General features: G+C 51.7%; 50 protein-coding genes, 1 tRNA gene, 1 other RNA gene and 1 pseudogene (2 of these 53 running past the window's edge). 19 read left to right on the top strand and 34 right to left on the bottom strand.

What is annotated here, in order from left to right:
• From JFC11_RS12190 to JFC11_RS12095, 20 genes are all read right to left on the bottom strand, one after another.
• Nucleotides 1–769 carry the 5' portion of a UDP-glucose dehydrogenase family protein gene (locus JFC11_RS12190; RefSeq protein WP_198349641.1) on the bottom strand. It extends 614 nt beyond the left edge of the window, so only the first 769 of its 1383 coding nucleotides appear in the window; the start codon lies at nt 767–769; its stop codon lies beyond the left edge, outside the window.
• Between the two features lie 51 nt (nt 770–820).
• Nucleotides 821–1903 carry an NAD-dependent epimerase gene (locus JFC11_RS12185; RefSeq protein ID WP_051626484.1) on the bottom strand — a complete coding sequence of 361 codons (1083 nt, stop codon included), beginning with the start codon at nt 1901–1903 and terminating at the stop codon, nt 821–823.
• Nucleotides 1904–1956: 53 nt separating this feature from the next.
• Entirely contained in the window at nt 1957–3150 is a 1194-nt protein-coding gene (locus tag JFC11_RS12180; protein WP_038484843.1) for a hypothetical protein, read from the bottom strand.
• A gap of 194 nt (nt 3151–3344) precedes the next feature.
• On the bottom strand, nt 3345–4193 hold the full coding sequence (locus JFC11_RS12175) for a hypothetical protein (protein ID WP_038484846.1): 849 nt from the start codon (nt 4191–4193) through the stop codon (nt 3345–3347).
• Nucleotide 4194: 1 nt separating this feature from the next.
• Nucleotides 4195–6204: a polysaccharide biosynthesis protein gene (locus JFC11_RS12170; RefSeq protein ID WP_198349640.1), complete on the bottom strand. Its 2010-nt coding sequence runs from the start codon at nt 6202–6204 to the stop codon at nt 4195–4197.
• Nucleotides 6205–6277: 73 nt separating this feature from the next.
• Nucleotides 6278–7417 carry a hypothetical protein gene (locus JFC11_RS12165; RefSeq protein WP_038484849.1) on the bottom strand — a complete coding sequence of 380 codons (1140 nt, stop codon included), beginning with the start codon at nt 7415–7417 and terminating at the stop codon, nt 6278–6280.
• A gap of 38 nt (nt 7418–7455) precedes the next feature.
• Complete coding sequence (locus JFC11_RS12160; RefSeq protein ID WP_038484852.1) at nt 7456–9273, bottom strand: ABC transporter ATP-binding protein; 1818 nt, start codon at nt 9271–9273, stop codon at nt 7456–7458.
• A 6-nt stretch (nt 9274–9279) separates the two neighbouring features.
• Nucleotides 9280–11538 (bottom strand): polysaccharide biosynthesis tyrosine autokinase, encoded by a 2259-nt coding sequence (locus JFC11_RS12155; protein ID WP_038484855.1) that lies wholly within the window; start codon nt 11536–11538, stop codon nt 9280–9282.
• Between the two features lie 42 nt (nt 11539–11580).
• Nucleotides 11581–12732, bottom strand: coding sequence for a polysaccharide export protein (locus tag JFC11_RS12150; protein ID WP_198349639.1), 1152 nt, complete (start codon nt 12730–12732; stop codon nt 11581–11583).
• Between the two features lie 631 nt (nt 12733–13363).
• Nucleotides 13364–13816, bottom strand: coding sequence for a low molecular weight protein-tyrosine-phosphatase (locus JFC11_RS12145; RefSeq protein WP_038484858.1), 453 nt, complete (start codon nt 13814–13816; stop codon nt 13364–13366).
• Nucleotides 13817–13966: 150 nt separating this feature from the next.
• On the bottom strand, nt 13967–15199 hold the full coding sequence (locus JFC11_RS12140; RefSeq protein WP_198349638.1) for an O-antigen ligase family protein: 1233 nt from the start codon (nt 15197–15199) through the stop codon (nt 13967–13969).
• Nucleotides 15200–15682: 483 nt separating this feature from the next.
• The gene (menA, locus tag JFC11_RS12135; RefSeq protein ID WP_051626487.1) at nt 15683–16579 is read right to left on the bottom strand and encodes a 1,4-dihydroxy-2-naphthoate octaprenyltransferase; all 897 of its coding nucleotides are present in this window, start codon (nt 16577–16579) and stop codon (nt 15683–15685) included.
• Between the two features lie 397 nt (nt 16580–16976).
• Nucleotides 16977–17966, bottom strand: a complete 990-nt coding sequence (gene moaA, locus JFC11_RS12130) for a GTP 3',8-cyclase MoaA (RefSeq protein WP_198349637.1) — start codon at nt 17964–17966, stop codon at nt 16977–16979.
• A 115-nt stretch (nt 17967–18081) separates the two neighbouring features.
• Complete coding sequence (locus JFC11_RS12125; protein ID WP_198349636.1) at nt 18082–19344, bottom strand: molybdopterin molybdotransferase MoeA; 1263 nt, start codon at nt 19342–19344, stop codon at nt 18082–18084.
• Complete coding sequence (gene moaB, locus JFC11_RS12120) at nt 19341–19919, bottom strand: molybdenum cofactor biosynthesis protein B (protein ID WP_120386877.1); 579 nt, start codon at nt 19917–19919, stop codon at nt 19341–19343. The genes JFC11_RS12125 and moaB overlap by 4 nt, the downstream gene beginning before the upstream one ends.
• A gap of 35 nt (nt 19920–19954) precedes the next feature.
• Nucleotides 19955–20776, bottom strand: a complete 822-nt coding sequence (locus JFC11_RS12115; protein WP_198349635.1) for a peptidylprolyl isomerase — start codon at nt 20774–20776, stop codon at nt 19955–19957.
• A 40-nt stretch (nt 20777–20816) separates the two neighbouring features.
• Nucleotides 20817–21509 carry a respiratory nitrate reductase subunit gamma gene (gene narI, locus JFC11_RS12110; RefSeq protein ID WP_198349634.1) on the bottom strand — a complete coding sequence of 231 codons (693 nt, stop codon included), beginning with the start codon at nt 21507–21509 and terminating at the stop codon, nt 20817–20819.
• A gap of 13 nt (nt 21510–21522) precedes the next feature.
• A complete protein-coding gene (narJ, locus tag JFC11_RS12105; protein ID WP_198349633.1) occupies nt 21523–22335 on the bottom strand; it encodes a nitrate reductase molybdenum cofactor assembly chaperone in 813 nt (270 codons plus the stop codon).
• Nucleotides 22328–23890, bottom strand: coding sequence for a nitrate reductase subunit beta (narH, locus tag JFC11_RS12100; RefSeq protein ID WP_198349632.1), 1563 nt, complete (start codon nt 23888–23890; stop codon nt 22328–22330). Before narH ends, narJ begins: the two co-directional genes overlap by 8 nt.
• On the bottom strand, nt 23887–27684 hold the full coding sequence (locus tag JFC11_RS12095) for a nitrate reductase subunit alpha (RefSeq protein ID WP_198349631.1): 3798 nt from the start codon (nt 27682–27684) through the stop codon (nt 23887–23889). Before JFC11_RS12095 ends, narH begins: the two co-directional genes overlap by 4 nt.
• A 311-nt stretch (nt 27685–27995) precedes the next feature.
• Between JFC11_RS12095 and JFC11_RS12090 the strand changes: the two genes are divergently transcribed.
• Nucleotides 27996–28442, top strand: coding sequence for an Rrf2 family transcriptional regulator (locus tag JFC11_RS12090; RefSeq protein ID WP_198349630.1), 447 nt, complete (start codon nt 27996–27998; stop codon nt 28440–28442).
• Between the two features lie 6 nt (nt 28443–28448).
• Here JFC11_RS12090 and JFC11_RS12085 read toward each other — a convergent pair whose 3' ends face one another.
• Nucleotides 28449–29660 carry an NnrS family protein gene (locus tag JFC11_RS12085; RefSeq protein WP_095603050.1) on the bottom strand — a complete coding sequence of 404 codons (1212 nt, stop codon included), beginning with the start codon at nt 29658–29660 and terminating at the stop codon, nt 28449–28451.
• A 158-nt stretch (nt 29661–29818) separates the two neighbouring features.
• Between JFC11_RS12085 and hmpA the strand changes: the two genes are divergently transcribed.
• The 3 genes from hmpA to JFC11_RS12070 all read left to right on the top strand — a co-directional run bounded on the left by hmpA (nt 29819) and on the right by JFC11_RS12070 (nt 32162).
• On the top strand, nt 29819–30991 hold the full coding sequence (gene hmpA / locus JFC11_RS12080) for an NO-inducible flavohemoprotein (protein WP_198349629.1): 1173 nt from the start codon (nt 29819–29821) through the stop codon (nt 30989–30991).
• A gap of 184 nt (nt 30992–31175) precedes the next feature.
• Nucleotides 31176–31742, top strand: a complete 567-nt coding sequence (locus tag JFC11_RS12075) for a Yip1 family protein (protein ID WP_038484890.1) — start codon at nt 31176–31178, stop codon at nt 31740–31742.
• Nucleotides 31743–31811: 69 nt separating this feature from the next.
• Nucleotides 31812–32162, top strand: a complete 351-nt coding sequence (locus tag JFC11_RS12070; protein WP_198349628.1) for a DUF488 domain-containing protein — start codon at nt 31812–31814, stop codon at nt 32160–32162.
• On the opposite strand, the gene JFC11_RS12065 is transcribed toward JFC11_RS12070, so the two are convergent.
• The 3 genes from JFC11_RS12065 to JFC11_RS12055 form a co-directional block, all read right to left on the bottom strand.
• Complete coding sequence (locus tag JFC11_RS12065; protein ID WP_198349627.1) at nt 32163–32549, bottom strand: SirB2 family protein; 387 nt, start codon at nt 32547–32549, stop codon at nt 32163–32165.
• Nucleotides 32550–32560: 11 nt separating this feature from the next.
• On the bottom strand, nt 32561–32953 hold the full coding sequence (locus JFC11_RS12060; RefSeq protein WP_198349689.1) for a ribonucleotide reductase subunit alpha: 393 nt from the start codon (nt 32951–32953) through the stop codon (nt 32561–32563).
• Between the two features lie 114 nt (nt 32954–33067).
• Nucleotides 33068–33637: a hypothetical protein gene (locus tag JFC11_RS12055; RefSeq protein WP_232482891.1), complete on the bottom strand. Its 570-nt coding sequence runs from the start codon at nt 33635–33637 to the stop codon at nt 33068–33070.
• 177 nt (nt 33638–33814) lie between these two features.
• Between JFC11_RS12055 and JFC11_RS12050 the strand changes: the two genes are divergently transcribed.
• From JFC11_RS12050 to JFC11_RS12030, 5 genes are all read left to right on the top strand, one after another.
• On the top strand, nt 33815–35713 hold the full coding sequence (locus JFC11_RS12050) for a type IV pili methyl-accepting chemotaxis transducer N-terminal domain-containing protein (RefSeq protein WP_198349625.1): 1899 nt from the start codon (nt 33815–33817) through the stop codon (nt 35711–35713).
• The gene (gene narL / locus JFC11_RS12045) at nt 35713–36381 is read left to right on the top strand and encodes a two-component system response regulator NarL (RefSeq protein ID WP_089674621.1); all 669 of its coding nucleotides are present in this window, start codon (nt 35713–35715) and stop codon (nt 36379–36381) included. Before JFC11_RS12050 ends, narL begins: the two co-directional genes overlap by 1 nt.
• A gap of 238 nt (nt 36382–36619) precedes the next feature.
• On the top strand, nt 36620–38212 hold the full coding sequence (locus JFC11_RS12040; protein WP_198349624.1) for an MFS transporter: 1593 nt from the start codon (nt 36620–36622) through the stop codon (nt 38210–38212).
• A 92-nt stretch (nt 38213–38304) separates the two neighbouring features.
• Entirely contained in the window at nt 38305–38763 is a 459-nt protein-coding gene (locus tag JFC11_RS12035; RefSeq protein ID WP_198349623.1) for a universal stress protein, read from the top strand.
• Between the two features lie 56 nt (nt 38764–38819).
• The gene (locus tag JFC11_RS12030; protein WP_095603056.1) at nt 38820–40313 is read left to right on the top strand and encodes an MFS transporter; all 1494 of its coding nucleotides are present in this window, start codon (nt 38820–38822) and stop codon (nt 40311–40313) included.
• Nucleotides 40314–40496: 183 nt separating this feature from the next.
• On the opposite strand, the gene JFC11_RS12025 is transcribed toward JFC11_RS12030, so the two are convergent.
• The gene (locus JFC11_RS12025; RefSeq protein WP_038484912.1) at nt 40497–40913 is read right to left on the bottom strand and encodes a MarR family winged helix-turn-helix transcriptional regulator; all 417 of its coding nucleotides are present in this window, start codon (nt 40911–40913) and stop codon (nt 40497–40499) included.
• Between the two features lie 126 nt (nt 40914–41039).
• On the opposite strand from JFC11_RS12025, the gene JFC11_RS12020 reads away from it, so the two are divergent.
• Entirely contained in the window at nt 41040–41606 is a 567-nt protein-coding gene (locus JFC11_RS12020) for a YIP1 family protein (protein ID WP_198349622.1), read from the top strand.
• 83 nt (nt 41607–41689) lie between these two features.
• On the opposite strand, the gene JFC11_RS12015 is transcribed toward JFC11_RS12020, so the two are convergent.
• From JFC11_RS12015 to JFC11_RS19155, 4 genes are all read right to left on the bottom strand, one after another.
• A complete protein-coding gene (locus JFC11_RS12015) occupies nt 41690–42118 on the bottom strand; it encodes a DUF488 domain-containing protein (RefSeq protein ID WP_198349621.1) in 429 nt (142 codons plus the stop codon).
• A gap of 631 nt (nt 42119–42749) precedes the next feature.
• A complete protein-coding gene (gene trxC, locus JFC11_RS12010) occupies nt 42750–43190 on the bottom strand; it encodes a thioredoxin TrxC (RefSeq protein ID WP_198349620.1) in 441 nt (146 codons plus the stop codon).
• A 188-nt stretch (nt 43191–43378) separates the two neighbouring features.
• Nucleotides 43379–43708, bottom strand: coding sequence for a chaperone modulator CbpM (locus tag JFC11_RS12005; protein WP_198349619.1), 330 nt, complete (start codon nt 43706–43708; stop codon nt 43379–43381).
• 3 nt (nt 43709–43711) lie between these two features.
• Nucleotides 43712–44653, bottom strand: coding sequence for a DnaJ C-terminal domain-containing protein (locus tag JFC11_RS19155; protein ID WP_198349618.1), 942 nt, complete (start codon nt 44651–44653; stop codon nt 43712–43714).
• Between the two features lie 322 nt (nt 44654–44975).
• Between JFC11_RS19155 and JFC11_RS19185 the strand changes: the two are divergent.
• The 3 genes and pseudogenes from JFC11_RS19185 to JFC11_RS11990 all read left to right on the top strand — a co-directional run.
• A pseudogene (locus JFC11_RS19185) lies at nt 44976–45068 on the top strand (hypothetical protein); the annotation flags it as partial.
• 191 nt (nt 45069–45259) lie between these two features.
• Complete coding sequence (locus JFC11_RS19005) at nt 45260–45739, top strand: hypothetical protein (protein ID WP_232482890.1); 480 nt, start codon at nt 45260–45262, stop codon at nt 45737–45739.
• 166 nt (nt 45740–45905) lie between these two features.
• Complete coding sequence (locus JFC11_RS11990) at nt 45906–46250, top strand: TraR/DksA family transcriptional regulator (RefSeq protein ID WP_198349617.1); 345 nt, start codon at nt 45906–45908, stop codon at nt 46248–46250.
• Nucleotides 46251–46310: 60 nt separating this feature from the next.
• Here JFC11_RS11990 and JFC11_RS11985 read toward each other — a convergent pair whose 3' ends face one another.
• The 5 genes from JFC11_RS11985 to JFC11_RS11965 all read right to left on the bottom strand — a co-directional run bounded on the left by JFC11_RS11985 (nt 46311) and on the right by JFC11_RS11965 (nt 48893).
• The gene (locus JFC11_RS11985) at nt 46311–46949 is read right to left on the bottom strand and encodes a DUF2238 domain-containing protein (RefSeq protein WP_232482889.1); all 639 of its coding nucleotides are present in this window, start codon (nt 46947–46949) and stop codon (nt 46311–46313) included.
• A 34-nt stretch (nt 46950–46983) separates the two neighbouring features.
• Nucleotides 46984–47355, bottom strand: coding sequence for a cation transporting ATPase C-terminal domain-containing protein (locus JFC11_RS11980; protein WP_332838107.1), 372 nt, complete (start codon nt 47353–47355; stop codon nt 46984–46986).
• A gap of 273 nt (nt 47356–47628) precedes the next feature.
• Nucleotides 47629–47725, bottom strand: an RNA gene (gene ffs, locus JFC11_RS11975) — signal recognition particle sRNA small type.
• A gap of 55 nt (nt 47726–47780) precedes the next feature.
• Nucleotides 47781–47857, bottom strand: a tRNA-Met gene (locus JFC11_RS11970).
• A 103-nt stretch (nt 47858–47960) separates the two neighbouring features.
• Nucleotides 47961–48893, bottom strand: coding sequence for a choline ABC transporter substrate-binding protein (locus tag JFC11_RS11965; RefSeq protein ID WP_198349614.1), 933 nt, complete (start codon nt 48891–48893; stop codon nt 47961–47963).
• A gap of 191 nt (nt 48894–49084) precedes the next feature.
• On the opposite strand from JFC11_RS11965, the gene betI reads away from it, so the two are divergent.
• From betI to JFC11_RS11935, 6 genes are all read left to right on the top strand, one after another.
• Entirely contained in the window at nt 49085–49708 is a 624-nt protein-coding gene (gene betI, locus JFC11_RS11960; protein WP_176472079.1) for a transcriptional regulator BetI, read from the top strand.
• Between the two features lie 10 nt (nt 49709–49718).
• Entirely contained in the window at nt 49719–51188 is a 1470-nt protein-coding gene (gene betB / locus JFC11_RS11955; RefSeq protein WP_198349613.1) for a betaine-aldehyde dehydrogenase, read from the top strand.
• 99 nt (nt 51189–51287) lie between these two features.
• Nucleotides 51288–52961: a choline dehydrogenase gene (betA, locus tag JFC11_RS11950; protein ID WP_038484933.1), complete on the top strand. Its 1674-nt coding sequence runs from the start codon at nt 51288–51290 to the stop codon at nt 52959–52961.
• A 202-nt stretch (nt 52962–53163) separates the two neighbouring features.
• Nucleotides 53164–55650, top strand: a complete 2487-nt coding sequence (locus tag JFC11_RS11945; protein WP_198349612.1) for an acyl-CoA dehydrogenase — start codon at nt 53164–53166, stop codon at nt 55648–55650.
• 442 nt (nt 55651–56092) lie between these two features.
• Nucleotides 56093–57190: an ABC transporter ATP-binding protein gene (locus JFC11_RS11940; RefSeq protein ID WP_120386858.1), complete on the top strand. Its 1098-nt coding sequence runs from the start codon at nt 56093–56095 to the stop codon at nt 57188–57190.
• Nucleotides 57183–57671, top strand: partial view of an ABC transporter ATP-binding protein gene (locus JFC11_RS11935; RefSeq protein ID WP_198349611.1) — the start only. 609 nt of this gene lie beyond the right edge of the window; only the first 489 of its 1098 coding nucleotides appear in the window; its start codon is at nt 57183–57185; its stop codon lies beyond the right edge, outside the window. The genes JFC11_RS11940 and JFC11_RS11935 overlap by 8 nt, the downstream gene beginning before the upstream one ends.

Genomic DNA, 57671 nt, shown 5'->3' with positions numbered 1-57671 from the left:
TAAAGTGGTAGCCAATGCGTGGATCCGAGCCGATTCCCTTACGCACGGCTTCAATATCGGCTCCCAGTAGCTCGGCTAAGTTTGCCATTTCGTTCATAAAACTAATCTTGGTTGCTAACATGCAGTTAGCAGCATACTTTGTTAACTCAGCGCTTTTTACATCCATCACGATAACTTTGTCGTGATTGCGATTAAAAGGCGCATATAATTCTCGCATGACCTCTATTGTTGCATCGCAACTGGTACCAATAATAATTCGATCTGGCTTTTGGCAGTCTACGACGGCACTACCTTCCTTTAGAAACTCAGGATTAGACACCACTTCAAAGCTGATGTCGCTTCGACCACGCCTTTTCAATACTTCTTCCATCACGACACGAACTTTGTCGGCACTGCCTACTGGTACAGTGGATTTGTTAACGATAACTTGGTCGCGCTCCATGTGTTCAGCGATAGTCATCGCCACGTTGAGTACATAGGATAGATCCGCACTTCCATCTTCATCCGGAGGAGTTCCCACGGCGACAAATTGAACCTGACCATGTTTAATCGCGGCAACCGCATCGGTAGTAAAATCGAGCCTTCCAGCAGCGTGGTTCTCTTTTACTATCGACTCCAATCCAGGTTCATAGATAGGCGTGATACCCATCTTAAGCTGTTCAACCTTATGGGCATCCACATCTACGCAAACAACGTGATGACCAACTTCAGACAAAATTGCACCTTGAACCAGGCCAACATAACCCGTTCCGAAAACTGTAACGTTCATTGGAGTTCCTGCTAGGGTTGGGTGTGCTAAGGGAGAAGTAAGGAGTTCATATTACTTAATTAAGCCAGACACTTCGCTTGCAGCATCAGAGGAGTCAGTAGGTGAATATTTTTTTAATGAGTAATAGTCGCGATACCAAGCAATGAAGTTTTCAATGCCCTTAAAGATTGGTGTAGAGGGTTTATATCCCACCCTTCTTTCTAATTCACCTGAGTCGGCATACGTATCTAGCGCATCTCCCGGCTGTAGAGGCAGCATTTCTTTGATGGCTTTTTTACCTAGCGCCTTTTCAATGGCTTCGATATAAACACTGATTGTTACCGGATCATTATTACCTATGTTAAAGAGGCGATACGGTGCATTACTGGTAGCAGGATCGGGGCTATCGCTATTCCACTCTTGAGCCGGGGTTGCGATGTCGTCACTGGCGCGAATAATGCCTTCTACAATGTCATCTACATAAGTAAAGTCGCGTGTATGGTGGCCATAATTAAAAACCTGAATAGGCTCATCAGCCAGAATGTGCTTGGTAAATTTAAAAAGTGCCATGTCTGGGCGACCCCATGGCCCATAGACAGTAAAAAACCTTAGGCCAGTCGTCGGCAGTCCAAACAGATGACTATAGCTATGAGCCATCATTTCGTTAGCTTTCTTGGTGGCCGCATAAAATTGCAACGGATGATTGGCGCCCTTGTGCTCGGAAAATGGCATTAGCGTATTGGCACCGTATACGCTGCTGGTGCTGGCGTAAGTCAGGTGCGCAACCTTAGCGTAGCGACACGCTTCTAATATATTGGTAAAGCCAATTAAGTTACTTTCCACATAACTAAGCGGATTTTCCAGTGAGTAGCGCACGCCAGCTTGGGCAGCAAGATGAATGACGCGATCAAAGCAGTGCTCTTCAAAGCACGTTGCCACCGCTTGCTGATTAGCTAAGTTGGCACGAATTGAGAGGTAGTTATTTCCTGTCTCAGCTGCCGTCTGTTCAAGTATTTTGAGACGCGCTTCTTTTATAGCAGGGTCGTAATAGTCATTAACGTTATCAAACCCGACAATACTATCCCCCCGCTCTAGCAGACGTTTAGCAGTGTGAAAGCCAATGAATCCAGCATGGCCGGTTACTAGAATCTTCATACAGTGACTCCATGACGAGACAACCGTGAGCAAGAGGAAGGAAGGGAGATAGATCAGTTACGCACAAGGCGCTGAATATGTTGCCAACTCACTCGCCTTAAACCGTCTAACGTTAAAGGCACTAGTGCCGCCGAGCGCACCATGGTAAGTACCGGTCTCGGAAGCTTGTTCAAACATAGGGTTCGGGGTAGCCCTGTATAGGGGAACCAGCGCTCATGATAGGAGCCTTGATGAGCCGAAATCGGCAAATCCCCCTTGAAACGTGATGGCACGTCATACCAAGCATAATTGCCCTTCAGACTTTCTATCTCGTCGGTGCCAGGCTGAAGAAATTCGAAATCGATAATTTTAAGGCCTTGGCAAGGGTCATAAATTAGGTCTTGCGGATTAAGGTCAATGCATTCGTAGCCAAGACGTCGATAATGCAAGATAACCGCTCTGACACGCTCAATTGTCCAGAGAGGTAGTAACCCATGTGGTGAGAACGGTGCACGGGGAGAAAGGATACGCTCCATACGATTGGAATAGCGCTCAAACACCAGGTAATGAGGCCCCACCTCTAGCAATCGCGATACTTCAGGTAATGAAGCGCCTAGCTCACGGGCTTTTACTTCACGCTCTAAATACCGCTCGCGCCCCGGGCGAAAGGTTTTGCAAATTGCTTCCGTGCCGTGAAAATCCACCAGCTCTACTTTGGCTCGACATACCTGCTTACTCACGTCGGCTAGCACTGGATAAGGGGTGCGAAACTCCATGTTATAGCGCTGAGCTGTCGCACGTATTTTACCGATCTGCTGTGGAACTATTTTCTTTAGGTATTCAAGTACCTGAGTGGTGCTGCAAGACAAATACAGTGGACTAACGTGTTCTTGACCACTGCGCCCATCGTTGACCTTTTGAGTTAGCACTGTTTCTACAGTAAGCAGCCGTACATTATCGGTTCGTCCTGGTGTCTTCGTTGAAGAAGGTTGCTCCATCACAGGATGCACATCGTGCACCACCAAAAAATAAGCTGGCAGACCGCCATTACCAGGCCAATCCACAGGCTCCTGTTCACTACTATCAATCCACTTTGCCAACGTTTGCCGTTGATCTTCATGAATGGCTAGTTCGCTCAAAATATTGAAACCGTAGCGATCAAGCAGGCTACGTAAGACATCTAAATATGCAAGCCCACGCTCCCTAATTAGAAAAACGGCAACGCCAGTTAACCACTCATTTTCCTCAATATTATGTTGTTTATTCATCGTAGCCTTTCTCCTTTAGAACTAAAGGGAGTGTCGTAAAAAGCTAACAAGAGGGTTTATAAGGCCTCTTATAAAAATAATTAAAAAATAATTTAAAATGAAAAAAATCACTAAAGAGAGAAATTAAAAAAAATTTAGGAAGAGACAAAAACGCCTTAGACAGAGTGGTTTTATTAAAAAAATAATTTTATATATTAATCGGCAAAGTAGTTATCGAATATTTTGAGGGCTGCTTCTTGGCTAAATAAACCTGAGGTCACTGTAGGCCAAAGGGCAACGTCTTCACGCCGAATAAAACGCTCCACCCGAATAGTAGCCCGCAGCGCTCCTAACGCACTGATCACCGCGTAGCGATGCTGACCACCATGTACAACCCAGCGCCAGCGCCCATCTGAGTGCGTCAAAACGTTCGCCCGGATATCTCCATCAGTGCCGTCATGGCGACAGATCCCCTGACGGCGAATCGATTCAAGTACCCGAGCCAAACGCTCAACCTCAACTTCAAGCTTATCTTCGCTGACGGGTCCACAGAACTTCCAACCCGCATTAATGTCCAGGCGTTTGCCTAATATTCGGGTATTTTCACGTAATTCAGTTCGCTGGCGTTTGACACTCTTTTCTACTGCATTGTGGGAATCCCATGGCGAGCAAGCCTGCCACGGAGGTACATCGACTAGCTCACCCACTTGACCAGAAGAAACTCCCAGAAATTCGGCAGCATTGGCTGGCTGCCAGTCAGCATAGAAAACACGGAGCGCTTCACGGAGCAAATCGCGCTCCCTGCCAGGATTATCAAATGCTTCCTGCATCACATCATTTAGAAAGCGCCGATGACCACTGAGATTGAACAAGCCAAACCCCCACTCCATAGGCGCGTCAAGGAGCAGCTCTCTGCCAGGATAAAGATAATTTAACTCAAGAGGATTGCTCATATGCCTACGAGCATCCACTGGCTGAAAATGCTTCATCGACTGGATGTGTAACCCCGCACGCTCGGCCTTTCGGAGCATCCACACTTTGATAGACAATGAGTCGATCAGCATTTTAGCTTTCCTTGGTGGCGGGATTAAGTGCTTGGTTAAGAACTGGATCGAGTCGGTTCATAGACGTTAAGAATGGATTCGTAGTTAAGCGTTGGCCCTGTGGCTCAAGGGGCGAAGCCTGACGCGCTGCCCAGACTAGGTCCGCTATGTCGCCTAAGGGGTGATAATCTAATGGGGCCGACTGTAAAAGTTGACGGATACGCAAATGGTCGGTCTCGATAAAAGCCTGTTCCAATTCTTTTAAAAAGGTTTCAAGCCTTGGCCATTCCCAGAAGCGCTCTTTTGAAGTCATTATCCGATCGTGACGAGTCCGCCTGACGTCATCGCCGATTAACAGCTCTTCGTATAACTTTTCTCCTGGGCGCAAACCGGAATAAACAATCTCAATATCACCTTCAGGGTGTTCGGCATCTCTCACTTCAAGCCCTGAAAGCCTAACCATATTCATTGCCAAATCCAGAATACGAACCGGTTCACCCATGTCGAGAACAAATACCTCACCACCTTCGCCCATCGCGCCAGCCTGGATAACCAGCTGAGCGGCTTCGGGAATTGTCATGAAATAACGGGTGATTTCCGGGTGGGTAACTTTGATAGGGCCGCCCTGCTCAATCTGTTTGCGAAACAACGGCACAACAGAGCCACTTGATCCCAACACATTTCCAAAACGCACCATGCAAAAACGTGTATTTGACTGCGCATGAGCAAAAGCTTGGCAAATAAGTTCGGTCAATCGCTTGGAAGCCCCCATCGCATTGGTGGGGCGAACTGCCTTATCGGTGGAAATAACCACGAAGGTTTCGACACCGGCTGTCATTGCCGCCTGAGCTAGGTTTAAGGTGCCAAAGACGTTGTTACTGACCCCTTGGACAAGATTAAACTCAACCATCGGCACATGCTTGTAAGCGGCTGCATGGTAAACGGTATGCACCTGAAAGCTCTCAAATACTGCTTTGAGGCTACCCGCATGCTGAACCGAAATAAGCAGTGGTTTTAGTTCACAGCGTGAATGGGTCGTTTCAACTACCTGTCTTAACTCCTGCTCAATGGCGTATAGGGCAAATTCGCAGTTGTCGACCAGTAACAGGCGTATGGGATTCTGAGCAAGGATCTGACGGCATAGCTCACTACCAATTGACCCCCCAGCGCCGGTGACCATAACCGCCTTATCGCGAATATTGGCCTGCAGCAACTCAGGGAAGGCAGGCACGGCCTCTCTACCCAACAGATCTTCTAGCGCCACGTCATGAAGCTCGCTAATTTTTGCTCTCCCAGCAATCACGTCGGCGCTACCAGGAATTGTTTTTAGAGGAACAGACAGGCCCGAAAGCCAGTGTAATATCTCACGGCGTCGCCAACGCGGAGCGCTAGGAATTGCCAGCAGAACCATGGCAGCCTGATACTCTTGCACCAAGGCGGCTAACGCAACCGGTTGGTGTACCCTCAGCCCTTCGACCATGGCACCTTCTAGCCCACGCCAGTCATCTACGAAAGCCACCGGCTCATACTCACCACCATGGCGAAGCGCATCGACCAATTCGCAGCCAGCGGCTCCTGCCCCATAGATCACTACTGGCTTGCGTTGACGACGCTGGCTATAGCGATACAGTTCACGGATAAAAAAACGCAGGCTACCAATACCTAATAATAGGAGGAGCGTATAAATGACGATGACGGATAGCCCGACAGAGTGTTCAACCATATAACTGACTGGTACCACTAATAGCGCTGACGTCACGACGACCATAGCGACGGTCGGCACAGTGACATGGCTCATATAACGAATCACTATTCGATATAGCCCGAGCCAATGGAAAAGCAACAGACTTGTTGGCACTAACAGGCCAATCGTCATCCACAGAGAGCCATCTCTTAGTGGCTGCAAATTTTCTAAGTGAATCACCGTTGCCAGCTGTAAACTACCCGCTACAATCACACCATCCAGCAAGACAAGTACTCTGCGTTTTATCCATCGGGGTGTCACCGACAACGATTTCATTAAGCTATCCATGATTCCCCCGTTATTATTCTTTGCTGGCGTTACGTGCGAGTTATCTGGCCACATGAGTGGCAATGGTGTTATTTCAGTGCACGTCAGGCATCAGCCGATGATGCGAAGCGGCTAATGCCCCTTGTCGGTAAAGGTGCCAACACAACACTAGCACCAACCAAAATAGCGTCGCGCGAAGGCCATTATGGGTAGTCGAATAGATCAACGGTCCGGCCACACCCGCCCAGACATACAGCGGCGCTCGTCGTAGCGCGATAACGATCGTCAATAGGAAAAGCCCTAGGCCTGGCAGCCCGTAGGCAAATAACATGTTGACGAAAGAGGAGTGAATTTCAAGCCCACCGTAGGGAGCAAAACGCTGACGTTCAGCCTCCCCCGCACCTAAAATGGCGTATTCAGGGAAGTTCGTTAGTCGGTCAAATTTGCGTTCTTCATAGACGCTGTCTACTTTACTTGGCGCTCTGTCCAAGCGCGCCTCTAAGTTGCGCAACACTTGTCCATCCGAGCTGATATTGGCGAACAAAACACCCAACAGTAGCAAGGGAAGTAACAGTAGCAAGCGCGCAAAATGCTTAATTTGGCGGGCATTGGCCATGGCCCATCCAATCAGGACCAAGACACCTCCCCCCATTGCTGCTAGCGATGACGCTGCTAGAATCCCCAACACGCCGGAAGCTAGCCCAGCCAATCCCAAGAGCCTCATCCGCGGATGAAAATCATCAAGCATCAATAACACCACCACGCCACATAATGAAAAATAAGCGAGCTGGTTAGGGTTATTGAAACTTCCCGTTGTGCGATTAACTCCCATAGCTAACTGCAACAACACCTGACTACCCGCGATCAATAGCGCGATTGCTACACCGTTACGGATAAGCCCTGTAGCGCGTTCGCCATATACGCTAAGAAAACGTAATAACGCCATGCCCACCAGGAAATTAAACAGGAAAAACTGAGCAGGTCTGAAAAAGCTGGTCGTTCCCAAAATCAGCGTCCAGCTAAGGCAAACCATCAACACCCACAGCACCATCATTCCCCAGCATATGGCGAAGGGTGAAACTTTCAGGTGTTTATCACCTAGTGACATCAACAGCATCACACCCACAAAACCTATCAAGACAAAATCAGTCAGCTGCGGTCCACCACTAGGGAACAAATAAAGACTACTTAATGAAAGACCCAAAAACAGTAGTAGTGCGCCGATTAAGTTCATGGCGATACCCTTTTGTCTATCTTGGAAGAGACGCCTGGCTAGAGATTCGCCATCATCTGGAAAGTATGGTTACGGCTGGCCAAGTCGTCGTAAGTGCCAGCATCAATTACCTGCCCATTCTCAAGCATATAAATGATGTCGCATCCCTTAACAGTCGCTAGACGATGGGCAATCATGATGACGGTCATCTGGCCGGAAAATCGCTGGATGTCTTCCATTACACGGCGCTCGGTAATGCCATCCAACGCACTCGTCGCCTCGTCAAACACCAGCACTCTAGCTTGCTGATAAAGGGCGCGAGCGATTCCCAGGCGTTGGCGCTGCCCACCAGATATCTGAACACCGCGCTCGCCTATGCGTGTTTCAAGCCCCTCCGGGAATCTATCAAGCAGATCATCCAATTGCGCCATACGCAGCGATTCCTTAACCCTCTCAACATCAATATCCTTGCGCTCGATAGCAAAGGCGACGTTTTCGAGGATGCTGGCATCGGACAAAAATATCTGCTGAGGCACAAACCCCACCCCCGCCTGCCATTGGCGTAAATTCTCATGCGTTAAGGGAACACCATCAATCAGTACTTGACCTTGCTGGGGCTCAATCAAGCCGAGTAATAAATCCACCGCCGTGCTCTTGCCACTACCAGAGGTTCCCACTAGCCCCACCATCTGGTTGACGGGGATCGTTAGCGTGAGCCGATCAAGCGCCAAGGCCCGCGTTCCTGGATAGTCGAAGACCACATCCTGGATTTTTATCTCTTGCTGAGGTACCCAAGGCGTTATTGAAGCTGCTGACTGAGTTTCATTAATGGCGATATCGCCGTTTTTCGTCTCATCACGGCTGGCGATCAAGTCATCGCGAATGGCGTTATAAGCGGCTAAGTTGCCGCGAATTTTTGTAAGTGAGGTGTATATCTTTTGAAAACCAGGCAGCATTTTAAAGCCTGCCAGCGCATAAATAGAGAGTGCTGGCAAAATTGCCCCAAGATTACCCTCATAAAGGTTAAGCAGATAAAGCACCAACACAATAACCGAACCAAAAGCTACCAGTTCAATGGCATAACGTGGGGCTTCACTTAGCCCCTGCGTCACTCCTTCACCACGCGCGATAGAATTGCAGGCATCATCAAAGCGTGTGGTAAAACTTGCCTGGCGATGTAGTAAAAGCAGATCCTTAATGCCACCGAATCCTTCACTCATCAATTTAAAACGCTTGGATTGAGCTTTAGAAATTCGTCTTCCGTTAATGATTAAAAAACGCCTAACCGTTTGGTAAAGCAGTAAATAAGTCCCAAAAAAGACCACTACACCAATTATCGCCACCAAGGGATTATAGAGAAAAATGGCTAAGGTCATCAGTGATAGCATGATCAACTTAGCATTAAGCTCCATAACAGGATTGATGATCTTAAGAGACACACGCTGGACTTCCGCAGATACCTTAGTGGTCAGAGCACTGGTATTTTGATTGGAATGAAACAACCAAGGCTGGTGCAGGTAATAGCGGTAGAGGCGACTTGACAGTTCTGCCCCCACACGGGCGCTGTAAAGCGCCAGCCGCCAAGACGTATAGATAGACAGCAAGGCCGCCATCAACAGAACGCCGAGTACCATGGCACCCAATAAACTTAAGAAAGCCTTGGGGCTTTGCATACCGGTAACGCTATACGCCATAGCAAGCCAACCATCGCCCTGGAGCTTATTCATATCTCCCACAACCGCCATAAACGGCCCAATAGCAATGACCCCAGCAATTTGTGCCAACGCCATACCGATAATCAGCACCTGGAGCCTCAATAATTGGCGCCGCTGTTGCTGCGTCAATAACGAGTAGAGTTCGCGTAATTGCTTCAGCATCTTGGATCACCGGTAAGCATAGAGGTAGCTGCCATAGTAGCCATGACGGCTGTTGGTGGTTTTCTTAACGCCGTTTAGGATTGCACCTTTAATATTCACGCCAGCGCTCTCCAGACGGCGTTTAGCAGCCTTAATTTCTCCAGGAGGATGGCTGTCGAAGCGGACTACCATCAAACTGGTTCCCGCCAGCTTACCCACCACCGTTGCATCGGTTACCGCCAGTATCGGCGGCGTATCTACGATCACTAAGTCATAGCACTGGCTCATGGCTTCCAGGAAATCGTGGAAGCTTTGCTGCATTAACAACTCCGATGGATTAGGCGGCACACTGCCCCGAGCAACATAATCCAACCCTTCTAAGTCGCTATGGCGAACAGCTTCTTCTGCATCGATTCGTCGTGCTAACAACTCTGAAAGGCCTTTAACGCCCTTGCTGTGAAACGCATGATGCAGATGTCCACGACGCATATCGGCATCAATCAATAGAACTCTTTGCCCCGCCTGGGCACAGACAGCGGCTAAATTGGCGGCGACAAAGCTCTTGCCAACCCCTGGGCTCGCACCGGTAATCATCAAGCGGTTATTGTCCGATTCGAGCATCGCAAAATAGAGGCTAGTTCGCAGACCACGCAACGCTTCCACCGCAATTTCGGCGGGTTTTTTAATCGCCAGCAAGCCTCGGAAAACTTCCTGAACCTTTTTAGAATGGCGCGGACGAATTCGCTCGGTAAGCCCTGTTTGCCCGCCAGAATCTGGCAGCGTTGCATAGACAGGCAACCCCAACTCTTCCAGTTGCTCGGGTGACTTAATCGCGCGACTCAGTAACAACCGCACGACCACCAGCATCGTGGCCAACAACGCGCCTATCAGTGCACTGACAGCCGTTATCAATGGAATGCGCGGTGCGATAGTGCCCGGATTTAGAATAGCGGCATCAAGGATGCGTACGTTACCCACCGTACCGGCTTTAACCAAACGCATCTCTTGAAGTTGATTGAGCAGTTGAACATACACTTGCTGATTGACCTGACTGTCCCGAGTCAGGCGAAGCACTTCTTGTTGAGTTTCAGGCAATTCATTGACCTGGGCATTGAGACGGTCACGCTCCTCTACGAGTTGAGAGCGCTGCCTTAACAAGGTTTGATAGTTGGGATGCGAGGGGCGGTACCGCTCAGCTAAGTCGGCCTCCCTCATAGCCAACTCGCTGAGTTGATTTTCTACATCTACCACACGGGTGAGAAGATTTTGCGTCTCGAATGTTAAGTCAACTGAGTCACGCTGCGCCCGATAGTCATTGAGCATTCCCTCCGCATTAGATAGCTGATCCCTAACTTGGGGAATTTGCTCGCCAAGAAAGGCGATTTGTTTCTCTGCTTCTTCTGAATGACGCTGCACATTCTGAGTTAGAAAAACCCCTGTTAGGGTGTCAAGTGTCGGCTGGATCTTACTGCGGTCCGCACCACTAAGCATAAGTTCATAGACACCTGATTCAATACCTCTCGGCATCACCTCAAAACGACTCTCAAGGTCTTTTATCGCATTAAGAGACGACATACGCGTCAAGCTGAATTCAGCACCAGGATGGGCAGCTGCCTGGCTAATAAAAAGACGATAACCTACCCCCTCATCTTGAACGGTTTCCCCAACGTTACCGATAAGCACTCGCTCATCTTCTAGCCATAACTCAAAGTTACCCTCTTCCTTTATACGCAGTAGGTGCTCACTTCCCACATGTTCATCGGGCACAGAAAAGCGTGAGACACGCACAGACTCGTTGGCCCACACATAAGGATTTTGCCAGCGACTCTCTTCTCCCATTCCTAACCATTCGCGCATAAAGGCCGGGGTTAGGCTTTCGATTAAATCCTGACTAACCCCATGATTGACAAGAAAGTCTCCAATGACCGGCAATCGACGCGGTTCAACCTTAATCGCCAGGTCTTGCCGTTCAGCTGTTTCTCCCAACACCATACGTGATCGCAATATTTCGAGCTCTGCGGCGGTAGGGTTACCTGGCTGTTGCTCACCCAATGACTCCATAAACGCCAAGTTAGCCCCTCGACTCTCTATCTGAACCAACGCGTCAGCCTGATAGATACGTGGCTGAGAACTGGCATAAAAATATCCTGCCAGGAGAAAAAGCCCCGTTATCGTTACGATAAACCAGCGATGGTCAGATAGTGTGTCGACCAGCTTGCGCAGATTAAGGTCATCACTCTCCTGGGGGCTAGCTGATGATGAAGGTGGATGAGGAAAGTAGTTCATGGTCATGCCTCGCTATTCAGAAATGCTATTCAAAATAGCCACTTAAAGCTCGCTGGCATCATTGGCTACCGTTACAACATTGCCCGGCAGACTAACTGATGGCAGCAGCAGAGAAATGACCGAGTTCCAACGAGCCAGTGGTGCTGATGTCACGTACACCACATCCTGAGGCTGGAGAGGAAAGCGAGTTCCAAGCAATAGCCGTGTAGCATCCCTGATATCTAACTGATAAACAGTGGCGAACTTTTCACTACCTGGCGAGTTACCTCGTACTACAAAAATTCCTGAAGGCTCAGCCCGGCTCTCATTCACACCACCAGCCCTGCCTAATGCATCCGTTAAGGTGATCCGTTCATTGCCAATAGCGATTGTACCGGGACGTACTACCTGCCCCATCACCACTACGTTCTGGTTCTCCATAGTAGGGACATGAAGCAAGTCACCATCACGCAGCAAACGATTCTGCGTCATATCCCCCTGACGCATCATTGCATAAAGTGAGATGCGCTCTTCGCCACCATTACGACTCAACGTTACGTTTCGCCAGTCGGCATTTTCCCGCGCCCCGCCTACTGCACTGATGGCATCCAGGATTGTCATCGGCACGATGGTTAGTGGTAATGTGCCAGGGTTTTCGACAGCACCACTGATATAGACTTTCTGGGAGTTAAACGCCGCGATGCCAACTTCCACTTGCGGCTCATTGATCACATTGGCTAGACGCCGAGTAATTAGGTTACGCACTTCATCAAGCGTCATTCCCTCAACCCTTACACGCCCCACGTATGGATAAAACATGGTGCCATTGGGCCGTATCCGGTTACCGGTTTCTGCTGCTGAGCGCTCAGAACCTGCGGGGATGGTCAGTTCTGGATGGTCATAGACAATCACACTTAAAATATCGCCAGGCCCCACCCGGTACTCATACCCCGGCACCACTGGATTCAATGCGGGAGATGGAACCCGAGAAGAAACATCTCTTTCAAACATCGCATTCACTAAATCTGGGGTGATCTGCTCCACGTCCACTCGTCCATCTAGTGATTGCTCAAGGTTGTCCTGATCAATATGGCCACCAGGGGCCATAGCGCAGCCACTGAGGACTCCCAGGAGCACGATCAATACGAGATAGTGGACTAGTCGAACTGGACTTCTTCTAGATTCCACTCTTTCTACTTCATTGAAATTATTCATGGTTGCTCCCTTTGCTTTTGTCTAGCCACGCTACCGCCCGAGGATTTTGGTCAGGCATTTCCCAGAGCCTTATGGAACACAGCCCAGGCGACATCAATTCACTATCGCCATGAGACAGAACTACCCACTTGGTAATTATTTTTAATGTTACATAAGAATACAAAAAGAATAACTTTATTTACATAACTACCAGAGGGTGAAATAACTACTACTTTTTTGAGCAGGGAGACATGCTTAAGCGGTAGCAAAAACAGGAGAAACTCTAGGTTTCTAGGGAAGGAAAAAAAGGAGAACTGGTATTATTTCAAATAATAATTACGAAAAATCAATATATTAAAAAATATGAATAATATTTAACAATATTGTCATTAGATTTTTACAGTACCTATATAAAGAAAACAGGTGCTCTCTGAAAGCCAATTTTTCATGTAACAGAAACGTTACAAACATAGGATTAACTTAGGTTGGGGCTTTGTGTGCGTAAATTCTTAATTAGAAATCAATCTGGCTATTAATAGCCGCTCGCTGCATCAGTGAAGATTCAGCGAAAGAGAGGAAGGAAAGTCTCAGAAGGAGAAATCTAGAAGGCCACCTGACGCAGATTAGGGGGCCCTGCTCAAAATGACCGGTATCAACGTAGCGTTTTTGGAAGCTTGTCTACCCACAAAAAGCTCGCATCCTTTAACAGCGTATGCACATGCTCAAAGACATCTAGCGTCTTTCTATACGGATCAGGGATGTCTTGCCCTTCACCGTCATTCAGCCAGCGTCCAAGTAACAGCGTCTTACCCAATGCATGTGGTGCTTGCTCACCTAGAGCACGACGTTGGCCTTCCGTCATCACTAAAATAAGGTCGGCTTTTTGAATCATTGGCACTGTCAGTTGGCGTGCACGATGGTGAGTAACATCCAGACCATCCGATTCAGCCAATTGCTGCGCAAACGATGATACGGGCTCACCTTGCAAGGCACCTAAGCCAGCTGAACTGACTTGGCAGTTAGTGAGTTGCTGCCTGAGGATTGCTTCAGCGACAGGGCTGCGACAGATATTACCCGTACAAACTACCAAAATATGCTTGAACATAAGCTACTTATTTCCTTAACAAGAAGCGGAGCGTCTAGTCTTCAAATAGCGTGCTTAATGCATACATCCGATAGCAAGCCGACCCCGCATTCGATACAAAGGTGATAGTCATCAAAGCCATGGGGTATCACTATTGTTGCAGCCAACGCATTAATTAGCGTATCCATAGCGACTCTTCTGCGGAAGTGCCTCGGGAATCTGAACCCACAGGAAAACCAGCCAGCTAGCATATACGGCTATACCTGCAGGGTAAGCGAAAAAAGAGTAGCTCAAACCAAAGCTTATAAAAGCGACTGTCAACAGTACTCCAGCAACAGAAAAAGATTTATACACTGGATTTTCACTACGTAAACCTGGGAGGAAATGCCACAAAGGCACAAGGTAAAGCCCCAGCACCACTAACATGCCAAACAGTCCTCGCCTCACCCAGGCATCCAGTAGATCATTGTGCGCATGCCAGTAATTGCCTAACTTCGGGCTTAGAACCCCTTCAGCTTCTAGCCTTTGCATTGCGGGCTGATAGCCTTCATGTCCGTAGCCCAGGAACGGATGCTCACCTATTAACCACAAGGCACCGCGATACATTTCCAGACGCGCTCCTATAGAGCCAACATCCGTTCCCTCAATATAGTGGTGCACATCAGCTACCGCCTTATTCACCCGCCTTTCCACTCCGCTTTGCGGGATGACATACGCCACCACCAGCACTGCCACGACACAACAGATACCCAACCAACGCCATGCTGCTCGCCATTGATGCGCATAACTGTAGTAAAACACCCCTACCGCTAATGGCAGGGCTAACCAACCACCTCGCGTACCGGAAAGTGCCGATGCCATTACGCCTCCTGCTGCGCCCCCCAGTAACAGTAACAACCAACCAAAACGTGACGCTCTCTGATGCCAGGCCCAGCTCAAACCAGCCAGACATAACAGCGCACTCAATAACGCAAAATTACCGAAGAAAATGGAGTGTAACGGCGGGTGCCCTGTCGCGCGCGTCAATCCAACCCCAAATTTTTGCCACGCAGCCCATCCACCCGCTCCTAACCCGCTTAATGCCAGCCCAGCCCACCACCCTGCTGGCGGTGGTTTAACGGCGCCAATCATCAACACAACCAGCGCAGCTAGCCAAGCGGCTCCCGCCAATGGAAGTGCCTGTTTCAAGCTGCCATGCCATACGCCAATGACAATATCGACGACACCCAGCCCGACGATCAACACTAATAAAAGGTGATCATCACGCCCACTCGTACGCTCTATACAGCGCCAATTTGGTGTTTTTCTCCAAGCAAGGCTTCCCCCTATAAGAGTAACCACCAGCCCTAGCCAATAGCCTAAAGGCACCAACAGCGGGAATGTGGTGATTGCGATAGCCTGCATAAAGCATCTGCCTTGTCAGTGTCACCGGGAAGCAATCTCTAGCTTGTTTACGCAAGCCCATAGCCTTTTAAATACGTGCACACAGTTTGTATTATTTACTTGCACAGTATTGCTGGCAATTTAGATCTATCAAAACTACTCAATAAATTACGCGTAAAATCTAGGCACCGACATAGATTGTAGGGGGAGTTCCCAATTAATAGAACACTATTGATCAGCTTAACCTTATCGATAGTAAAACAAGCTGACGATAGCTTGCGAATAATGAGCCGGCACATTAATCAATAAAGCTTAACAACATCAGCCACACACGATTAAAAAGCTAATTATCTGCAGGCAACAAGAACCTAAGCGCGATGACAATACTCACTGGGAACTTGCTACCAGCGGCTTCTTCTCCCCTTTGCCTCCTCTTTGCAGTGAATAAAAACGCACTAAAAGAAAAGAGAACAGCAGCAATTATTGATCCGCATGTGTTGTTGCTTACGCAAAACGTAGAATCAACCAGACGGCTATCGCTAAAGAATAGAGCGCTGTCTTTCCCAATACTGGATTGAGTGCCGCCCCATCTCGCTGCCAAAACACTACATTTAATCCTACGCCTATTAAGCCCAGGCAGCTCCATACCCCCCAGCGCCAAACTTCTGTTGAGTAAGGCAGAGATACCATCCAGGGGCCGAGCGTTAAGAAGCTAAAAAGCCATCGAGTGGCTCGTGGTCCGAGCCGCACTGCTAGTGTTCGTTTACCAGCCCGCGCATCAGTAAAGCGGTCACGAAGATTATTAACGACCAAAATGGCAGCCACGGGTAGCCCCATCAGCAATGCGCTGATGATGGCTCTTTCGTTTACTGGGCTTTGTTGGGCCAGCAGGCTACCTAACACGGCCACTGGGCCAAAAAACAGCCAGACGGCCACTTCTCCTAATCCCAGATTGGCATAGGGACTCCTTCCACCGCTGTAACCCAGCACACCAAGCAGCGCTAGCCCACCAAACACCCACAATAACCAATGCCCAAAGAGGGCTAGCCATACACCCGTTACCAAGGCAATTCCTAGCATTAGCAGCAGTCCTACCCGCAGCTCACTAACTCCTAACAAGCCAGACTGGAGTGCACGTACTGGCCCTAGACGATCGTGCTGATCGACGCCCGAAAGCCCATCAAAAAGATCATTGGCCAAATTAACCGCAAGCTGTAGCGCTAATGCACTAACTAAGCATAAGCACGCGGTGAGCCAGGAGAAATGGCTTGGCAGGACTAACGCCTGCCCTAGCAAAATGGGGCCTATCGCTGCAGGCAAAGTACGCGGGCGAAGTGTTTGAATCCAGATGGCCAGTTTGTTGCTGGCAAACTCACCTTGAAATGGCTTAGTACGCGTCATTAATTGTCTTTTTTGGGTTATTGATCATTCCTGGGGCATAGCAGCGATTCTAACCCCGTCCTAGTCGATTAATTTAACAAAGGTACTGCTTCGCTTACCGTTAGGACAAATGTTAGCGCATACAAAGGCTCGCCATTAAAGACAAATTGGTGGCAATTTTTTATGCGAAGAAGACAGAGTTAACGACGAGACACGACACAGCATCCTTTCGCAGAACCACTGCCAAAACGGATGAAATCAAGAGGAAATTTATGCCAACTCAAGGAGGGCCGATTCAGTGGCTATCTTAAAATCCCCTTCACCGAAGCTCCTCATATTAAAAATATACTTAGATCACTTCTTAGACTCTATCAAGCAGATACAGTTTGAAGTAAAAACTGCTTTTGGCAACGCTGTACTAACCGCCAGTTGCATTCATAAATCGCAAAACCTGAACCTCACCATCGGTCGTAAAGTGGTGCCGCTCAGGCTTTTTCGTCATCGCCCCCACAATGGCTGCTTTTAGGCGCTGGATCTCCCCCGGATAACGTCGCATTACGGCGCGTAAATCTACCGAATGCTCATTGCCCAAGCAGAGGAGTAGCCGCCCTTCCGCCGTCACTCGAACACGATTACAGGCAGCACAGAAATTGTGGCTATGGGGAGAGATAAAGCCAATCCGCGATTGGCTGTCTGCCATGCGGTAATAGCGGGATGGCCCTAGGGTGGTCTCGGTAGTGGGTAGGAGTGGGTAATGGTTTTCTATGATCTCGCGTACCGCATCAGTGGAAAGAAAGGTTTCACCACGGTTATGCTCGCGGATAGCGCCCAGCGGCATTTCCTCTATAAAGCTGATATCGACTTGTTCATCCCGGGCAAAGTTTACCAAGTCGATAATTTCGTCGTCATTACGCCCTTTAAGCAATACAGCGTTGAGCTTAATCGACTGAAAACCAGCGCGACGTGCGGCACGGATACCCGCGATCACTTGGTTTAAGTCACCTGTTCGAGTTAATGCTTTAAAACGCTCGGGCTTGAGCGAGTCGAGGCTAATATTAAGCCGATCAAGCCCGCCTTGCCGCAAAGCATCGGCATGTTTGACCAGCCCTGAGCCGTTGGTGGTCATAGCCAGCTCGCGCAGGCTCTCCAATTCAGCGAGTTTTTGCACTAGCGTTAGCACGCCCTGGCGTACCAGTGGCTCACCGCCAGTTAGACGGATTTTTTCCACGCCCAGCTCGACGAATGCCTGCGAAAGAGTGGCTATTTCCTCAAGGGTCAGCAATTGGGCTCGAGGCAGGAAGGTCATCTCCTCAGCCATGCAATACACACAGCGATAATCACAGCGATCAGTTACCGATATACGTAGGTAACGCACTGTACGGCCAAACCCATCGACCAAGACGCTCATAGTGAGGGCTCCTCTACTTGAGAACTAACCAGCTGTATGTGTGGCTTGTGATGTGAAGACATACCCTCTCCTATAAAAAACTAACGAGGTCAGTGGTCACGACTGAAAAAGTGATTCAAGCGGCGAACTGATTGATGGGGTAGTAGTGATACGCCTCCCCTTCAGCCACATCGGTTTCGGAGTTAATCATTAAATAACCATCAGCTTGGCTAGCCGCACCAAGCATATGCGAGCCCTGGCCGCCCGCTAACTGCGCCACGGGACTCCCCTGTGACCAATCCAACACTACCCGTAATAGCTCGCAGCGCCCTTTGGGCCCACGCTGAGAGAAGCCCGCTGTTACTGGAAAACACTGTAACGCAGCTAAGTGTCGACCCTGCATAGCATGAATAAACGGCAGCGCCAGCAGTTGCCAGCCCACCAGGGAGGCCACGGGGTTACCCGGCAGCGCCATTAACGGCGTGCAAGTGGAAGGCTCCGCGCCCAGATAACCGAATGCAAAAGGCTTTCCGGGTTTCATCGCAACACCATGAAAATGTAGCCCACCGCGCTGCTCGATCACCGGACGAACGTGATCCTCCTCGCCTACCGAAACGCCACCGGTGCATATCACCACATCTGCAATGGTTTGTGCGTGCTCAAAGGCCTGGTGCAATGACTGCGGCGAATCAGCGATGACGCCCAGATCCAGTACATCGCACTGCGCTTGTGCGAGCAGTACGTTAAGCATGGCGCGATTGCTGTCGTATACCTGTCCCGGAGATCGCACCGCGCCTGGGGCAATCAGCTCATCGCCGGTTGAGAGCAATGCCACCCGTAGGCGCCGCTTGACGGCAACGATATTGATCCCGTGGCTTGCCAGAAGCGCAATCGACGCTGAGTCAAGAAACTTACCCGCAGCGAGTAGCGGGGTTCCCATGCGGGTTTCCTCGCCTTGACGGCGAATATTAGCGCCTAGCACCAAGCTACCCTCGAGGTGTATATGCCCACGCTTATCAAGGGTTACCCGCTCTTGAGGCACCACAATATCAGCCCCTATGGGTACCGGCGCGCCGGTGAAAATACGCGCGCAGCCCCCTTCGGGTAGCAGCATGACACCTGCGCCAGCTGGCACGCGTTGAAGAATGGGTAGGCCTGCACCGCGAGGTGCCGCTTGGTAATCAGCCAGACACAGCGCGTAACCATCCATAGCGCTATTGTCCACGCCCGGCATATCGAGAGGTGCAACCACCATTTCTGCCAGCACTCGCCCCGCCGACTGTTCAAGGGAGACGTTTTCTACGGCATTAATCGGCGTGGCTGCGTCGATAACTCGTTGGCGTGCATCAAATAAATTTAATAAGCCGGGCGTGACTATTTCTGCGCATTGACAGTTCATAAGCGCTCCGAAACATGCGACGTCGTTTCTACTTGACGTCCACTACAAGCAGGAGCAGAAGGCAACACCATTGCTACAAAGTTGCAGGGCCGAGTGCGGGAGTCCAACTGCAATGAGATGATTTTTTCCCACGCCAATTCACATGCTTTGGGCGAACCGGGCATCGCAAACAACAGTGTCTGGTTGGCAACCCCCGCCACTGCCCTAGATTGAATAGTCGACGTGCCAATCGTTTGCAGAGAGTAGTAGCGAAACAGCTCGCCATACCCCTCAATTGCTTTGTCAAAAAGAGGAACTAACGCCTCAGGTGTGGTATCGCGAGCAGTGAAGCCCGTACCGCCATTCACCAGTATCGTCTGAATTTCTTTACGCGCAATCCATTCCGAAACCACAGCACGAACCTGATAAATATCATCAGGCACGATGCGCCGCTCCATTAGGTTATGGCCGCTTTCAATAAGATGCGCGGCGAGTAAGTCACCACTGCCATCCTCATCGAATCCACGCGTATCGGAAACGGTTAACACCGCGATGCCAAGCGGAATGAAAAGAGCATCTACAGGAACATGGGACATCAAGCCTCTCCTATTAGCTTTCCTATTGCTTCAAGCTATTGCATCAAGCTGCCGCCAGCATCGTCATCCAGCACAATCCCTTCGACGCCTATTTCGCTCTCTAACATCAGCAAATAGTGACGCAGCGCACGTCGAGTTGCCTGCTCCCGAAGGCTATGGCGCACCCGGTCAATCACTTGATCGAAAGGTAACGCCCTACCTTCTCTGCGCTCGTCAATACTGACCACATGCCAGCCATAGCGAGACGCCAAGGGGCGCTCATGTAGACCTTCGGGCAGGTGCTGCAAAGCGCGGTCCAACTCTGGAACGGTTTGCCCCGACACTAGCCAACCCAAATCACCATCCAGCTCTTTTGAAGGGCACGCGGAGTGGTGTTGAGCAAATTCGGCAAACCGTTCGGGTATCTGATTAAGCTGTTCGAGTAGCTTTTCGCCAAGCTGGTAAGCATCGTCGCGACCCTGGGAGTCATCGGGTGCGGCCGCGAGCAGGATATGCCGAACGCGTAACTGCACTGGTTCGCTAAAGCGCTCACGGTGGGTGTCAAAAAAGCGCTGGCAATCTGCTTCCCCCGGTTCGGGCACCTCAAGCTCCTGTTCTAGCAAAGCAGCAATCGCCGCATCTTCCTGTGCCTCGCTAACGTCCTGTGTCGATAGTAGGCCCAGGACGCTAGCACGCTGGCGAAGCAGCTCTCTGACCACCAACGCACGGGCGGCCTGAAGCTGAGCCTCCCCCGCCGTTTCGGCGGGGTGGTACTGCATCTCCAACGCAATCGTTGCTTCATCGATAGGGGTGTCGCCGACACGTACCGGAGGCGCAGCGACGCCCCCAGGTATCTGTTCGATATCAATCATCTGCATGTTATTTCTCCTCTAGGCCTGGCCGAGCACTAGCCAGTTTTTAGCTGCGGCGGCGGACAAGCTGATAACGCCGGGTCACATAACCAAACGGCGCGCTCCACACATGCACCAAGCGGGTAAAGGGGAACAGCAGGATGATGGTTAAGCCGATAAAGATATGCAGTTTGTAGATCCACGACACTTCCTGCATGTAATCCGCCGCACCGCCGCTGAAGAACACAATCGACTGCGCCCAGCTGGAGAGTGTCAGCATCATCTCGCCGTCCATATGGCCCAACGAGAAGATGATGGTCACCATACCCAGGCACGCTTGTAAGACGATCAAGCCCAGGATCAAGGTATCCATCATGCTCGACGACGCCTTTACGCGCGGGTTGGTCAGACGACGATAGAGCAACATGGCGCCGCCCACCACGCACATGGCACCGGCAATACCGCCCACCACGATAGCCACTAGCTGTTTAGTACCGGCGTGCAGGAACGGCTCATAAACCCAGTGCGGTGTGAGCATGCCTACCAGATGGCCGAAGAAAATCACGATAATACCGATATGAAACAGGTTGCTGCCCAGGCGCATATTCTTTGAAGAGAGCATCTGGCTAGAACCGGTCTTCCAGGTGTACTGACCGTGATCAAAACGGAGCAGGCTGCCAAGCAGAAACACCGTGCCAGCTAGATAGGGGTAGTAACCGTAGATCAGATGGGTTAAGTAATGCGCAATCGCGTCATACATGGTGATTCTCCTATTAACGATCGGCGGAAGGAGCGGAAGAAGCATTTAAAGACGGAGCAGGCATAATGCGTACCGGCTGGCTCTGAACGGTGTGCTTGCGCTCAGCCAAGCGACGACCTTCAGCAGACTGCAGCGCACAGTCTTCGTCAGAGGTCGCTGAGAAACGCACCGCTTCTTCTTCCCATACGGCGTCCAAGGCTTCGGGGGTGTTGTCCGGCACTTCTTTTTTGACCTGGGGCCGATGCTCCTCGACATCTCCCTCGGCGCCGATCAACGCCAATAGTGACAGTGGTACCAGGGCGTGATCCGCACCCCGCTCCTCCAGCCGAGCCGTCAGCAACGCTAGAATATGGCGTATTTCGCCCAGCCAGCGGCCAATTTCGGCTTCGTCGCACATTGAGAGATACTCAAGAAATACCGGTAGATGATCGGGCAGTTCACGGGCATCCAGCTCAAAACCGGCCGCGCTGTACTCGGCCATAAGATCCACCATGGCCTGACCACGGTCACGTGATTCACCGTGAACGTGCTCGAATAGCAGCAGCGACGTAGCTCGCCCCTTATCGAACATAGCGACGTACTCGGCCTGCAGCTCAAGCAGGTCGCCCTCTTGGAGACGCTGACACCACTCCATTAGTGACGACTTGAGAGCCACCCCCAGGCGGCGCTCGGCATTGAGAATTTCGATGAGTTCGCCGCAGGCATCCTGCAGTTCCTGGGTCGGGTAATCGAGCAGGCGGGCCAGTACGCGTAGGCTACGCATACCCTGTAGCGGCTCGAACGACGGCTCTACCAGGGTCGGCGATTGGGTAGCGGCTTCAGTCATGCCGAGACTCCTCAAGTTGTGGCTGCGGGTCGAAGACCTCTACCGGTTTCACCAACACGCTGGTCTGCTTACGGCCATTAAACAGGTTGGGCTGGCTCTCACCATGGCAACCATCACCAAAGGTAAAGCCGCATCCTCCCCGTTCCGGGAAGGCTTCGGTGGCCATTTCCCGATGGCTGGTGGGGATCACAAACCGATCCTCGTAGTTGGCAATGGCCAGGTAGCGGTACATCTCCTCTACTTGGGCGACGCTCAGCCCCACGGCATCGAGCACGTCGGCGTTGGGGGCACCCTCTACGTGCTTGCCGCGCATGTAGACACGCATCGCCATTAAGCGCTTGAGTGCCAACACCACGGGCTCCTCTTCACCGGCAGTCAACAGGTTAGCCAGGTACTTCACCGGGATACGCAGTGATTCAATCTTGGGCAGGATGCCGTCAAACTCCACATGCCCCGCCTCAGCGGCGGACTGAATCGGCGACAGCGGCGGCACGTACCACACCATCGGCAGCGTGCGGTATTCCGGGTGCAGTGGCAGCGCCAACCCCCAGTCGATAGCCATCTTGTAGACCGGAGAGGCCTGGGCGGCTTTGATGACGTTATCCTGGATGCCATCCCGCTTGGCCTGGGCAATCACTTCCGGATCGTTGGGATCTAGGAAAATCTCGCACTGGCGATGGTAGAGGTCACGCTCATCCGGCGAGCTTGCCACTTCCTCGATGCGATCAGCGTCATACAGCAGTACGCCGAGATAGCGAATGCGGCCCACACAGGTCTCGGAGCAGATGGTCGGCTGGCCGGTCTCGATACGCGGATAACAGAAGATACACTTCTCGGACTTACCGCTTTTCCAGTTGTAGTAGATCTTCTTGTAGGGGCAGCCGGAGATACACATACGCCAGCCACGGCACTTGTCCTGGTCGATTAGAACGATGCCGTCCTCTTCCCGCTTGTAGATCGCACCGCTGGGGCAGGACGCCACACAGGTGGGGTTCAAGCAGTGCTCGCACAGCCGCGGCAAATACATCATGAAGGTGTTTTCGAACTGGCCGTAGATATCTGCCTGCACCTTGTCGAAGTTGGCGTCTTTGCGCCGCTTGGCGAACTCGGTGCCGAGAATCTCTTCCCAGTTGGGGCCCCACTCGATCTTTTTCATGCGCTGACCGGAAATCAGCGAGCGCGGACGTGCCACCGGCTGGTGCTCGCCGATCTTGGCAGTATGCAGGTGTTGGTAGTCGAACGTGAACGGCTCATAGTAGTCATCCATCTCGGGCAAGTCGGGGTTGGCGAAAATGTTCGCCAGCACCCGCCATTTGCCACCAATACGCGGCTCAATCCGACCATCGTTACGGCGCATCCAGCCGCCCTTCCACTTGGCCTGGTTCTCCCACTCTTTGGGATAGCCGATACCGGGCTTGGTCTCGACATTGTTGAACCAGGCGTACTCCATACCTTCGCGACTGGTCCAGACATTTTTGCAGGTCACCGAACAGGTGTGGCAACCAATACACTTATCAAGGTTGAGAACCATGCCTACCTGGGAACGAATTTTCATTTCACGGCCTCCTGAGCACTGTTCTTTTGAACACTGTCATTGCCTTCACCATCCAGCCATTCAATGTGTTTCATCTTGCGCACTAACACGAACTCATCGCGGTTTGAGCCGACGGTGCCGTAGTAATTAAAACTGTAAGAGAGCTGCGCGTAGCCGCCGATCATATGGGTTGGCTTGGGGCAGACACGGGTGACCGAGTTGTGAATACCGCCCCGCGTACCGGTGACCTCAGAGCCAGGGACGTTCACGTTGCGCTCCTGGGCGTGGTACATCATCACCATGCCCGCTTTGACCCGCTGGCTGACCACTGCCCGCGCGGCAATCGAGCCGTTGGCGTTGTAGACCTCGATCCAGTCGTTGTCCTCGATATCAATCTCAGCCGCATCTGCCTCGGAGAGCCACACCACCGGGCCGCCTCGGTTAAGCGTCAACATCAGCAGGTTGTCCGAGTAAGTGGAGTGGATGCCCCACTTCTGGTGCGGCGTGAGGAAGTTCAGCGCCTTGCTCTTGAAGCCGTTGTCGGCGGGAAGCTGGAAGCCTTTGGCCGCCTTGGTATCGATGGGCGGACGATAGACCAGCAGGCTTTCACCGAATGCGCGCATCCAGGCATGATCCTGATAGAACTGCTGACGACCACTCACGGTGCGCCATGGAATCAGCTCGTGAACGTTGGTGTAACCGGCGTTATAGGAGACATGCTCATCCTCAAGGCCGGACCAGGTCGGGCTGGAGATAATCTTGCGTGGCTGAGCGACGATATCGCGGAAGCGAATTTTCTCTTCGTGCTTAGGCTTAGCCAAATGCGTGTGATCACGCCCGGTAATCTTGGAAAGCGCATCCCACGCTTTTACTGCCACGGCGCCATTGGTTTCCGGTGCCAGGGTGAGAATCATCTCGGCGGCATCGATGGCGCTGTCGATCAACGGACGCCCTTTATGCGGACCATCCAGCTTGCGATGGTTGAGTTTGCCCAGCAGCTCGACTTCCGCATCGGTGTTCCAAGCGATACCCTTGCCGCCGTTACCGATGCTTTCCAGCAGCGGCCCTACGGAGGTGAAGCGCTCATAGGTTTCGGGATAGTTGCGCTTGACTTCAATCAGCGATGGCATGGTCTTGCCGGGAATCGGCGCGCATTCGCCCTTCTTCCAATCCATCACCGCCGGTTGGGCCAACTCTCCTGGCGAGTCATGCTGCATCGGCAGCGTGACCAGGTCGGTCTCTTCGCCCAGGTGGCCGACACACACCTTGGAGAATGCTTTGGCAATACCCTTATAAATATCCCAGTCACTGCGCGATTCCCAAGCTGGGTCGGTGGCGGCAGTCAAGGGGTGAATAAAGGGGTGCATGTCAGAAGTGTTAAGGTCGTCCTTCTCATACCAGGTCGCCGTAGGCAGCACGATATCCGAGTAGAGGCAGGTGGTGGACATGCGGAAATCCAGCGTCACCAGCAGGTCGAGCTTGCCTTCCGGCGCCTCGTCACGCCATACCACTTCTTCGGGCTTCTGGCCGCCGAAGTCGCCCAGATCTTTACCCTGAATACCGTGGCGAGTACCCAGCAGGTACTTGAGCATGTACTCATGGCCCTTACCGGAACTACCAAGCAGGTTGGAGCGCCAGATGAACATATTACGTGGGAAGTTCTCTGGCGCATCCGGGTCTTCCGCTGCAAAGCGCAGTTCACCCTTCTTGAGCTGCTGAACGGCATAATCGGCTGTCGACATACCCGCGGCTTCGGCTTTTTTCGCTAGGCGTAGCGGGTTAGTGTCCAGCTGTGGTGCTGACGGCAGCCAGCCCATGCGCTCAGCACGCACGTTAAAGTCAATCAGGCTACCGGGGTAATCCTCGGCCTTGGCCAACGGCGAAAGAATTTCTTTAATCTCGAGCTTCTCGTAGCGCCACTGGGAGGAGTGACTATAGAAGAAGGAAGTAGAGTTCATATGGCGCGGCGGGCGCTGCCAGTCGAGGCCAAAGGCCAAAGGCGTCCAGCCGGTCTGTGGGCGCAGTTTTTCCTGACCAACATAGTGAGCCCAGCCGCCACCGCTCTGACCGATACAGCCACACATAACCAGCATATTAATCAGGCCGCGGTAGTTCATATCCATGTGGTACCAGTGGTTCATACCGGCACCGACGATGATCATGCTACGGCCGTTGGTTTTATTGGCGTTATCGGCAAATTCACGGGCAATGCGGGTGCACTGCTCTGCAGGGACGCCGGTGATTTTCTCCTGCCACGCAGGGGTATAGGGACGAATCTGATCAAATGAGGTCGCGCCATCATCTTCGCCGTCGCCAACAAAGCCACGGTCGATACCGTAGTTGGCACACATCAGATCAAAAACGGTGACCGCCAGCATGTCGCTGCCATCGGCTCTCTTTAAGCGTTTGGCGGGCAAATTGTGGAACAGTAGGTCATCGGCGGCGCCTACACCGGCCCCTTTGACGTGCTCAAAGTGCTCGTGCTCGATGCCACCGAAGTAAGGGAACGCCACGCGCGCGACGCTATCGTAGTGGTTAACCAAACTTAGCAACGGCTTGATTTCAGTGCCTGCGGCGTCCAGCGATTCCAGATTCCACTTGCCCACTTCGTCGCCAGTTTCGCCCCAGCGGAAACCGATTGAACCGCGTGGCACCACCAGCTGGTCACGGGTTTCGTCCCAGGCAACGGTTTTCCACTCGGGATTGTTTTCCTGACCCAGGGCAGCATCAAAATCACTTGCACGCAGTTGGCGACCCGGTGCGAAGCTGCCATCTTCACGCACTTCCAGTTCCACCAGGAACGGCATGTCGGTATAGCGGCGCACATAGTCAGTGAAGTAAGCACTCGGGTTATCGAGGTGGAACTCTTTGAGAATGACGTGGCCCATGGCCATCGCCAGGGCGGCATCGGTGCCCTGCTTGGCGGAAAGCCACTCGTCGGTCAGCTTGGAGACTTCGGCATAATCCGGGGTGATCGAGACCGTCTTAGTGCCCTTGTAACGTACTTCGGTAAAGAAGTGGGCATCCGGGGTACGCGTTTGAGGCACATTAGAGCCCCAGGCGATAATATAGCCGGAGTTGTACCAGTCAGCGGATTCAGGTACGTCGGTCTGCTCACCCCAGGTCATTGGCGAGGCCGGCGGCAAGTCACAGTACCAGTCGTAGAAGCTCATGCAGACGCCGCCTATCAGCGACAGGTAGCGGCTACCCGCGGCGTAGCTGACCATCGACATGGCAGGAATCGGCGAAAAGCCAAGGATACGATCAGGGCCGTACTGCTTAGCGGTGTAAACGTTAGAGGCAGCGACCAGCTCGTTGAGCTCATCCCAGTTACCGCGAACGAAGCCGCCCATGCCGCGGGCACGCTTGTACTGTTTAGTTTTGGCAGGGTCTTCAACAATAGACGCCCAGGCGTCGACCGGGTCTGGATTAGCCTTGAGCGCTTCGCGCCATAGCGCCAGCAACGGCTTACGAATCAACGGGTACTTGAGGCGGTTAGCGCTGTACAGATACCAGGAGTAGCTGGCGCCGCGGGGGCAGCCACGCGGCTCATGGTTAGGCAGGTCGGGACGGGTACGGGGGTAGTCAGTCTGCTGGGTTTCCCAGGTAACTAAACCGTTTTTGACGTAGATCTTCCAGCTACAGGAGCCGGTGCAGTTCACCCCATGGGTGCTGCGTACCACTTTGTCGTGCTGCCAGCGGGCACGATAGCTATCTTCCCACTGGCGGGATTCGCTGCGTAGTTCACCGTGTTCGTTGGCAAAAGGCTCGCGGGACTTGCGGAAGAAATTCAGCCGATCTATGAAGTGACTCATGGTCGATCTCCAGGCTCCTCGGAAATTTGCGTACCCGCCAGGCGGGCTCCATGGAGTGGATTCTGCGTGATCGACAAGGGAATTACTGCGTGATTACCTCCATATACACCCTATCTACCCCCAAGGTGATAGAGCGGCCAACGTAAAGGAATAGACGATTGGCACTGTTGAAATTAAACCGTGCTTGAATGCTTGCTGTAGCGGAGCGGAATATGCTCGCAGGCCTTCAACTACGTTTACATTGCAACTCACTTAACATTCATACAACATGCTTTTTATAGCTGGATTACTCTCGGAGCAAAGCACACTCCATGCACCTCACCCGATTCACTGATTATTCGATACGCGTATTAATCTTTCTTGCGACCAAGGGAGAAGAGCGCTCTACGATTCACGAGATTGCCGAGACCTTTAATATCTCACGCAATCATTTGATGAAAATCGTTCAAGAGCTAAGTCAAAAGAACTACGTTACCGCTATTCGTGGCAAGAATGGCGGCTTACTGCTGACACGGGACCCCGCAACCATTGGGTTAGGCGAGCTAGTACGCGAGATGGAGCATGACATGGCGTTAGTGGAGTGCTTTCATAGCGACAACGCCTGCATCATTACGCCTGCATGTCGCCTTCAACCGATTCTTAATGATGCACTGTCAGCATTTATAGGTGTGCTAGACCACTATACGTTGGCCGACCTGCTGGGCAGTCAACAATCTCAACTGGAGCAACTTATGCGCATTCCTACCGTCAGCGCATAGCACTCCCTAGCCATCCTGACCGTCGACTCGCGCCTGCATCAGCGGCCAAGTGTAGTGCGCGAGAAATATTGCGTAGGCTAAACACCAGAAGATGATGCTCAGCGTATAGGTCCAGTGGGTAATCTGAGGAAATAACGCCAAGACGGGTGAGCGCACCAAGGCGGCTATTAGCATTAAGCCCAGCGCCACACCAATACCAGGCAATGTGCGTATGGGGCGGCCCGTATGACCTAGCGAAACCCTGGCCATCATGGCCAGCATCATGGTGCCCATGCCACCAATGGTCAGAGCGTGCACGGCAAGTTCAACGCGCATCAGCCCCATGAGTGCCAAGACCCACATGACAAGCCCTAGCGGAATGCAGGCGTAACTACCATGGAGCCCCCAAAGTAAAGGTTCACGCCAGCTATGCAACCCACCCCAACGCGCCATGCGAACAGTGTTGGCCAACGCTGCTAAGAGCATCACTCCCCCCATTAATAAAGTAGGAATGGCAACCCCCAACATGATGACCAGCTGCAGCACGACTACGCCAGCCGTACTCAACAGCGTCACTCCTTCGAGCAAAGCAATAGGTTCAGGTTTGGTGCGGCCCAAACGATTGGCAGTGAACATGGCAATCACGCGTCCGCCCACGACGGTCATCATCAGTGTGATTAACAGTACGGCTAAGTAGGCGGCTTGGCGGATCAGCTCGGCGTCGCCTTGCACCACCCCTAAGTGCATCGCCAGGTTAGCCGTGGCAAACAGCAACAGCACAGGTACAAAGATCAAGTTGCGCCAACGCTTTGCGGTGATAACGAGACGCGCCATAACAATAGCGACAATTGGCAGAAACGCTAGGTCAACCGTCAGCAACATCCACTCCGGCAGCCCCATGGGGAAAGCCATCAGCCCCCGACCTAATAGCCATAGCACCACCAGACCCAGCAGCGGCCCGCCGTTTAAACTCGGCAACCCTGTCCAGTTACGCACAGCGGTTAGTAAAAATCCTGCTACCACCGCCGCGGCAAAGCCAAACAACATTTCATGCTGATGCCAGAAAACCAGACCGCCATAAGGTCGCAGCAAAATAGTGCCGTGCCAGAAGGCCAACCACACCAAGAGGGACGCCACACTAAACAGCGCGGCCAGCAGAAAGAAAGGCCTAAAAGCCAGGCGCATTAAGGGTAAATGCTTAAGCTTAGAAACAGGCTGGGATGAGGTGGTCGTTGACATGGCGTAATCCCGACTAATTTACTTGGAAATATGAGTGTGCGCCTAGACATCAACAAAGACCATGACATGCATCAAAAATACATCTTATGGCTAGCTTTTGTAGACCCATATCATTAAGATGTATTTTGAATACATTTTAATATACCGAGGTAGTAATAGTGCTAACACATGAGCAGGAAAAGCTGATCAACGCGACAGCTCCCATCGTGGCCGAACACCTAAATGCGATTACCCAACGCTTCTATCCGCTGATGTTTAGCCGCTATCCAGAGGTCAAACCGCTTTTTAATGAGGTACACCAGCAAAGCGGCGGCCAGCCCCGCGCACTGGCCAACGCCGTGTTGGCCTATGTGCAACTACGCAGTAATCCAGCTCAGGCGCGTGCTACTTTGGATGTCGTGGTCAGTAAACACGTCTCGCTAGGCATTCTTCCCGAGCAGTACCCTATTGTCGGTGAATGCCTACTGGCGGCCATTGGCGAAGTGCTGGGTGAAGCTGTCACCCCGGAAATCGCCGACGCATGGGGCGCTCTATATAACGAGCTTGCCGCCCTGTTAATTGACCTGGAAGATCAGCGCTATCGTGAGTTTGAACAGCGCCCTGGCGGATGGCGTGGCACACGCCGTTTCAAGATTGCCAGTACCCAGCAGGAAAGTGCTTTAATTCGTTCTTTTATCCTTGAGCCCGAGGATGGGGAGCGAGTGGCTGACCATGAGCCGGGGCAGTATATCGGTGTACGTCTAACCATTAATGGCGAGCTGGTTTATCGGCATTACAGCCTCTCAGACACGCCGAATGGTCAAAGCTATCGAATCTCGATCAAACGCGAAGAACAGGGCCAAGTCAGCCGCCACTTCCACGATGTCTTACAACCCGGCGATACCTTGGAACTATTACCACCAGCAGGTGACCTCACGCTGATTGAAGGTGACGAGCCTCTGCTGCTTGCCAGCGGCGGCGTTGGGCAAACGCCCCTGCTCCCCATGGCACGCCATGCCCTGTCCCTTGGGCGGCAAGTTATCTATCTACACGCCGCCCTGGATGCCGAACATCAGGCCTTTAAAGGTGAATTAGAGACGCTGAAAAGCGAGTATCCTCAACGCCTTAAGGCTGTCCGCATTCATGAGCGTGGCAACGAAGCCGAACATATTGGTCGTATCGACCGCAGCTTATTAGCTCACTACCTGCCTGATCTTAAGGCGCGCTGCTATTTCGTCGGCCCTCAAGGGTTTATGACAGCGATTAATAATGCGTTGTCTGAATTGGGAGTCGACGAGGATCGCCGACACTTTGAGCACTTTGGCCCCTCACGCCCACTCGACGCAGCTTAATAATGGGCGGCCTCGGCATCTACCTGAGGCCGCTCATTAACAGCTCAGCCAACTGCGGTCCTCTCGTTAGATGAAAGCAGAACTACCTTGACAGAACCGCCAGTAAGTCCTACTCCTTAAATAACATCACAACATGATATTTTAATTATCAGCTACGATCTCAACCGGCGGCGAGGCTAACACAATGACCCCTCTAAGCATTATTCAATTGCCCTTTACCCATTTAGCGGGATGGAAAGACCTCCAGCAACGCCATCCTTCAATCGCCACTCTGGCCTGGTGCATCGTGCTGCCCATGTCGTTACTCCCCCCGGTGATGCTCTATTACGCGGGCACACACTACGGAGATATTTTTGCTCCAGGCTTTGCTGACCGACAGTGGCGCTTCATCACTACCATTCTGTTCTTGGCTGAGCTGCTCACCTTCTTCGTGATGGGCTGGCTAATTCACGCGGTGGTCAATAGCGATCGGGATCTATCAATTAGCTACCACGACGCTTATCTGGTGGCAGCCCTAGCACCTTTACCACTTTGGTCTGCAGCGATCGCCCTGCTGATCCCTAGCCTGTTGTTCAATACCCTGATAGTGCTAGTAGCACTTGGTATCTCTTGCAGTTTGGTCTACCACGGGTTGCAGGCTCTGTGTAAACGCTCAGCAAATGACGTCACAACAATGTCTGTAACTTACACCGTTATGGCCGCCGGAATGCTGGCATGGGGTCTACTGATGGCTATTGTTTGGGCTTATTAAACTTCAGGTAGAACGGAGGCTACTAACTCGCTAGGTTTAGAGGGCGATACAGTGACTAACGAGGTAACGATGAGTATCGAATTAAAGCGTGCCTACGAATCACCGCACAACAAGGATGGTTATCGTGTTCTCGTCGATGGTATCTGGCCACGCGGGGTGTCCAAGGAGGATGCTAAAATTAATGAGTGGCGTAAGGAAATTGCACCGAGCAGCGAGCTTCGCAAAGCGTTTCATACTGACTCACTCGATTGGAATGGCTTCCGCCGACGCTATCTCAAAGAATTAACGTCCTATCGCGAGACTCTTCGGGACCTTGCACAACGTGCCAGGAAAGAGCGAGTTACTCTGGTGTTTGCTTCTAAGGAAGAGCGCCGCAACAATGCCGAGGTACTTCGCCAGTACTTAAGAATGCTGAAATAATCAGCCCAACCAGGAAAGCGGGCTGTGGTGAATAGCAGCCCCCACCATATAGGCAAAGATGGCCACCGCCACTACCGCGGCTAGGGCTCGCACCGTTGGCGTAGCCCCGCGCTTAATCGCAATGGTGCCAATACCGATATAGGCCAGCAGCGCCAGTAACTTGGCGCCAAGCCAAGGAAGCTGCCAGGGCCATACGGAAAGCAATACCATCAAAGTCACCCCCAGTCCCAACAGAGCCGTATCAATAAGATGAGGCAATATCTTGACCCAACGGGCGTTGAGTCGCGGACTTTCCTGCACCGACCACCAGGCACGCACTACGAAGAGCGTGATGCTCAGCGCAGCGGCCGTCATGTGCAGGTGCTTGATGAGGAAATAGTGCTCCATGGTAACCGTCCCTAGCCGACGTTAACCGCATTGCCGTGATGATCGAAGGCAAGATAGGCGGTGATATTACCCATTTGCAGCGACTCCATCATACGCTGAAGCTGGCGTTCAACCTCGGCATCATCTTTTGGGTCGTCCATGGCAGCAGTGAAGACTAAATCCCATTCGATCTCGGTACGGCGTGACTCCTCGACCAACGCCGCCATACTGCTCAGTTCCTGCATCGACTTATCTACGCATACCACCGGCACCAATACACCCCCTTCACCCTGCTCGAAGCGACGGCGCTGTTCAGCATCGGGGAAATCGGGCAGCTCTGCGCGAACAAACACAAACAGCAGGCGCTGGGGCTTAGGTTGTTTACGCGCTTCCTGCAGTAAATCGGCAAACGTCGCTATAGTCATAAAATCGGTGGTCATAACAACTGTGGTCATAAAGTGAGCCTTATCGCTAGTAGTTAAGAATCAGAAGGAGAGAGAGAGTAGTTAAGAATGAACAGGTGAGACTAATAGGCGGCGTTACTCAGGTGACTCTACGAAAAGCCACAGCAGCAGCATTACCATAAACAGAGGGATCAACAGGCTAAGTGGCGCTGCGCGCCAACCATAGGCTTGGACGACCAGAGGTGCTATTCGCTGGGAAAGCCCGACACCTGCCGCTAAAGCCACACAAAGGGCGATACAAAGACACACCCAACGGCCAGGCATCCAGCCTTTGGCGTGGGCGATGCCGGTGGTAATCACCGCCCCTCCCAGCCCAAGCCCAGCCCCTACCAACAAAAACTCCCACGGCTGGCTTGCCATCCCAAATCCGCCCAGCGCCAACGCTAGCCCCAGTAATAGCCATTGCATCAAGCGGCAGGTGTCGCCCCGTTTGGCGATATACCAGGCTGGCCATGCCAACAGCACACCACTCATCAACGGTACCAACACATAGACAGGCTGCTTTGCAAGCAGGGCATAAAGTGTCCAGCTAGCCACCGCTAAAGCGCTTGCTAGCGGCATTAGCAGCATGGCTACCAGCGACTGATAACCATTCACTGGCTGTATTGATGTCTCCAACGTGGGAGGCGGCACAGATGATGGCATGGCGTTTCCCAGCGAGGGTATAAAGACATCGGAAGACATGCCAGAATTGTCGGTAAATACTGGGCGTAGGTCAAAAAGGCATCGGAGGTAGGCTGGCTAACCCTAAAGGAATAGCCCTCGTATCGAAATGCAGACAGTGCCACACTCGCTTACCTCTTTCGCGCTATCGGAAATGCCATGAAATTACTTCAGCGCTCCCTGGTTGCTCGCATCATTGCGTCCCTGCTTGCCATTAGCGGGATGGCGCTCATCAGTATCACCCTGACTATGACAATGTCTAACAGCAGCCGTGGCGATGCTGCCGCGATTAATGTCGCTGGCTCATTACGCATGAATGCCTATCAGATTATGGGAGCCTTGCAACGCCTGGAGTATGCTCCAGAGGAGACAAGCGCAGAACAGCTCGAAGGACTGATTTCGAGCTTCGATCAACGCTTGTATGGCACAACGCTACAACAAACGATCCCCATTGATGATCGTCATGAGCGCCGCCGCCAACTGGAAAAACTTCAGAGCTACTGGCAACACTCGCTTCGCCCGGCACTAGAGGCTCCGGCCGCTGCCACGGCGCTAGACCTCGCTACGCTAGAAATGATGATCGTTGAGATGGTCAGTGACATTGAAGTGCTAGTGACCTATCTGGAGCAGAGCACCGAGGCTAAGGTGCGGCTACTGGGGATGATGCAACTGCTTTTTCTGGTGCTGATCGCTATCGTGGTTTCGATAGCCCTTTACGATGTTCGCCATAACCTGGTAGTGCCGCTGCGCCAGTTGATGGTGCTTGCCCGCGAGGCGGCGCAACGTAATTTCAAGCCACGCTCAGAGCTACGCGGCAGTGATGAGCTGGCTTTGCTGGGCCACACCTTTAATAAGATGTCTGCCGAGCTGGCAACCAGCTACGCCGCATTGGAAGACAAGGTATCGCGCAAGAAACAGGAGCTTGAGCGCAGCAATCAGGCGCTGCGAGTAATGCATGATGCCAGCCGTTCACTGTATGGCGGCGGTAACGACCTTTGCTCTAGCGCAGCACCTATGCTGCGCGAACTGGAAAACCTGCTGGATATCGGGCCGATTCGGCTTTCCCTCAACGATCCTTTCGACCAACGGGAAATGCCGGTTTTGGAAACCCACTCACGTACCCGGCCAGAGTATTGCCGTGACCAGGAGTGCCACGCCTGCCTGATTGATCCCCGCCCCTTGGAGATGGTGTCCAATAACCAGTCCCAATGTTTACTGCTACCTATCAGCGTCGGCGACACGCTGCTTGGCACCCTGGAAGTGTGGTATCACCAGGAGCGGCTCAACGATAGCACCCGTCGGTTGCTCACCATGTTAGCCGATCAGTTGGCCACGGCGGTGTACCTGCAGCGGCGTATCGAGGAGCAGCAGCACGTCACGCTGATCAACGAGCGGACCATCATTGCCCGCGAACTTCACGACTCGCTAGCCCAATCGCTCTCTTATCTAAAGATGCAGGTGGCGCGACTCGAACGTATGCAGCAAAAAGAAGCCTCTCGAGAGATGCAGTCTGCGGTATTCGACGAGCTGCGTACCGGTTTAAACAGCGCCTATCGTCAACTGCGTGAACTGCTTACTACCTTCCGGCTCAAACTAGAGGGGCCAGGGCTGCAATTTGCCTTACGCCAAACCATCGAAGAGTTTAGCCAGCGCATGGAGATAACGGTTGAGCTTGACTACGATGTGCCGCCTTACCTACTTAATCCCAATGAAGAAATTCACGTGCTGCAGATCATTCGCGAGGCGCTGGCTAATACCCACAAGCACGCCCAAGCCCACTGGGCTGGGGTCACTGTGCATTTCGCCGATGCTCGCCTGTTAGTGCGTATTGAGGATGATGGTATCGGCCTGGAAGACGATAGCTCGCCGCCTATGCACTACGGTTTGGTGATCATTCGCGACCGAACCACTACCCTGAACGGGGAGCTGAGTATCACCAATCGCCCCGCTGGGGGAGCCAGCATTGAGATAGCCTTCACCCCGTTGACTGCACGATTAATTCAGCAGCAGCCTGTTACGGCTGCCTCAGACTCTCACTTAGGTACAGGGGCTTCTTAATGACGCTGACCACTGCCAACGATACACCCGCCACTCTAATGATTATTGATGACCACCCGCTACTGAGGCGTGGCGTCGCCCAGTTGCTTGAACTAGAGGACGATCTTGAACTGGTTGGCGAGACGGGCGACCCTGAAGAGGGCATTGCACTGGCTCTCAAACTGGAGCCTGACTTGGTTTTACTGGATTTAAACATGCCGGGCGTTAATGGCTTAGAAGCCTTGCGCCGCCTACGGGAAGCCAACTATAGCGGCCGTGTGGTGATGTTCACTGTTTCCGACCATGAGGATGATGTGGTCGCGGCGCTGCGCAACGGTGCCGACGGTTATCTGCTAAAGGATATGGAGCCTGAAGACATGGTGCGCCAGCTGCGTCAAGCTGCTTTGGGACGCATGGTCATCAGCGAAAGTCTAACCGCCCTACTCGCTGAAGCGCTGCGTAATCAGCGCAATGCCCCCACCACTCCGGATATTCATAGTCTGACGCAGCGTGAACGCGAAATTCTACAACAGCTTGCTAGCGGACTCTCCAACAAGCTCATCGCGCGCAAGCTGGATATTACCGAAGGCACGGTCAAGGTTCACGTCAAGCATCTGCTCAAAAAGCTCAACTTACGCTCCCGTGTCGAAGCCGCCGTCTGGGCAGTCCAAGAAGGTATCGATCACTAGTCGATTCTGTGTGGTTACCTCCAAAGACTCACAGAGTACTTCTGCCCTGACCCGCCTTTACCCCCTGTCGATTTTTTCTCTTTAAAATCAACGAATCGAGGCTTTTCAGCGACTACCTCTCAAGAGGTATGTCGCTGTTTTTAATGTCATTTTCACCTATTTCCCAATGTCTTCCTCCAGCGTATCTTGCTTTCTAACTGCTAGATGCAGAAAGGTTCGATGCCAAGGGGAAATCGCCATGAGCAAGAGAAATGCCGACATTGAGAAGTGGGATGTCGAAGACGCCCAATTCTGGGAACAGGAAGGCAAGCACATTGCCAACCGCAATCTATGGATATCCATCCCCAGCCTGCTGATGGGATTCGCTGTCTGGATGATGTGGGGAATGATTACCACCCAAATGCAGAACCTGGGTTTTTCGTTCACGGTTAACCAGCTATTTTCACTGACGGCACTTGCCGGTCTAGCAGGTGCCACACTGCGCATCCCAGCATCGTTCATGATCCGCATCGCTGGCGGGCGTAACACTATCTTCCTGACCACCGCGCTATTGATGATCCCCGCTGCTGGCACTGGTATCGCCTTGATGAACTCAGGCACGCCGTTTTGGGTATTCCAGGCGTTGGCGCTACTGTCCGGTATCGGTGGCGGTAACTTCGCTTGTTCAATGAGCAACATTTCCACTTTTTATCCCAGCAAACAGCAAGGTTACGCCCTGGGCATGAATGCAGGCCTCGGTAATTTCGGCGTCACTACCATGCAGATTGTCATCCCACTGGTAATGACCGTCGGCATTTTCGGCGCTATAGCCGGTTCGCCAATGGAATTGCAAAGCGCTAGCGGTACGTTGATCGGCCGGATCGAAGCAGGGACTGATACCTGGATCCAGAATGCTGGCTTTATCTGGCTTGTATTTCTGATCCCATTAGCGTTCGCCGGTTGGTTTGGCATGAATAATCTCCGCACTATTACGCCCAACCCTGGTTCGCCGCTGGCGGCTTTCAGCAAAATATTAGGCCTCTACGGCGTCGGCATGGTGACCGCGGTTATCGGCATGTTGGCTCTAGGCTGGCTTAATATGTGGATTGCCTTGCCGCTAACCATTGTTCTAACCCTGGTGTTGTTGCGCCTGATTCCTGGCGATATCAAGCCCAATATCCAGAAGCAATTCGCGATATTTTCCAATAAGCACACTTGGTCAATGACCATTCTCTATATCCTGACCTTCGGCTCCTTTATTGGCTTCTCTGCAGCCCTGCCGCTCTCTATCAACGTCATCTTCGGCAACATGATGGAAGCGACTGCCGATGGCACGCTGATTCGCGTGGCCAACCCAGAGGCGCCCAGCGCTTTAACCTGGGCCTGGATAGGCCCCTTCGTGGGCGCTCTGATCCGTCCGCTGGGCGGATGGATCTCCGACAAAGTGGGCGGCTCCATCGTTACCCAAATAATCTCTGCGATCATGGTGGTCGCCTCTGTCGCCACTGGCTACGTAATGATGCAGGCCTATAACGCCACTGATCCTAATCAATTCTTTTGGCTATTCCTGCTGCTATTCATCGTGTTATTCGCTGCCAGTGGTATCGGCAACGGCTCTACCTTCCGCAGCATCGGCGTGATTTTCGACCAGCAGCAGAAAGGCCCGGTTCTTGGCTGGACCTCTGCCGTCGCTGCCTATGGCGCCTTCATCGCCCCGCGGGTAATGGGCGAGCAAATCCAGGCCGGCACACCAGAACTTGCCATGTATGGCTTTGCGGTCTTCTACACCATCTGCCTGGTCATCAACTGGTGGTTCTATCTACGCAAAAGTGCCTACGTAAAGAACCCCTGAGCTACGTTTAGAACCCCTAAATAGGGCTTGCTTCTTTACGCTCGGAGCCAAGCTCCGGGTCTTTACCCCCTACCCCAATGCGGGAGGACACCATGAAAATCATGATCGCCTATGACGGTTCGCGAAACGCCAAGCTGGCTCTTGCTCAGGTCGTCAATATGTTCCGCTGTAACCAACCTCTGCTGATACTCGTCGGCGTGGTGGAAAACCCACTCGACGCTACCGATAACAACGAGGTGCTTTTTCAGCAGGAGCACGATGAGGTTAAACAGCACCTTCAAGAGGGTGTGGCGTTCGCTATCGGCGAGGGCTTTCAAGCCGAGCAGCTTCTCGCCGAGGGTGACGCACGCAAGATGCTGCTTGAGGCTACTCGCAAACTCTCGCCTGACCTACTGGTCATTGCCCGCCATAGCCATCAACCGGATGGCGGCATCATCGCCAAGTCATTGACTTACTTCGTTGATGAGCTCGACTACATGACTTTTGGCAGCGTCAGTTCGTTCCTGGCCCGGCGCGCCGAGTGTCCCTTATTGATCCTACCCAGCCCTTGAGTAGCCTCTCCCTCCCTTTGGCATAGACCACATTTGGGACACAGGACGATACGACCATGAAAGTTTCCGCTGTATTCAAGTTTCGCAGCCCCGAAATTCGGGCCTTGCACCTGACCTGGATTGCCTTCTTTATTACCTTTTACGTGTGGTTCAACATGGCGCCGCTCGCGTCGAGCATGCTCAAGAGCGTCGACTGGCTAACCACGGATGATCTCAAGCTGTTCGCCATCTGCAACGTCGCCTTAACGATTCCCGCGCGTATCATCGTTGGTATGGCACTGGATCGATTCGGCCCGCGACGGGTGTTCTCGGTGCTCATGGTCACTATGTCGCTACCGGCGCTGGCGTTTGCTTTCGGTAACAGCATGACGCAGCTACTAGTGGCACGCCTGGTACTGAGCTCGATTGGCGCCAGCTTCGTGGTCGGTATCCACATGACGGCGCTGTGGTTCAAGCCCAAGGACATCGGCTTCGCCGAAGGCTTCTACGCTGGCTGGGGTAACTTCGGCTCCGCCGTCGCGGCCATGTCGCTGCCGACCATCGCTCTAAGCTTGTACGGCGGCGCCGATGGCTGGCGCTGGGCAATCGCCCAGAGTGCTATTGTTATGGCCGCTTACGGTATTTACTACTGGTTCGCGATTACCGATGGCCCGGATGCTCAGGCTCACCGTAAGCCACGCAAATCCGCTGCCATGGAAGTGAGTTCCTGGGGCGATATGATCAAGCTAATCATCTGGACGATCCCACTGGTTGGCGTACTCGCCATTCTGGTCTGGCGTATTCAGTATATGGGCTACTTATCTGTTACCGGTGCGACCATCGCTTACCTAGCCATTATCGCTATCGTCATCTATCAAATTGTCCAGATACTGCGAGTCAACCTACCGATCCTGCGTAAGGGTGTACCGGAGGATGATAAGTACTCGTTCAACAGTGTGGCGGCGCTTAACAGCACCTATTTTGCCAACTTTGGCGCTGAACTCGCAGTGGTATCGATGCTGCCCATGTTCTTTGAGGAGACTTGGGGCCTGAATGCCGCTACCGCTGGCCTGATTGCTGCGTCATTCGCGTTCGTCAATCTGGTGGCGCGCCCCATGGGCGGCATGGTTTCCGACCGCATGGGCAACCGGCGTTTTGTAATGCTGTGCTACATGTTTGGCATTAGCGTTGGGTTCTTACTGATGGCTTTGCTCAATTCAAGTTGGCCACTGATTCTGGCCATTGCGGTGACCATCGGCACCTCGATATTCGTGCAAGGGGCCGAGGGAGCAACCTTCGGTATCATTCCCTCCATCAAGCGCCGCATCACTGGGCAGATATCCGGAATGGCCGGCGCTTACGGTAATGTTGGCGCGGTGGTGTACCTAACCATCTTTACATTTGTCACTCCATCGCAGTTCTTCTACATCATCGCCACCGGCGCTTTCATCAGTTGGGTTATCTGCTTGGTGTGGCTCAAGGAGCCAGAAGGCGCTTTCGATGACGAGTACTACGTCTCTTCTGTTGATAGAGACATCGAAGAACAGGCTTTACAGAGTGCCAAGCACTAAAGAATCACCTGTAGCATCACGGCACTGTTCGCGTCGATTGGATTCGGACAGTGCCTCTACTGTTCAGCAACTAACCGAAATGCCATACAGCACACTTAAGAGCTATACACGGCAATCGCCCCTATCATTTCTGACAAGGGTACGGAATGTATACTGGCTATTTTAAACCTTCTAAGTTCTACATTAAGTGGACGTATTCCAGCCAGGAAATGGCGTCTCTTCCTGCAAATGACGCAATTCAGGTTGATGAGCTTCAGCAATCTGCGTCACCCGATTCACGCCCTCTTCCAATAAATGCACTTCTATTTGACGACGATCCTCACGCCCTTGCCGCCGCACAACCAACGATAGTTGCTCACAGCGGTCGACTAGCGCCACCACTCCATGATGTTTTGATTGAAGCCGCTCAGCAAGTTCCCCTACCGTTGCCCAATCTCTGCCATGGAAGCCACGAAGATGTAGCAGTAATTGATACTGCAATGGCGTCAGCCCATAGCGGCGACAGATATCTTCACTCTGGCGAAGAAAACAACGTAATCGATAACGAAATTGCGATAACCGCTCAAAGTCATTTTTATCAAGGGCTTGTTTTTTAGTCATTTTCCAACTCTGTTTACCACATACTCAACTATGGCTGACTCGCTAATTTATAGCGTCTTTAAAAAAACACAATATCACATCATGATATAAATAATCATTGAAATTACACCTTCAAGGAGACCTGGAATGAGAGCACTCACTTTTCTCAAATTACCATTTAATCATCGTGAAGGCTGGAAAGAGTTACAGACTTCCTGCCCCTCCATTCCTTTACTAGCGTGGCTGGTGGTTTTACCCATGTCGCTCTTACCGCCAGTAATGCTCTATTATGCGGGCAACCATTACGGCGATACATTTATGGTGGGCTTTGCTGACCGAGAGTGGCGTTTTATCACCACCATTATTTTCCTTGCAGAGATATTGAGTTTTTTCGTTATCGGGTGGGTAATCTACGCTGTAGTCAATGGAACTGAAGAGCTATCTATTAGCTATCAAGATGCCTATTTACTTGCCGGGCTTGCACCACTGCCTTTATTTGCCTCGTCGTTGGCACTCCTGGTACCCAACTTATTTTTTAATGTCGTGATTATACTCAGCGGGCTGGGCATCTCTTGCAGCTTGATTTACCACGGCTTACAAGCACTCTGTACTCAGCAAGAAATTTATGTTGCTACTATCTCAGCCACTTACACAATTATGGCTGCCAGTGCTCTGGGATGGGGTATTTTGTTTGCGGTTATCTGGGCTTATTAAGCGATTAACATTAGATGCACTGGCCTACAGGGGCACTAAACCAGTCATCATCAAGCAAAATGATGACGCGTTAAGCAAACGGCCTAACGCTGGGAAGTGGGTAACGTGTGCGCTAGGCAGGGAGAGGAGCAAAATTCACGATCACTCGCGTCTTCCTCTGCAAGCGCTAATAGCGTCAGTTCTTTTATTACCGAAAGGTGGGAATCGTCAATTTGACGAGCGGCAGTGAGTAGGGTCACTCGCCCCGCGCGTGCGAATCTCATTAAAGGCAGTAGCTTATCAGGGCACGCCTTCAGCTCACTCCTGTATCGCTCAAGAAAGAGTGGTTTACTGATTTTTTGCTGACGATACTGACGGCATAGTTGAGATGCAGGTGCTATCTCCGGGTACCATTCATCTAGAGCAAGCAAGCGACGTGATAGGCTTCCAGGCCATAAATCAGCCAATACACGAGTACCGTCACAAGCCTCTATCGGCGCATATATTTGCTTGAGCATGATTTCATAAGACATCGGCTATATACCTCTGCCGGCGAGCCCATGGCTTAAACGAGCAATTTATAGCATAGCAGCAATATAGAACTAACATCATATAACATTTTCTATCAATCGACACTTTTAACCCCCTGCAACTTATTTATCAATAGTTATTAATTAACAACCGTTTAAAAAAATTTATTTAATCCAAGCGAAGGTGCGACATAGAAACAATCGCACAAGAGAAAATCGAAATCAACATATAAAGTAATTTTAAATATTCAACAACATAAAAAAACTTAGGCCTAGTTACATAATATATAGCAGCATCAAAATACTCAAAATAAAACCAGCATCAAACTGAATCGAAAAATCTAATAAGTAGCACGCTGTAGCTATTTTTCACGCTGACGCGTCTATAAGAATTATTGACATAGGAATGAAGGAGCTTACGCCTATACGTGACACCACCCTATTTCGTTAATTTTCTATAAAAATAGGTTATATCATTCAAGACCTCCATTAACCAACGTTAACTGAACATCTCATAAATTTAACGGTGTTAGTTGTGGAAAGAAAGTCATTACTTGCTGGCCAATTCGCAAATTTTGATGATACATAGCAATATTAAATCAATTCCAACACTGTCCTCATCTGCCCCACAGAATTAACGACCCTTTCTTTCTTTACTCAGTTGCTGCTGAATCCACGTTTTAAGCTCAGCTGCAGACACTACACCAGTGAGGCGCGCAACCTCCACGCCCTTATAAAACAGGATCAGTGTTGGGATACTACGGATATTGTAGATCGCGCAGGCTTCTGGTGCAGCGTCGCTTTCCACTTTGACAAACCGTACCTCTGGCATCTGTTGGGCGCTGGCGGCGAAATGGGGCGCCATCGCCTTACATGGCCCACACCAAGTGGCCCAGAAGTCAACGAGTACAGGTAGTTCTGTAACTGAGATAAATTTAGGTAATAATGCATCGCTAAGGGCAACAGGCTCGGCGGCCATCAATATAGCTTTGCATCGCCCACAAATAGGTGCATCGTCAAGACGTTCGGCGGGTATCCGATTGGTAGTACCACAGGACGAGCAGACTATGTACATGGCAGGACTCCTTCTAATTGCACGTAAACCAGCGCGAATCCAACAACAACAAAAACAAAGGGTCATCGAACCCTTTCCTTTGATTCGACACCCCCCCAAACCCCTTGGCCGCAGAAACTGGGTGCAAGGAGTATTGGAAAGAGCACGCATAAAAAACCAGTGATACTAATCTAGGTCTAGGGGAAAGGTCAGCTAGGGCCATCGGCGTCATCAATGAGCCCAGCAGCTCGCAATCTGCTCTTTAAACGCTGGTTCTCCTCTATCAGGTCAGCCGCCAGGGCTGCTAGCTCGGGCACTGCCTCAAAGTCACGTTCCAACTGACACATTCGTCGAGCACGGGTCAGGTCGTGGCTGGTAAAACGCCAGTTCGCCACATAGGGCGAACCGTCGGCTAACAAACCGCTCTCAATGCGCTCTATGATCCAATCAGGTTTCACCGAACAGGCGCGAGCCAGATCTTCAAGCGTAAGGGTCACCTCGTCAATCAATTCGCCGCTAACGGTATGCTGCTGTGCCATGCGCTAGCCTCCCTTTCGTTGGCGCGGATCAAAAGCGAATTCACGTGCCATGGTTTTATATAATTCTCGTGCTTTATCGGTATCAGCCGGAGGTAGCACCACTTCAAGTTCCATATAAAGATCACCCGGCTCCTGCCCTGGAATACCACGCCCCTTGAGGCGCAGCTTACGACCGGTTTGAGATCCAGCTGGTACTTTGAATCTCACCATTCCTGAAGGTGTTGTCGTTTCGATGCTCGCCCCTAAAGCTGCTTCCCAAGGAGTTATCGGCACCGTTTGATACACATCCCGCCCATCGACCCGATATTGTGAGTCTAGCGTGAAGTGAATCTCTAAATAGAGGTCACCTGATGGGCCCCCTCCAACGCCAGGGCTGCCCTGCCCTATAAGGCGAATATGTTGGCCTGCCTTGATACCTTTGGGTATCTGAACACTGAGGGTGTGCTCCCGAGAGGCCACACGCCCCTGAGAATCAACTTGCGGCACTTGCAGGATGATCGTACGGTTAGCGCCGTGGAAAGCATCTTTCAAGTCGATATTAATCTTGGCATGACGGTCTTCGCCACGCATTTGATAGCTGCGTCCCTTTTGCCTAGTCCGGCCTCCTTGACCAAACAGGTTGGCAAAGAAATCACTGAACTCACTGAGATCAGCCTCCTCGAATCCACGCCCACTGAATTCAAAGCCCGCATCCCACTCAGGAGATGGCTGGAAATCCTGCCCCGATCGATACTGCTGTGCCAACTGGTCATAGGCGAGACGCTTCTCAGGGTCGGATAGCACCGCCTTAGCTTCGTTAACCTCTTGCATGCGTTGTTCAGAATCGGGTTCTTTACTGACATCGGGATGAAACTTACGCGCCAACTGACGGTAAGCCTTCTTGATCTCCTCGGCCGTCGCAGTCTTCGATACCCCCAACACTTGGTAGTAATCCTTAAATTCCACTTATGAAAGCTCCAGCAAAGAACCGTATAAAAGACCCCGTTCATACTAGGAAGATTGGTAGTTGTATTTTATTTGGCTTCAGCAGTTTATTGTGGTGGATCAAGGGAACATCTTATAGATAAGTCTAGCCTGTTTTTTCAGACGAGAAGCAATTTAAAATAGTAAAAAAGCCTTAAACAGCGATAAAATTGAGATAGCTCAATTTATTTAAAAAATTCAAAAAAATTATTGATTAATGTTGACTATAAATAAGGCAAAATGTTTTTTAAAATCAATATAATTGAATAGATATAGTTAGAAAAATAATACCACTTGAGGCCACATGCGCATGTTTTTCAACGATACTCAGCACGAAAGCCAAGACAGGCTTGTGCGTGCTTCGTTGGCGGGCTTGACCCTTGGTATTTCGCCTGCCTCAGTCATACTTACTTACCTGGATTGGCTTTCTAGCCTAGCTCTTTCGCCTGTGACTCAGACTCACCTTGTGCATAAAGCCATGAAAAAACAGCTACGCTTAATTTCTTGGGCAAGCCATTCAACACTCGACCCTGACGCTGAACCCTGTATAGAGCCATTACCTCAAGACCGACGTTTCCGAGACCCTGCTTGGCGACTCTTCCCTACAACTTGCTTTACCAAAGTTTTTTACTCCAACAGCAGTGGTGGTATAACGCTACAATCGGTCTACGTGGGCTATCACCTCATCATGAACAGGCGGTTGAGTTTGGTGCGCGCCAATGGCTTGATGTGCTGTCGCCTTCAAATTACCTGCTGACCAACCCTGTCGTCATCAGGAAAACCTTGAATAACGGCGGTGCAAACTTACTCTATGGAATACAGCACTGGTGGGAAGATATTCAGAATCATACTCTTGGTAAGAAGCCGGAGGGGTCCGAAAATTTTGTAGTTGGGCGTGACCTCGCAGTGACACCAGGCAAGGTCGTATACCTCAACCATTTGATTGAGCTGATCCAGTACTCACCTGCCACTGATAAGGTTCACTCGATGCCTTTGCTGATTGTGCCAGCCTGGTTCATGGTGGCCTGCGTGGCTAGCATGGCTAGCATGGCTAGCATGGCTAGCTGAACGCTCAGGGCCGTTTGCTAAATCGCCCAACGTCGGGTCTAAGACCTACCCCTCTCTCGCGGATGCCCCAGGTAGCTATGTACATCAAGAGTGAACAATATCAAGAGCCATGTTTCCAAATTGATCTATTATGAATTAATTACTAACTTGTACCGCTGGGGGCTATATGGCCATACAAGACAGTACACGAGCCAGAAAGGCCCTACTAGAAGGCCTAAGGACAGAACTTCAAGAGAGGCTGCAGCGCTACAAAGAGCATCAGCATCGAATCAGTGGTGCCCTGGAGAAAGACCTTGAAGAGCAGGCAACGCAAGTTCAGAACGACGAAGTGGTTGACCAACTTGAAAATGAAGCTACGTCGGAGCTGACCCAGATAGAACTCGCCTTAGCACGTATTGAGGCGCAACTGGGTGATTACTGCGAGGAATGTGGCGGTTTAATTGCGCCTGAGCGCCTGAAAGCACTGCCCTATGCTACACGCTGCAAAGACTGCAGTATTATATACAAGTAAGTGTTAGCTTTATGACCGATACTTGCGATTACTTAAGTTAGCAAATAATGGTTGAATTGATTAGTTTTTTTCAAATCGCCGTTTCATAAAATAAACCACACAGGCTAATAGTGCTCCCATAAGTGCCAGTGCCATATCTTTTTGAGCATCCCAGATATCTCCCTGTGCCCCCAGATAGGCTTGGCCTAACTCTTCGCTAAATACTTCTGCTGAAAACCATTCGATAAGTTCATAGAGTGAGGAATGGGACATAATAATCATCACCGGAATAAGCCATCGCAGAAAGGAATCTAAGGGGAAAAGCCTTTCCATCAGCTCTGCCACAAGTGGCAGTATTAATAAACCATAGAGAAAATGCACCCATCGATCATACTGATTACGCTCGAAGCCAAGGCAATGATCTAAAGAGAAACCAAACAGTTCTTGCCACCATAGATCATATGGCACCTCGGAATAAGTGTAATGAGCACCGATTTCATGGAATACCAGGAAGAGAAAAATACAACTCCACGCTAGACGTGAGATATTCCGCCAATACCAGATCCACCCCAACACAGGCACTGCCATAAACACCAGTATATTCTCAAGTAACCAATCAGACCGATAATGGGGCCCAAGCGCTAACCATGTCCATATGAACACAAAGCCAAAGAAGAGCCAGAGAAGATAAGGGTCACGCTTTAAGCGCTGAGGCTTCATTTGATCACTCTTCGGCACACTATTCTCTCCCTACTCAGTGGTCGAACCAACCACCCCTTCGAACTAGGTATTTTTCGGTCTCCAGCACACACATCATAGCGATTCCCATGCTAATCACTAATAAACCATCCATAAAATCTAGTGGCCGAGTATCGAATAGACTATGCATGATCGGCAGATACGTGAAAGCAAGTTGAGAAATAAAGACTACCGTGATCGCTATCAACACAGTGGGGTTCCTCAGCACGCCAAGCAAGTTAAATGAACTCGTGTGTAGGTAACGCACGTTAAATAGATAAAAAATCTCTAATACCACGATGACATTGACCACCAGAGCGCGGGCCATTACAAGCTCATCACCTCGGCTAAGTGAGTAAAAGAAAATACCCAGCGCCGCCGACGTCACCCCCAGATTGAATAGCGCTAAGCTTCCGTCCCTGCTGGCTTGCAGGTTTGACACTAAAGCCGAAACGCGCGGATTACGATGCTTCTTGCTGAATCAATGCTGCAGAAGATGCCTATTGAAGAGATGTAGTAAAAGAGTTCCGAACGCAGCGAGGTTTATTTAGAAGGAAGATATGAGGAGGCTTACAACAATACAGAACATCGCAGCTTTTCGTAGAACCACTACAAAAGAAGTTATGCTAGATTTAGGTGAGAACGACAGAAATGGAGGCGGCCCCAAAAGCCACATCCCGGCACACGCAGCCACCACTACCGTTGCTCCCTTCCGGGCCTGGCGGGGTTTGCAGTTTAGCGTTGCGGGAGGACCTAAGGGGCCACCATAACGGTACACTCTGATATTTCTAAGTGAGTGTACTAATGCTGATGTGGTGGCTACGCCCTGATTTGAACAGGGGACCCCATCATTATGAGTGATGTGCTCTAACCAGCTGAGCTACGTAGCCTTTCCCTCATCAACGGGTGCAGATTATGCCTATCTTAACTATGAAAGGCAAGCCAAAAACGACCTACCTTTCATTCAACTACCCTGTTAAGTGAATAGTGTACTTATAAAGCTGCTTGGACTGCTGGCAGCGCTTCTTCGCCAGCTCGAGTAGTCACCCCTTCGAGCCATGCTGCTAACACATCATCGTTTTCATTAAGGTAACTACGCGCTGCCTCTCGCGGATCCACCCCATCGTCCATAATGGCGCTCATCAATTGGTTTTCCATTTCCAGGGTGAACGTCATATTTTTCAGCAGTTCACCAACATTAGGGCACGCTTCAACAAACCCTGCCCGGGTATTGGTATGCACGGTTGCGCCCCCCAGGTTGGGGCCAAAATAGTCGCCAGCATCAGATAAATACGCCATATCAAAATTAGTGTTCATTGGATGCGGTTCCCAGCCTAAAAACACCATCCATTTTTCATTAGGCACCCTCGCGCGAAGCTCAGCCAGCATACCCGCCTCGCTCGAATCGATGACTTGCCAATCACCAAGCCCATAGGCGTTATCATCAATCATTTGCTCAATCAGCTCGTTACCATCATTGCCAGCTTCAATGCCGTGTAAACGCTGCTCAAACTGATCAGCATGCTCTGCCAGATCATTAACGGAGGTCACGCCCGCATCATAGACATATTGGGGCACTGCCAGGGTGTACTTAGCTCCCTCAAGGTTGACCACTAAGCGCTCAACCTCGCCACGCTCCACATAGGGGTCGCTGATAGAGGCCATCGATGGCATCCAGTTACCTAAAAAGACGTCAAAATCATTATTACCCATGCCCGCATAAGCAATCGGCACCGAGACAGTATCGACACGCGTTTCATAACCAAGTGCTTCCAGTACTTCACTAGCCAATGCTGTCGTTGCTGTAATATCAGTCCAACCCACTTCTGCAAAGCGAACACTACTACACTCATTAGCATAGGCAGCTGCCGGTAAACAGGCAGTCAGCAGTAATGTACTTAGGCTTCGTGTGTATGTCCGTTTCATGTTGATCTTCCCCATTATCGGTTTTATATGAACACGCTCTATACGTAACAGTCGTAGAGACGAGAAAACAACGCAGGCTTTTATTGATTGAACGTTCAATAAAAAAATGTCATCATGGTCAGGTAATCATGCCTACTCCTGGTTTTCAAGGACAGGAGCCAATGGGCATTCAACGTCAGTAGGAGATAGCTGTGCCTAAGGTGGGAATGGAACCGATACGCCGCCAGCAGTTAATTAAGGCTACCATGGCGGCCATTGACGAAGTTGGTTTAGCAGAAGCAACCGTCATGCGAATTGCCCGTCATGCTGGCGTTTCGGCGGGCATTATTAGTCACTACTTTGGCGGCAAGGATGGCCTGCTGGAAGCAACGATGCGGCAGATCTTAACCGATCTTAGTGACGCCGTTGCAGCACGCCGCCGTGCGTTAGAAGACGACTCCCCCCGGGCGCATATTGGCGCCATCATCGAAGGTAACTTTGATCGCACCCAGGTGACCGGCCCTGCCGCCAAAACATGGCTCGCCTTTTGGGCTAGCAGCATGCATAAGCCCGTGCTTCAGCGGCTTCAGAATGTCAACGATCGCCGTTTGTATGCCAATTTATGTCATCAATTCCAGCGCGTCATGCCCCGTGCAGACGCTCGCAATGCCGCCCGTGGCCTAGCCGCGATGATTGATGGTCTATGGCTGCGTGGTGCACTTACACCAGAAGGGCTCGACGCCGCTGAAGCGCGACATCTTGCGCACACCTATCTCGACCAACTGCTTATTCATCATGGATGCCAGCAACGTGCATCCACTGCAGAAACACAGTAAGGAGACCAACATGGCCGCTCAAGATATTCAGCCACTTTATATTGATGGTCGTCCGGTAAACGCCACTTCAGGCGAGACATTTACCGTTTCAAACCCCTACGATGGCAGCCTGCTTGCCACGATTGGCCAGGCAAGCCAAGCTGATGTTGATAGCGCTGTAGAAGCTGCTCAACGCGGACAGCGTCAATGGGCTTCAATGACGGGCATGGAACGCTCACGTGTTCTGCTGCGCGCTGTTGCACTGTTAAGAGAACGCAACGACGAGCTTGCCGAGTTGGAAACTCAAAATACCGGCAAGCCTATTAGTGAAACCGCCAGTGTCGATATTGTGACCGGTGCCGACGCCTTGGAGTACTACGCAGGCCTTGCCCCCGCTATCGAAGGCAGCCAGATTCCGCTGCGTGATAGCTCCTTTGTGTATACCCGTCGCGAGCCACTCGGTGTCATTGGCGCCATTGGCGCCTGGAACTACCCCATTCAAATTGCCTGCTGGAAAGCCGCACCTGCGTTGGCAGCGGGCAACGCCATTGTCTTCAAACCCAGTGAAGTAACACCGCTAACCGCTATCAAGCTGGCTGAAATTTTCACTGAGGCAGGCCTGCCTAACGGTGTTTTCAATGTCGTTCAAGGCGATGGCCGCGTTGGCGCGATGCTGACTGAGCACCCTGGTATCGCCAAGGTATCGTTTACTGGCGAAGTCGGCACGGGCAAAAAAGTGATGGCCGCTGCTGGTGGCTCTACGCTGAAAGACGTCACTATGGAACTAGGCGGTAAGTCTCCGCTGATCGTGTTTGCCGATGCTGATTTAAATCGTGCTGCCGATGCCGCCATGATGGCCAACTTCTACTCCAGCGGCCAGATTTGCACTAACGGCACTCGCGTGTTCGTGGAGCGCAGCGTCAAAGACGCCTTTGAGGCGAAGCTGGTTGAACGCGTTCAGCGTATCAAAGCGGGCGACCCGATGGACCCCAGCGTTAACTTCGGCCCGCTAGTAAGCTTTGAACATCAGCAAAAAGTGCTTTCCTATATTGCCTTGGGTAAAGAGCAAGGCGCACGAGTATTGGCAGGTGGCGATGCGTGGAATAGCGGTGATTGGGCGAAGGGTGCCTGGGCCGCGCCCACCATCTTCACCGATTGCACTGACGATATGCGCATCGTAAAAGAAGAGATTTTTGGCCCAGTAATGTCCGTACTCGCCTTTGAAGGCGAAGATGACGTTATTCGTCGCGCTAATGACACCAAATACGGTCTGGCGGCGGGTGTATTCAGCGAAAGCTTAAACCGTGCTCACCGAGTTATTCACCAGTTGGAAGCTGGCATTTGCTGGATCAACACTTGGGGCGAGTCTCCTTCTGAGATGCCGGTAGGTGGTTACAAAGAGTCGGGCATTGGCCGCGAGAACGGCGTCGAGACGCTCAATCACTACACCCAGACTAAGTCCGTACAGATCGAGATGGGGCCATTTGAGTCGGTGTTCTAAGCGAAGTAATGGACGCTCCCGGTAGGTATATCGAAGAGAAGTATCTCTTTTATGCCTACCGGCTCATTACCCATCATTCGGCTCCTCCAAGGTAAAAGCATGTCTCAATCACGCGAATTTGATTACATCATTATCGGTGCAGGCTCGGCCGGTAATGTACTGGCTACCCGACTCACCGAAGACAGCGACGTCAGCGTTTTGCTGCTTGAAGCAGGCGGCCCTGATTACCGTTTCGATTTTCGCACCCAAATGCCTGCCGCACTGGCCTACCCGCTACAAGGCAAACGCTACAACTGGGCATTTGAAACCGATCCCGAACCGTATATGGATGGCCGCCGTATGGAGTGTGGCCGAGGCAAAGGCCTGGGCGGCTCTTCACTGATCAATGGCATGTGCTATATCCGTGGCAACGCCCTGGATTACGATAACTGGGCCAAGCAACCCGGCTTGGAAGAGTGGGATTACCTCAGCTGCCTGCCCTATTTCAAAAAGTGCGAAACCCGCGATATTGGCCCTAATGATTACCACGGCGGCGACGGCCCGGTCAGCGTGACCACGCCGAAAGCTGGCAATAATCCGCTTTACCGCACGTTTATCGAAGCGGGGAAGCAAGCGGGCTATCCAGAAACCGAGGATGTTAACGGCTACCAGCAAGAGGGCTTTGGCCCCATGGACCGTTTCGTCACGCCCAAGGGGCGCCGTGCGTCGACTGCACGCGGCTACCTGGACACTGCCAAGCAGCGCAGTAACCTGACCATTGAAACCCACGCAGTCACTGATGTGATTGAATTTGATGGCAAACGTGCCGTTGGCGTGCGTTACGAGCAAAAAGGTCAGCCACACAAGGCCCACGCTCGCCGGGAAGTGCTGCTGTGTGGCGGTGCCATTGCCTCACCACAGATTCTTCAGCGCTCTGGCGTAGGCAACCCCGAATGGCTTCGGGAATTAGGCATTTCAGTCGTCCATGAGCTACCCGGCGTAGGCGAAAATCTCCAGGACCACCTTGAGATGTACATTCAGTACGAATGCAAAGAGCCTATTTCGCTGTATCCGGCGCTGAAATGGTACAACCAGCCAAAAATTGGTGCCGAGTGGTTATTTAAAGGTACTGGCGTTGGCGCCAGCAACCAGTTTGAATCCTGCGGTTTTATTCGTAGCAATGATGAGGAAGAGTGGCCAAACCTGCAGTACCACTTCCTGCCCATCGCGATCAGTTACAACGGTAAAAGCGCTGTTCAGGCACATGGCTTCCAGGCCCACGTTGGCTCGATGCGCTCGGAAAGCCGTGGACGAATTCGCTTAACCTCGAAAGACCCACACGCGGCACCCAGCATCTTGTTTAACTACATGGCCAAAGAGAAAGATTGGCAAGAGTTCCGCGATGCGATTCGCTTAACCCGCGACATCATCGCGCAACCAGCGTTTGATAAGTACCGTGGCCGTGAAATTTCCCCTGGCCCTAGCGTACAAAGCGATGAAGAACTCGATAACTTCGTCAAGCAACACGCTGAAACGGCTTATCACCCGTGTGGCAGTTGCCGCATGGGCGAAGGTGAGATGGCAGTGACCGATAGCCAAGGCCGCGTACATGGGCTCGAAGGCCTGCGCGTTGTCGATGCTTCGCTGTTCCCGGTGATCCCTACCGGCAACCTAAACGCGCCTACTATTATGCTGGCGGAGAAAATTGCTGACCGCATCCGTGGACGTGAACCTTTGCCACGCGCCAAGGTGGATTATTACGTCGTTCACGGCGCACCCGCTAAACAGGTTTAGTTGCAGCACCCAAACCTGCATGCAACATGCTAAACGCCATGGCCACTCGCCATGGCGTTTTTTTATGGCCTATTTACGCTACAGTAAAGAGACTATAGCGAATGTATAAGAGTGAAATGCTTGCACTGATATAGGTGACTCTGACAATATTCAAACATACGTTTAAATACGTCCACAATTAATCACCCACGGAGAAACATCCATGCTCACCTTACTACTCATTGTGCTTGCCGTTGCAGGCTTGCTCGTGGTGATGCGCCGCGAAGCAGGCGCTACGCCAGCACTGGCCCTGCTTGGCGTACTGGGCTTAGTAGGCTTAGTGCTTGGCGCAAGCGTTATTGGCACACTGCTATTGATTGCGGCCGCCGCCGTTGCAATTGCTGGTCTACCAGCATTGCGCAGCAAGTGGCTGACGCCGCGTATTTTCGCCACCTTCAAAAAGGTAGCGCCGAAAGTGTCCGATACGGAGCGCACGGCATTAGAAGCGGGCAGCGTCTCCTGGGATGGCGAGCTCTTCTCTGGCAAACCTCAATGGGAGTCGTTACTTAACTATAAAGACGACGGTCTGAGCGAGGCAGAACAAGCGTTTTTGGATAATCAATGTTCGAAAGCAGCTGGCATGTGTAACGCCTGGGATATCGCCCAAGAACGCGCTGACCTACCCCAACAACTGTGGGATTATCTAAAGAAAGAAGGCTTCTTCGGCATGATTATTCCGAAGGAGTACGGCGGCCTCGGATTCTCAGCTAAGGCACAGTCCATGGTACTGCAGAAGCTCTCAGCTAATGAGACGCTGATGGTCACCGTTGGCGTACCGAACTCACTCGGCCCAGGCGAACTGCTGCTTAAATACGGTACTCAACAACAGAAAGATCACTACTTGCCCCGCCTTGCTGATGGCCGTGAAATCCCCTGCTTCGGCCTAACTGGCCCGCGTGCAGGCTCTGATGCCACGTCGTTACCGGATACAGGCGTTGTCTGTAAGCAAGTTATCAATGGCGAAGAAGTGCTTGGCTTACGCCTTAACTTCGAAAAACGCTGGATTACCCTGGCTCCCATCGCCACCGTGGTAGGCCTAGCCTTCCGTCTTTTCGATCCAGAAAAATTGCTCGGTGACGAAGAAGACCGGGGTATTACTCTTGCACTCGTTCCCCGGGATACTCAGGGCATGGACATCGGTCGCCGTCACCACCCTATCGGCAGCCCGTTTATGAACGGCCCGATTAAAGGTAACGACGTGTTTGTGCCGCTGGATACCATTATTGGTGGCCCAGACATGATCGGCCAAGGCTGGCGCATGCTGGTCGAGTGCCTCTCGATTGGTCGCTGCATTACCTTGCCTTCTGGTGCGACCGGCACCGCCCGCTACGCGCTAGGCTGGAGCGGTGGTTTTACCCGCGTACGTCGCCAGTTCAACGTACCCGTCGCTGAAATGGAAGGCGTACAAGAGCCGTTAGCACGCATGGCCTCGCTGGCTTACATCTCTGCTGCTACGGTTTACCAGACCGCCAACCTGATCGACCATGGCGAAAAACCCGCTGTTCCTTCAGCCATCTTGAAGAGCCAATTGACCGAGTTCCAGCGCGTGCTGCTTAGCGACGCAATGGATGTTCACGGTGGTAAAGCCGTTACCCTGGGTCCACGCAACTACCTAGGCATTGGCTACAGTGCTAACCCGGTGGCAATCACCGTGGAAGGCGCCAACATTATGACCCGCAACCTGATGATCTTTGGTCAAGGTGCGATTCGCTGCCATCCCTATGTACTGGACGAGCTAGCCGCTAAAGATGCCAACGACGTTAAAGCCTTCGACAAAGCCTTCTTTGGCCACGCAGGGCTGATTTTCGGCAATGCTGCCCGTGCCTTTACGCTTGGGTTTGGCTTGGGCAAAGCAAATGTACCTTTTAGTGGCCCTGCGGCTACCTACGCCCAGGATATTGCACGCATTTCAGCAGGCTTTGGCCTATGTGCCGACGCCGCCATGGCCAGCCTTGGCTCTGAACTCAAGAAGCGCGAAATGCTGTCAGCACGCTTGGGTGATGTTCTGTCTAATCTGTATCTAGCTTCCATGGTACTGAAACAGTGGCACACCGGTGACCAAGTAGAGGGTGAAGAAGCGCTGCTACACTATAGCCTGCGGTTCTTGCTAAACCGTGCCGAACAGGCGTTCGTTGAAATTTTCGATAACCTACCGAACCGCGTGTTAGGCAAGGCATTGAAAGTTATCATAATGCCGACCGGCCGCCGTTGGAATAAACCGCATGACGACTTGGCTCGCGATATCGCACAGCGCGTATCCACACATAGCGCCCTGCGCAGCAAGCTACTTTCCAATACATGGGATAAAGATGATGGCGCAGAGTCTAACCCGCTTGCCCGCTACAATGCGCTGCTGGTGGATTATGACCGTGCCGAAACCCTCTACCGCACGGTGAACAAAGCCTATGCCAAAGGTGAGCTGCCACAAACGGCACTACACCCTGAAGCACGCATTGAAGCCGCACTGGACAAAGGGATTATCAAAGAAGACGACGCACAGTTTATGCGCACTTTCGAGGCGGAAGTACTCGAGATGCTGACGGTTGATGATTTCGCCTATGACGCGTTTGCTAATGATAAATCGACGTTGATTAATCACAATGCAGCGCCTGTGGCTACGCCGCAGCAAGCAGAAACCAGCGTTAAGTAGTCCTTTCTCGCTTTAACTAGCGATCCTAACCGGCCTCTCCAGGCCGGTTTTTTACGTATATTTTCAAAAACGAAACAAACGAACATTCGCTTATCTCACTCAGTGGCTGCTTTCCTTCTCTAAACACCTCGTTTTAATGCCAATTTCTCACCAAAACAACCGTCATTCAGCACTCCCCACCGCCGGAGCAGCAGCGATATACGCCTAAAAGCGAATACAAACAGCTACAAAAGTCGTTGCAAGTTCGCAAATGATCAACTAGCCTTTCGTTATTGAAAATAAAGTGAATGGAAGTCCGCTTGATGGTTGGCTGACAATAAAGTGCAAACAGCCAAGGCTAACATCTCGAATAAGCGAGTATTGCTTCACTTTCATCAATAGCGATCAACGCAAGACCTCTACCAATAACATTATCTATAACAATGACGTTAGCGAGATCGGCATGTCCTTACATCTGCAAAATATCGACCACATCGTCGGTGGTGAATCCCATATCAGTGGGGTGGACCTCGAGCTGGAGCCGGGTTCTTTCAATGTGCTGCTAGGGCGAACCCTGGCAGGTAAAACAACGCTCATGCGATTAATGGCGGGTTTGGAGCAACCTACCCGGGGGCGAATCTACATGGATGGCAAGGATGTCACGGGCGTATCCGTCCGCAAGCGCAATGTCTCCATGGTGTATCAGCAATTCATCAATTACCCAAGCCTTAATGTTTACGACAATATAGCGTCACCACTTAAGCTGGCTAAGGCATCCAAGCAGGAAATCGACAAGCGTGTGCGTGAAACTGCCGCCATGCTGGGGATTGACCACTTGCTGGACCGCTTGCCGCTTGAGCTTTCTGGTGGGCAACAGCAGCGTACCGCCATGGGCCGCGCTTTGGTTAAGGATGCGGACCTGATCCTGTTTGATGAACCGTTAGTCAATCTTGACTACAAACTGCGTGAAGCGTTGCGCGATGAACTTCGCGGGCTATTCAAGGCACGTAACTGCATTGCCGTTTATGCCACCACCGAGCCCAACGAAGCGCTAGCGTTAGGAGGCAACACTGCCGTATTGCATGAAGGCAAGCTGCTGCAATATGGCCCAACCGAGCAAATTTATCGCGAGCCTAACGGCATCCTAAGCGCTGAGATGTTTTCAGAACCGCCTATCAATATTGTGCCTGGGCATCTTACTGCCAATGAAATCACCTTCGACCAGGATATCCATTTCCCCTGCGATGTGGCGCTACGCAACTTACCCGCGGGAGCATACCGATTTGGAGTCCGTGCCTCTCACGTCAGCCTACAGCCGAATGCAGCAGATGATCTAGAGCTTGAAGTTGAAGTTGAAGTGGCTGAAATCAGCGGTTCGGAAACCTTCCTTCATGTGCGGCACAACTTATTTTCTTTAGTACTCCATTTGCTTGGTATTCATACACCTAAAGTCAATCAGCGCATAAAGATCTACTTCCCTACCCACAAGCTGTTTGTCTTCGATCAGCAGGGTTCTATTGTCCATACGCCGGAAACACGGGGAGTGAATCAGCATGGCTGAGATCATACTAAAGGCTCTCGCGCATACTTATAGCGCTAACCCGACATCACCTGAAGATTACGCGATTCGCCAGATGGAACATATCTGGCACCAAGGCGGCGCTTATGCCCTGCTGGGGCCATCGGGGTGTGGCAAATCCACCCTGCTGAACATTATTTCCGGGCTGCTCGAACCTTCCGAAGGGGATGTGCTGTTTGATGGCCAGCGAGTTAACGAGTTGCCGCCTGAGGAACGTAACATCGCTCAGGTTTTTCAGTTCCCGGTGATTTACGACACCATGACGGTGTTTGATAACCTCGCCTTTCCATTGCGTAACATCAACATTCCAGGCCATCGCATCACGCCCAAGGTAGAGGAAGTCGCGGAGATTCTGGAGTTAACCCCCCTGCTAAAGCGTAAAGCCAAAGGGCTGACCGCCGATGAGAAGCAGAAGGTTTCAATGGGGCGCGGCTTGGTGCGCGATGATGTCTCGGCAATTCTG

The organism is Vreelandella alkaliphila (genome assembly GCF_016107625.1).
GTDB classification, from domain to species: Bacteria; Pseudomonadota; Gammaproteobacteria; order Pseudomonadales; family Halomonadaceae; genus Vreelandella; species Vreelandella alkaliphila.
Note: the sequence above shows the minus strand (reverse complement) of the source record. Positions and strands in the feature narration are given on the sequence as shown.

What these genes read in the sequence shown, in the direction of transcription:
- JFC11_RS12185 (WP_051626484.1), bottom strand. Translation starts at nt 1,903, where the DNA reads ATGAAGATTCTAGTAACCGGCCATGCTGGATTCATTGGCTTTCACACT.
- JFC11_RS12180 (WP_038484843.1), bottom strand. Translation starts at nt 3,150, where the DNA reads ATGAATAAACAACATAATATTGAGGAAAATGAGTGGTTAACTGGCGTT.
- JFC11_RS12175 (WP_038484846.1), bottom strand. Translation starts at nt 4,193, where the DNA reads ATGCTGATCGACTCATTGTCTATCAAAGTGTGGATGCTCCGAAAGGCC.
- JFC11_RS12170 (WP_198349640.1), bottom strand. Translation starts at nt 6,204, where the DNA reads ATGGATAGCTTAATGAAATCGTTGTCGGTGACACCCCGATGGATAAAA.
- JFC11_RS12165 (WP_038484849.1), bottom strand. Translation starts at nt 7,417, where the DNA reads ATGAACTTAATCGGCGCACTACTACTGTTTTTGGGTCTTTCATTAAGT.
- JFC11_RS12160 (WP_038484852.1), bottom strand. Translation starts at nt 9,273, where the DNA reads ATGCTGAAGCAATTACGCGAACTCTACTCGTTATTGACGCAGCAACAG.
- JFC11_RS12155 (WP_038484855.1), bottom strand. Translation starts at nt 11,538, where the DNA reads ATGAACTACTTTCCTCATCCACCTTCATCATCAGCTAGCCCCCAGGAG.
- JFC11_RS12150 (WP_198349639.1), bottom strand. Translation starts at nt 12,732, where the DNA reads ATGAATAATTTCAATGAAGTAGAAAGAGTGGAATCTAGAAGAAGTCCA.
- JFC11_RS12145 (WP_038484858.1), bottom strand. Translation starts at nt 13,816, where the DNA reads ATGTTCAAGCATATTTTGGTAGTTTGTACGGGTAATATCTGTCGCAGC.
- JFC11_RS12140 (WP_198349638.1), bottom strand. Translation starts at nt 15,199, where the DNA reads ATGCAGGCTATCGCAATCACCACATTCCCGCTGTTGGTGCCTTTAGGC.
- menA (WP_051626487.1), bottom strand. Translation starts at nt 16,579, where the DNA reads ATGACGCGTACTAAGCCATTTCAAGGTGAGTTTGCCAGCAACAAACTG.
- moaA (WP_198349637.1), bottom strand. Translation starts at nt 17,966, where the DNA reads ATGAGCGTCTTGGTCGATGGGTTTGGCCGTACAGTGCGTTACCTACGT.
- JFC11_RS12125 (WP_198349636.1), bottom strand. Translation starts at nt 19,344, where the DNA reads ATGAACTGTCAATGCGCAGAAATAGTCACGCCCGGCTTATTAAATTTA.
- moaB (WP_120386877.1), bottom strand. Translation starts at nt 19,919, where the DNA reads ATGTCCCATGTTCCTGTAGATGCTCTTTTCATTCCGCTTGGCATCGCG.
- JFC11_RS12115 (WP_198349635.1), bottom strand. Translation starts at nt 20,776, where the DNA reads ATGCAGATGATTGATATCGAACAGATACCTGGGGGCGTCGCTGCGCCT.
- narI (WP_198349634.1), bottom strand. Translation starts at nt 21,509, where the DNA reads ATGTATGACGCGATTGCGCATTACTTAACCCATCTGATCTACGGTTAC.
- narJ (WP_198349633.1), bottom strand. Translation starts at nt 22,335, where the DNA reads ATGACTGAAGCCGCTACCCAATCGCCGACCCTGGTAGAGCCGTCGTTC.
- narH (WP_198349632.1), bottom strand. Translation starts at nt 23,890, where the DNA reads ATGAAAATTCGTTCCCAGGTAGGCATGGTTCTCAACCTTGATAAGTGT.
- JFC11_RS12095 (WP_198349631.1), bottom strand. Translation starts at nt 27,684, where the DNA reads ATGAGTCACTTCATAGATCGGCTGAATTTCTTCCGCAAGTCCCGCGAG.
- JFC11_RS12090 (WP_198349630.1), top strand. Translation starts at nt 27,996, where the DNA reads ATGCACCTCACCCGATTCACTGATTATTCGATACGCGTATTAATCTTT.
- JFC11_RS12085 (WP_095603050.1), bottom strand. Translation starts at nt 29,660, where the DNA reads ATGTCAACGACCACCTCATCCCAGCCTGTTTCTAAGCTTAAGCATTTA.
- JFC11_RS12075 (WP_038484890.1), top strand. Translation starts at nt 31,176, where the DNA reads ATGACCCCTCTAAGCATTATTCAATTGCCCTTTACCCATTTAGCGGGA.
- JFC11_RS12070 (WP_198349628.1), top strand. Translation starts at nt 31,812, where the DNA reads ATGAGTATCGAATTAAAGCGTGCCTACGAATCACCGCACAACAAGGAT.
- JFC11_RS12065 (WP_198349627.1), bottom strand. Translation starts at nt 32,549, where the DNA reads ATGGAGCACTATTTCCTCATCAAGCACCTGCACATGACGGCCGCTGCG.
- JFC11_RS12060 (WP_198349689.1), bottom strand. Translation starts at nt 32,953, where the DNA reads ATGACTATAGCGACGTTTGCCGATTTACTGCAGGAAGCGCGTAAACAA.
- JFC11_RS12055 (WP_232482891.1), bottom strand. Translation starts at nt 33,637, where the DNA reads ATGCCATCATCTGTGCCGCCTCCCACGTTGGAGACATCAATACAGCCA.
- JFC11_RS12050 (WP_198349625.1), top strand. Translation starts at nt 33,815, where the DNA reads ATGAAATTACTTCAGCGCTCCCTGGTTGCTCGCATCATTGCGTCCCTG.
- narL (WP_089674621.1), top strand. Translation starts at nt 35,713, where the DNA reads ATGACGCTGACCACTGCCAACGATACACCCGCCACTCTAATGATTATT.
- JFC11_RS12040 (WP_198349624.1), top strand. Translation starts at nt 36,620, where the DNA reads ATGAGCAAGAGAAATGCCGACATTGAGAAGTGGGATGTCGAAGACGCC.
- JFC11_RS12035 (WP_198349623.1), top strand. Translation starts at nt 38,305, where the DNA reads ATGAAAATCATGATCGCCTATGACGGTTCGCGAAACGCCAAGCTGGCT.
- JFC11_RS12030 (WP_095603056.1), top strand. Translation starts at nt 38,820, where the DNA reads ATGAAAGTTTCCGCTGTATTCAAGTTTCGCAGCCCCGAAATTCGGGCC.
- JFC11_RS12025 (WP_038484912.1), bottom strand. Translation starts at nt 40,913, where the DNA reads ATGACTAAAAAACAAGCCCTTGATAAAAATGACTTTGAGCGGTTATCG.
- JFC11_RS12020 (WP_198349622.1), top strand. Translation starts at nt 41,040, where the DNA reads ATGAGAGCACTCACTTTTCTCAAATTACCATTTAATCATCGTGAAGGC.
- JFC11_RS12015 (WP_198349621.1), bottom strand. Translation starts at nt 42,118, where the DNA reads ATGTCTTATGAAATCATGCTCAAGCAAATATATGCGCCGATAGAGGCT.
- trxC (WP_198349620.1), bottom strand. Translation starts at nt 43,190, where the DNA reads ATGTACATAGTCTGCTCGTCCTGTGGTACTACCAATCGGATACCCGCC.
- JFC11_RS12005 (WP_198349619.1), bottom strand. Translation starts at nt 43,708, where the DNA reads ATGGCACAGCAGCATACCGTTAGCGGCGAATTGATTGACGAGGTGACC.
- JFC11_RS11990 (WP_198349617.1), top strand. Translation starts at nt 45,906, where the DNA reads ATGGCCATACAAGACAGTACACGAGCCAGAAAGGCCCTACTAGAAGGC.
- JFC11_RS11985 (WP_232482889.1), bottom strand. Translation starts at nt 46,949, where the DNA reads ATGAAGCCTCAGCGCTTAAAGCGTGACCCTTATCTTCTCTGGCTCTTC.
- JFC11_RS11965 (WP_198349614.1), bottom strand. Translation starts at nt 48,893, where the DNA reads ATGAAACGGACATACACACGAAGCCTAAGTACATTACTGCTGACTGCC.
- betB (WP_198349613.1), top strand. Translation starts at nt 49,719, where the DNA reads ATGGCCGCTCAAGATATTCAGCCACTTTATATTGATGGTCGTCCGGTA.
- betA (WP_038484933.1), top strand. Translation starts at nt 51,288, where the DNA reads ATGTCTCAATCACGCGAATTTGATTACATCATTATCGGTGCAGGCTCG.
- JFC11_RS11945 (WP_198349612.1), top strand. Translation starts at nt 53,164, where the DNA reads ATGCTCACCTTACTACTCATTGTGCTTGCCGTTGCAGGCTTGCTCGTG.
- JFC11_RS11940 (WP_120386858.1), top strand. Translation starts at nt 56,093, where the DNA reads ATGTCCTTACATCTGCAAAATATCGACCACATCGTCGGTGGTGAATCC.